Origin of the sequence: Streptomyces sp. NPDC091416, from assembly GCF_044756845.1 — a bacterium.
Lineage (GTDB): Bacteria > Actinomycetota > Actinomycetes > Streptomycetales > Streptomycetaceae > Streptomyces.
In genome coordinates this window covers 621788-678476 of the sequence record NZ_JBIVTU010000002.1, presented here as the reverse complement: position 1 = coordinate 678476, position 56689 = coordinate 621788, and the positions used below count along the sequence as shown (strand labels likewise).

The 56689-nt window shown below is 71.5% G+C and carries 48 protein-coding genes and 3 tRNA genes; 29 read left to right on the top strand and 22 right to left on the bottom strand.

Translation table 11 applies throughout. The annotated features are described in order from the left end of the window. Nucleotides 1-562: 562 nt before the first annotated feature. The gene (locus tag ACIQMX_RS09885; RefSeq protein ID WP_402476179.1) at nucleotides 563-1069 is read right to left on the bottom strand and encodes a GNAT family N-acetyltransferase; all 507 of its coding nucleotides are present in this window, start codon (nucleotides 1067-1069) and stop codon (nucleotides 563-565) included. A 316-nt stretch (nucleotides 1070-1385) separates the two neighbouring features. Here ACIQMX_RS09885 and ACIQMX_RS09880 point away from each other — a divergent pair, with 316 nt between their 5' ends. Continuing rightward, the gene (locus tag ACIQMX_RS09880; RefSeq protein WP_402476177.1) at nucleotides 1386-2267 is read left to right on the top strand and encodes an NmrA/HSCARG family protein; all 882 of its coding nucleotides are present in this window, start codon (nucleotides 1386-1388) and stop codon (nucleotides 2265-2267) included. Between the two features lie 173 nt (nucleotides 2268-2440). On the opposite strand, the gene ACIQMX_RS09875 is transcribed toward ACIQMX_RS09880, so the two are convergent. Continuing rightward, complete coding sequence (locus ACIQMX_RS09875) at nucleotides 2441-3442, bottom strand: SEC-C domain-containing protein (protein WP_363068321.1); 1002 nt, start codon at nucleotides 3440-3442, stop codon at nucleotides 2441-2443. Nucleotides 3443-3578: 136 nt separating this feature from the next. On the opposite strand from ACIQMX_RS09875, the gene ACIQMX_RS09870 reads away from it, so the two are divergent. The 3 genes from ACIQMX_RS09870 to ACIQMX_RS09860 all read left to right on the top strand — a co-directional run bounded on the left by ACIQMX_RS09870 (nucleotide 3579) and on the right by ACIQMX_RS09860 (nucleotide 6098). After that, entirely contained in the window at nucleotides 3579-4367 is a 789-nt protein-coding gene (locus tag ACIQMX_RS09870; protein WP_402476520.1) for a class E sortase, read from the top strand. 70 nt (nucleotides 4368-4437) lie between these two features. Continuing rightward, entirely contained in the window at nucleotides 4438-4596 is a 159-nt protein-coding gene (locus ACIQMX_RS09865; RefSeq protein ID WP_219575923.1) for a DUF3311 domain-containing protein, read from the top strand. Beyond that, nucleotides 4593-6098: a sodium:solute symporter gene (locus tag ACIQMX_RS09860; protein ID WP_402476174.1), complete on the top strand. Its 1506-nt coding sequence runs from the start codon at nucleotides 4593-4595 to the stop codon at nucleotides 6096-6098. Before ACIQMX_RS09865 ends, ACIQMX_RS09860 begins: the two co-directional genes overlap by 4 nt. Before the next feature lie 163 nt (nucleotides 6099-6261). Here ACIQMX_RS09860 and ACIQMX_RS09855 read toward each other — a convergent pair whose 3' ends face one another. After that, on the bottom strand, nucleotides 6262-7674 hold the full coding sequence (locus tag ACIQMX_RS09855) for an MFS transporter (RefSeq protein WP_402476171.1): 1413 nt from the start codon (nucleotides 7672-7674) through the stop codon (nucleotides 6262-6264). Nucleotides 7675-7837: 163 nt separating this feature from the next. On the opposite strand from ACIQMX_RS09855, the gene ACIQMX_RS09850 reads away from it, so the two are divergent. The 4 genes from ACIQMX_RS09850 to ACIQMX_RS09835 all read left to right on the top strand — a co-directional run bounded on the left by ACIQMX_RS09850 (nucleotide 7838) and on the right by ACIQMX_RS09835 (nucleotide 10711). Continuing rightward, nucleotides 7838-8368, top strand: coding sequence for a helix-turn-helix domain-containing protein (locus ACIQMX_RS09850; RefSeq protein WP_363068325.1), 531 nt, complete (start codon nucleotides 7838-7840; stop codon nucleotides 8366-8368). A 96-nt stretch (nucleotides 8369-8464) separates the two neighbouring features. After that, nucleotides 8465-8800 carry a DUF6412 domain-containing protein gene (locus ACIQMX_RS09845; protein ID WP_363068327.1) on the top strand — a complete coding sequence of 112 codons (336 nt, stop codon included), beginning with the start codon at nucleotides 8465-8467 and terminating at the stop codon, nucleotides 8798-8800. 144 nt (nucleotides 8801-8944) lie between these two features. Further along, nucleotides 8945-9715: a YidC/Oxa1 family membrane protein insertase gene (locus ACIQMX_RS09840; RefSeq protein WP_402476167.1), complete on the top strand. Its 771-nt coding sequence runs from the start codon at nucleotides 8945-8947 to the stop codon at nucleotides 9713-9715. Between the two features lie 135 nt (nucleotides 9716-9850). Next, on the top strand, nucleotides 9851-10711 hold the full coding sequence (locus ACIQMX_RS09835; protein WP_363068331.1) for a fumarylacetoacetate hydrolase family protein: 861 nt from the start codon (nucleotides 9851-9853) through the stop codon (nucleotides 10709-10711). Between the two features lie 307 nt (nucleotides 10712-11018). Here the strand turns inward: ACIQMX_RS09835 and ACIQMX_RS09830 are convergent, their stop codons facing one another. Both ACIQMX_RS09830 and ACIQMX_RS09825 read right to left on the bottom strand, forming a co-directional pair. Beyond that, nucleotides 11019-11498 (bottom strand): heme-degrading domain-containing protein, encoded by a 480-nt coding sequence (locus ACIQMX_RS09830; RefSeq protein ID WP_148018858.1) that lies wholly within the window; start codon nucleotides 11496-11498, stop codon nucleotides 11019-11021. After that, the gene (locus ACIQMX_RS09825; protein WP_402476164.1) at nucleotides 11495-12658 is read right to left on the bottom strand and encodes a Gfo/Idh/MocA family oxidoreductase; all 1164 of its coding nucleotides are present in this window, start codon (nucleotides 12656-12658) and stop codon (nucleotides 11495-11497) included. Before ACIQMX_RS09825 ends, ACIQMX_RS09830 begins: the two co-directional genes overlap by 4 nt. 56 nt (nucleotides 12659-12714) lie before the next feature. Between ACIQMX_RS09825 and ACIQMX_RS09820 the strand changes: the two genes are divergently transcribed. The 6 genes from ACIQMX_RS09820 (at nucleotide 12715) to ACIQMX_RS09795 (ending at nucleotide 19047) form a co-directional block, all read left to right on the top strand. Beyond that, nucleotides 12715-13872, top strand: coding sequence for an ROK family protein (locus ACIQMX_RS09820; RefSeq protein ID WP_402476161.1), 1158 nt, complete (start codon nucleotides 12715-12717; stop codon nucleotides 13870-13872). Nucleotides 13873-14022: 150 nt separating this feature from the next. Next, entirely contained in the window at nucleotides 14023-15162 is a 1140-nt protein-coding gene (locus ACIQMX_RS09815) for a hypothetical protein (RefSeq protein ID WP_402476159.1), read from the top strand. Nucleotides 15163-15437: 275 nt separating this feature from the next. Next, the gene (locus ACIQMX_RS09810) at nucleotides 15438-16226 is read left to right on the top strand and encodes an HAD-IIA family hydrolase (protein ID WP_363068339.1); all 789 of its coding nucleotides are present in this window, start codon (nucleotides 15438-15440) and stop codon (nucleotides 16224-16226) included. Nucleotides 16227-16349: 123 nt separating this feature from the next. Then, nucleotides 16350-16913: a hypothetical protein gene (locus ACIQMX_RS09805; protein WP_363068341.1), complete on the top strand. Its 564-nt coding sequence runs from the start codon at nucleotides 16350-16352 to the stop codon at nucleotides 16911-16913. A gap of 1 nt (nucleotide 16914) precedes the next feature. Then, nucleotides 16915-17646, top strand: a complete 732-nt coding sequence (locus ACIQMX_RS09800) for a class F sortase (RefSeq protein ID WP_363068343.1) — start codon at nucleotides 16915-16917, stop codon at nucleotides 17644-17646. A 357-nt stretch (nucleotides 17647-18003) separates the two neighbouring features. After that, entirely contained in the window at nucleotides 18004-19047 is a 1044-nt protein-coding gene (locus ACIQMX_RS09795; protein ID WP_402476154.1) for a glycoside hydrolase family 6 protein, read from the top strand. Between the two features lie 57 nt (nucleotides 19048-19104). Here the strand turns inward: ACIQMX_RS09795 and ACIQMX_RS09790 are convergent, their stop codons facing one another. From ACIQMX_RS09790 to ACIQMX_RS09780, 3 genes are all read right to left on the bottom strand, one after another. Further along, entirely contained in the window at nucleotides 19105-21039 is a 1935-nt protein-coding gene (locus tag ACIQMX_RS09790) for a galactose oxidase-like domain-containing protein (RefSeq protein WP_402476151.1), read from the bottom strand. Next, complete coding sequence (locus ACIQMX_RS09785) at nucleotides 21036-22946, bottom strand: glycosyltransferase (protein ID WP_402476148.1); 1911 nt, start codon at nucleotides 22944-22946, stop codon at nucleotides 21036-21038. Before ACIQMX_RS09785 ends, ACIQMX_RS09790 begins: the two co-directional genes overlap by 4 nt. Before the next feature lie 700 nt (nucleotides 22947-23646). Beyond that, nucleotides 23647-23720: transfer RNA gene (locus ACIQMX_RS09780), tRNA-Lys, on the bottom strand. Nucleotides 23721-23903: 183 nt separating this feature from the next. Here ACIQMX_RS09780 and ACIQMX_RS09775 point away from each other — a divergent pair. The 4 genes from ACIQMX_RS09775 (at nucleotide 23904) to ACIQMX_RS09760 (ending at nucleotide 29893) form a co-directional block, all read left to right on the top strand. Next, nucleotides 23904-25229, top strand: a complete 1326-nt coding sequence (locus tag ACIQMX_RS09775; RefSeq protein ID WP_402476145.1) for a peptidoglycan-binding protein — start codon at nucleotides 23904-23906, stop codon at nucleotides 25227-25229. 25 nt (nucleotides 25230-25254) lie between these two features. After that, complete coding sequence (locus tag ACIQMX_RS09770) at nucleotides 25255-27441, top strand: SPFH domain-containing protein (protein ID WP_402476141.1); 2187 nt, start codon at nucleotides 25255-25257, stop codon at nucleotides 27439-27441. A 158-nt stretch (nucleotides 27442-27599) separates the two neighbouring features. Continuing rightward, entirely contained in the window at nucleotides 27600-28190 is a 591-nt protein-coding gene (locus ACIQMX_RS09765) for a lytic polysaccharide monooxygenase auxiliary activity family 9 protein (protein ID WP_363068355.1), read from the top strand. A gap of 26 nt (nucleotides 28191-28216) precedes the next feature. Beyond that, the gene (locus ACIQMX_RS09760) at nucleotides 28217-29893 is read left to right on the top strand and encodes an AMP-binding protein (RefSeq protein WP_402476138.1); all 1677 of its coding nucleotides are present in this window, start codon (nucleotides 28217-28219) and stop codon (nucleotides 29891-29893) included. On the opposite strand, the gene ACIQMX_RS09755 is transcribed toward ACIQMX_RS09760, so the two are convergent. Both ACIQMX_RS09755 and ACIQMX_RS09750 read right to left on the bottom strand, forming a co-directional pair. Continuing rightward, the gene (locus tag ACIQMX_RS09755) at nucleotides 29873-31378 is read right to left on the bottom strand and encodes an MFS transporter (protein ID WP_402476134.1); all 1506 of its coding nucleotides are present in this window, start codon (nucleotides 31376-31378) and stop codon (nucleotides 29873-29875) included. The genes ACIQMX_RS09760 and ACIQMX_RS09755 overlap by 21 nt on opposite strands. 130 nt (nucleotides 31379-31508) lie before the next feature. Continuing rightward, a tRNA-Lys gene (locus tag ACIQMX_RS09750) sits at nucleotides 31509-31582 on the bottom strand. A 245-nt stretch (nucleotides 31583-31827) separates the two neighbouring features. Between ACIQMX_RS09750 and ACIQMX_RS09745 the strand changes: the two genes are divergently transcribed. The 7 genes from ACIQMX_RS09745 (at nucleotide 31828) to ACIQMX_RS09715 (ending at nucleotide 41135) form a co-directional block, all read left to right on the top strand. Next, nucleotides 31828-32346: a hypothetical protein gene (locus ACIQMX_RS09745; protein WP_402476131.1), complete on the top strand. Its 519-nt coding sequence runs from the start codon at nucleotides 31828-31830 to the stop codon at nucleotides 32344-32346. Between the two features lie 94 nt (nucleotides 32347-32440). Then, the gene (locus tag ACIQMX_RS09740) at nucleotides 32441-33451 is read left to right on the top strand and encodes a LacI family DNA-binding transcriptional regulator (RefSeq protein WP_402476128.1); all 1011 of its coding nucleotides are present in this window, start codon (nucleotides 32441-32443) and stop codon (nucleotides 33449-33451) included. A 143-nt stretch (nucleotides 33452-33594) separates the two neighbouring features. After that, complete coding sequence (locus tag ACIQMX_RS09735) at nucleotides 33595-34968, top strand: extracellular solute-binding protein (RefSeq protein ID WP_402476125.1); 1374 nt, start codon at nucleotides 33595-33597, stop codon at nucleotides 34966-34968. After that, complete coding sequence (locus tag ACIQMX_RS09730) at nucleotides 34965-35963, top strand: carbohydrate ABC transporter permease (protein WP_402476122.1); 999 nt, start codon at nucleotides 34965-34967, stop codon at nucleotides 35961-35963. Before ACIQMX_RS09735 ends, ACIQMX_RS09730 begins: the two co-directional genes overlap by 4 nt. Nucleotides 35964-35973: 10 nt before the next feature. After that, nucleotides 35974-36861 carry a carbohydrate ABC transporter permease gene (locus ACIQMX_RS09725; RefSeq protein ID WP_363068365.1) on the top strand — a complete coding sequence of 296 codons (888 nt, stop codon included), beginning with the start codon at nucleotides 35974-35976 and terminating at the stop codon, nucleotides 36859-36861. Between the two features lie 66 nt (nucleotides 36862-36927). Continuing rightward, nucleotides 36928-39450 (top strand): CBM35 domain-containing protein, encoded by a 2523-nt coding sequence (locus ACIQMX_RS09720; RefSeq protein ID WP_402476118.1) that lies wholly within the window; start codon nucleotides 36928-36930, stop codon nucleotides 39448-39450. Nucleotides 39451-39521: 71 nt separating this feature from the next. Beyond that, the gene (locus ACIQMX_RS09715) at nucleotides 39522-41135 is read left to right on the top strand and encodes a glycoside hydrolase family 13 protein (protein WP_402476116.1); all 1614 of its coding nucleotides are present in this window, start codon (nucleotides 39522-39524) and stop codon (nucleotides 41133-41135) included. Nucleotides 41136-41199: 64 nt separating this feature from the next. Here the strand turns inward: ACIQMX_RS09715 and ACIQMX_RS09710 are convergent, their stop codons facing one another. The 6 genes from ACIQMX_RS09710 to ACIQMX_RS09685 all read right to left on the bottom strand — a co-directional run bounded on the left by ACIQMX_RS09710 (nucleotide 41200) and on the right by ACIQMX_RS09685 (nucleotide 46478). Beyond that, complete coding sequence (locus ACIQMX_RS09710; RefSeq protein WP_363068371.1) at nucleotides 41200-41958, bottom strand: IclR family transcriptional regulator C-terminal domain-containing protein; 759 nt, start codon at nucleotides 41956-41958, stop codon at nucleotides 41200-41202. Between the two features lie 166 nt (nucleotides 41959-42124). After that, nucleotides 42125-42976: an ectoine/hydroxyectoine ABC transporter ATP-binding protein EhuA gene (ehuA, locus tag ACIQMX_RS09705; protein ID WP_402476111.1), complete on the bottom strand. Its 852-nt coding sequence runs from the start codon at nucleotides 42974-42976 to the stop codon at nucleotides 42125-42127. Beyond that, nucleotides 42966-43610 carry an ectoine/hydroxyectoine ABC transporter permease subunit EhuD gene (ehuD, locus tag ACIQMX_RS09700; RefSeq protein WP_363068375.1) on the bottom strand — a complete coding sequence of 215 codons (645 nt, stop codon included), beginning with the start codon at nucleotides 43608-43610 and terminating at the stop codon, nucleotides 42966-42968. The genes ehuA and ehuD overlap by 11 nt, the downstream gene beginning before the upstream one ends. Then, nucleotides 43607-44341, bottom strand: coding sequence for an ectoine/hydroxyectoine ABC transporter permease subunit EhuC (gene ehuC, locus ACIQMX_RS09695; protein WP_363068377.1), 735 nt, complete (start codon nucleotides 44339-44341; stop codon nucleotides 43607-43609). The genes ehuD and ehuC overlap by 4 nt, the downstream gene beginning before the upstream one ends. A gap of 19 nt (nucleotides 44342-44360) precedes the next feature. Then, nucleotides 44361-45263, bottom strand: a complete 903-nt coding sequence (ehuB, locus tag ACIQMX_RS09690; protein ID WP_363068379.1) for an ectoine/hydroxyectoine ABC transporter substrate-binding protein EhuB — start codon at nucleotides 45261-45263, stop codon at nucleotides 44361-44363. Nucleotides 45264-45518: 255 nt separating this feature from the next. Then, nucleotides 45519-46478: a D-2-hydroxyacid dehydrogenase gene (locus ACIQMX_RS09685; RefSeq protein ID WP_402476106.1), complete on the bottom strand. Its 960-nt coding sequence runs from the start codon at nucleotides 46476-46478 to the stop codon at nucleotides 45519-45521. 186 nt (nucleotides 46479-46664) lie between these two features. On the opposite strand from ACIQMX_RS09685, the gene ACIQMX_RS09680 reads away from it, so the two are divergent. Both ACIQMX_RS09680 and ACIQMX_RS09675 read left to right on the top strand, forming a co-directional pair. Continuing rightward, nucleotides 46665-47444 carry a decarboxylase gene (locus ACIQMX_RS09680; protein ID WP_402476104.1) on the top strand — a complete coding sequence of 260 codons (780 nt, stop codon included), beginning with the start codon at nucleotides 46665-46667 and terminating at the stop codon, nucleotides 47442-47444. A gap of 90 nt (nucleotides 47445-47534) precedes the next feature. Then, nucleotides 47535-48632, top strand: a complete 1098-nt coding sequence (locus ACIQMX_RS09675; RefSeq protein WP_363068385.1) for an LLM class flavin-dependent oxidoreductase — start codon at nucleotides 47535-47537, stop codon at nucleotides 48630-48632. Nucleotides 48633-48707: 75 nt separating this feature from the next. On the opposite strand, the gene ACIQMX_RS09670 is transcribed toward ACIQMX_RS09675, so the two are convergent. Both ACIQMX_RS09670 and ACIQMX_RS09665 read right to left on the bottom strand, forming a co-directional pair. Further along, a complete protein-coding gene (locus ACIQMX_RS09670; protein WP_402476102.1) occupies nucleotides 48708-50123 on the bottom strand; it encodes an MFS transporter in 1416 nt (471 codons plus the stop codon). 76 nt (nucleotides 50124-50199) lie between these two features. Continuing rightward, on the bottom strand, nucleotides 50200-50583 hold the full coding sequence (locus tag ACIQMX_RS09665) for a nuclear transport factor 2 family protein (protein WP_363075011.1): 384 nt from the start codon (nucleotides 50581-50583) through the stop codon (nucleotides 50200-50202). Between the two features lie 92 nt (nucleotides 50584-50675). Between ACIQMX_RS09665 and ACIQMX_RS09660 the strand changes: the two genes are divergently transcribed. After that, complete coding sequence (locus ACIQMX_RS09660; RefSeq protein WP_402476098.1) at nucleotides 50676-51581, top strand: LysR family transcriptional regulator; 906 nt, start codon at nucleotides 50676-50678, stop codon at nucleotides 51579-51581. Nucleotides 51582-51650: 69 nt separating this feature from the next. Here ACIQMX_RS09660 and ACIQMX_RS09655 read toward each other — a convergent pair whose 3' ends face one another. Next, nucleotides 51651-53516, bottom strand: coding sequence for a putative bifunctional diguanylate cyclase/phosphodiesterase (locus ACIQMX_RS09655; RefSeq protein WP_402476095.1), 1866 nt, complete (start codon nucleotides 53514-53516; stop codon nucleotides 51651-51653). A 418-nt stretch (nucleotides 53517-53934) separates the two neighbouring features. Between ACIQMX_RS09655 and ACIQMX_RS09650 the strand changes: the two genes are divergently transcribed. After that, a complete protein-coding gene (locus tag ACIQMX_RS09650; RefSeq protein ID WP_363075005.1) occupies nucleotides 53935-55149 on the top strand; it encodes a M6 family metalloprotease domain-containing protein in 1215 nt (404 codons plus the stop codon). 59 nt (nucleotides 55150-55208) lie between these two features. Here ACIQMX_RS09650 and ACIQMX_RS09645 read toward each other — a convergent pair. The 3 genes from ACIQMX_RS09645 to ACIQMX_RS09635 form a co-directional block, all read right to left on the bottom strand. Then, nucleotides 55209-55282: transfer RNA gene (locus tag ACIQMX_RS09645), tRNA-Lys, on the bottom strand. Continuing rightward, nucleotides 55273-55992 (bottom strand): bifunctional DNA primase/polymerase, encoded by a 720-nt coding sequence (locus ACIQMX_RS09640; protein ID WP_363075003.1) that lies wholly within the window; start codon nucleotides 55990-55992, stop codon nucleotides 55273-55275. The genes ACIQMX_RS09645 and ACIQMX_RS09640 overlap by 10 nt, the downstream gene beginning before the upstream one ends. Before the next feature lie 316 nt (nucleotides 55993-56308). Further along, nucleotides 56309-56650: a hypothetical protein gene (locus ACIQMX_RS09635; RefSeq protein ID WP_363075001.1), complete on the bottom strand. Its 342-nt coding sequence runs from the start codon at nucleotides 56648-56650 to the stop codon at nucleotides 56309-56311. Nucleotides 56651-56689 lie beyond the last annotated feature (39 nt).

Here is a 56689-nt window from a genome sequence, read left to right as displayed (position 1 = left end):
GAATCGTCGATGCGGGGGAGAGATGGACGCCGGTGTCATAGCACTGCTGGTGGCGGCGGTGGGTGTGGCCGGCACGTTGCTGGCGCCCATCACCACGACATGGGTGGGCTCGCGGGCCCGGCTCCAGGAGTTCGAGCTTCAACAACGAGCCGAGCAGGCCAGACGCCATGTCGAAGAGGCTCAGCGGAACCTGGAACGGCGACGGGAGACCTACGTCGCTCTGAACTCCGCGACCCGCCGCTATCGGATTCTGATGATGGAAGACGTTCATGTCCTGCTGAACGGGGGCCCGTTGGACGCGGACGGGGCCATCGAGAACGCCCGTCTTGAGTTCCAGGACGTCTACGCGCAGGCGCAGATGCTGATCCCCGACTCCGTTCTGGGGCCGTGCCATGAGACTCGTGTGGCGCTTGCGGAGGCAAGGAAGGTCATAGCCGCGCTTCACAAGGAAGGCGAGCCGGGCCAAGAAGCGTGGCAGGGCGTGCACGCCGACGTGATGCGGATCTGGGATCTCATCCAGGCCATGCAGGAGGCCATGCGCGCCGACCTCGGTATCACTGCGTCACTCCCGGCCGGACGGGCCTCCGGCCAGCTCCCGTACGTACCCGACCCCCCGCTCCCCGCCCAGCACCGGTTCCTCTCCCGTCGGGACGAATCCCGTCCGGGTCAGGACCGAGCGTGAGGCGGTGTTCGTGACGGTGGCGGCGGCGCGGAGCCTCGTCAGGGCGTATGTGGTGGTGCAGAGCGTGAAGAGGCGGCGGACCGTGGCCGTTGCCAGGCCGCGGCCGGTGGCCTTCTCGGCCAGGCGGAAGCCCAGTTCGGCCTCGCCCTCCGCCACGTCCACCAGGTTGAAGCGGCCCAGGATCTCGCCGTCCCGCGTCACCAGCACGTGGAAGTGGCAGTCGCCCGCGGACTGTTCGGCGAGGCGTGCCGTGAGGTGCGCGGTGAAGTGGGTGAAGTAGTCGTCTCCGCGGTCCGGCACCGAGACCGCGAAGAAGGCGCGGTTCTCCTCCTCGAACGCGAGCAGGGCCGGGGCGTGGTCGGGGCGCAGGCGCTGGAGTTCGGGCATGGCGGCAGGGTATGCGGGCGGGCGTGCCGAGGGCTCGGGGTTATGGGGATGCGCGGGGGTGGGGTGGCGGTGAGGCGGACGTTGTGCGGATGCCTGGTCCAGGCCGTCTGCCGGGAGTCCTTGGCGTGACCGGTCCGGGCTTCGTTCCCGGCCCGGCCGGAGAGCTTGATTGCCGACGAAGCCGGCGACGCATTGACCGGGCCATGAGGCGGATCACGGGAGCTTGACCTCAACCATGGTTGAGCCACCAGGCTCATGTGCATCAGCGGGCGGCCGTCAGCGGCCCCCGGAAACTGCACATGCTGGGGGTCTGCTCATGTCCGAGAACCGTGTCGTCCTGGTCGCCGGCGCTACCGGCCGGCAGGGCGGTGCCACCGCCCGAGCGCTGCTGGCGCGCGGCTGGACCGTGCGTGCGCTGGTCCGGGACCCGGGCAAGCCCGAGGCGCTGGCGCTGAAGGAGGCAGGCGCGATCCTGGTCCGCGGGAACCTCGATGACACGGCCACGCTGCATGCGGCGCTGGACGGGGTGTACGGAGTTTTCAGCGTGCAGACCTTCACCGGCCCGGACGCCTTCGCCGGCGAAGTACGCCAGGGCAAGAACCTCGCGGACGCCGCCGCCCGCGCCGGCATCGCCCACTTCGTGTACAGCTCCGTGGACGGCGCACAGCACCCGGGCCAAGTGCGGCACTTCGCAAGCAAGGGCGAAGTGGAGCAGCACATCACCACGCTCGGTCTGCCGGCGACGATTCTGCGACCCACGTTCTTCATCACCAACTTCGAGCACCTGGGCCCGCAGTGGCAGGACGGCGAGCTGGTGTTCGCGCTGGCGCTGGATCCGCGGACACGACTGCAGATGATCACCCCGGACGACATCGGGATCCTGGCCGCCGACGCCTTCGACGCCCCGGCCGACCACCTGGGACGTGCGATCGAGATCGCCGGGGACGAGCTGACCGGTCCGCAGATGGCCGAGGTCTTCGCCCGCGCCGCCGGCCGGCCGGTGCGCTTCCACCCTTCTCCGATCGAACAGCTCCGTGCCCACAGCGAGGAAATGGCCGCCATGTTCGACTGGTTCAACACCGTGGGCTTCACCGCGGACGTGGCCGCCCTGCGCCGCAGCCACCCCGGTCTGACGCCTCTGGACCAGTGGGTGCGCAGTCACTGGTCGGCGCCCGCGGAGCCTGCGCAGGTCGGCTGACCCGCCACAGGCACCCTCGTTCCTCGGCATGGGCCACCGCGGGCTCACCCGCCGGCACGCGCCACGCGGCAGTGTGGCGGCCGGGTGCGCGGGTGCGACCGTCACGGACGCGGGACGACGGCGAGCCCGCGAAACGCCGCCCGCCCCGGCCCCCGCCCCGTTCCGTACCGGCGCTACGCCCTCCCGTGGCAGTCCCGGTAGGACCGCTCCGAGCCGCACCAGCACGCCGCGCTCCTCGCCGGCGGCCACGGGACCGCGCGGCCGCGGGCGGCCAGGGTCGTCGCGTACTGCGGGAGCAGGTCCGGGTCGGACGGGGAGGCGGCCTCGGAGGCGGCGAACGCCTCGTACGACGGGACCGTGCCCGTCACGATGCCGAGGTTCGGGGTCCCCGCCGCGTGCAGGTCGCGCAGGGCCGCCTCCAGGCGGGCCAGGTGGTCCGGGTGCGAGGCGTACTCACTGCCGAGGCCCGGGTACGCGGTGAGGAGCTCGCGCAGTTCGGGCTCCGGCCAGTGGAGCACCGCCACCGGGAACGGGCGGGACAGGGCCGTGCGGTACGTGCCGAGTTCGGCGCGGAGGCGGGTGATCTCGGCCCGGAGCTCGCCCGGGTCCGAGGAGCCCAGCGCCCACAGCCGCTTCGGGTCGTGGAGCTCGTCCAGCGGGACGGCCGCGGTGTGGAGGGCGTCGGCCAGCTCGTCCCAGGCGTCGTGCGTGACGCCCATCAGGCGGCGGACCCGGTGGCGGCCGGTCAGCAGCGACTGGGTGGCGTACGGGACCTCCTCGCCCGGGGCGATGAGCAGGGTGAGGGCCGTGGAGAAGTAGTCGTGGGCCGACTCCAGCTCGTCGTGGGCCTCCAGGGTCTCGGCCGCGATCTCCCAGGGCGCCGCCTCCAGGGGGCCGGCCGCGCGGATGCCGTCGATGATCGCGCGGGCCTCCGCCTCGTGGCCGTACTCCCACAGGTTGGCGGCGTTGAGCGCCTTCACCAGGTGGGGGTGTTCGGTGTCGGGGTCGCTGAGCAGGGAGTCGTAGAGCGTGGTGGCACGGGCGCGGTCGCCGGCGAGTTCCAGATGGGCCGCCGCCTGGAGGAGCAGCGGTTCGTGGTCCTCCGGGTACTGCGCCGCGGTGCGCAGCAGGCGCTCGGCTTCGGTGGTGTGGTCGGCAGGCGTGTCGGGGCGCATGGACCACACGGTACTGCCGGACGGGCGGGGCACGGAGGGATGTTGCGGCTCCGGGGAGCGCGCCGGTGGGTGAGCCTTGTTACGACTCTGGAGAGTTGCGGGCCCGGGGCCTATCGTGCGGGCCGTGCGGCAGCGGATGCGTGAGCGGATACCGGTGGTGGTGCAGCGTGACGTGCGCGGGAGGCGGCTGGCCGCGCGCGGACTGTGGACGGGCGCGGAGCTGGTGGTGACGCTCGGCGTCGTCCTGCTGCTGCTCGTCGCCCATCAGCTGTGGTGGACCAACCGGCAGGCCCGCGCCGAAGCCGCCGACACCGTGCACGCCCTCCAGCGGGACTGGGCGGAGCCGGAGGAGGCCGCCGATGCGCCCGTGGCGGAGGAGCCGCAGGAGGCAGAGGACGGGGACAGCCCCGTCGTGGGGGAGAAGGACGGGGGCGGAGGCGGGGCGGGGGCCGGTGCCTCGTCCACGCCCCGGCGGTCCCAGGCGTACGCCGTCATCCGCATCCCGCGCATCGGGCTGACCGCGCCCGTCGCCCAGGGCATCAGCAAGCACGGTGTCCTGGACAAGGGGTACGTCGGGCACTACCCGCGCACCGCGCAGCCCGGCGGCTCCGGGAACTTCGCGCTCGCCGGGCACCGCAACACGCACGGCGAGCCCTTCCGCCACATCAACCGGCTGCGCGCCGGCGACCGGATCACCGTCGAGACCCGGGACGCGGTGTACACGTACACCGTCGACAAGACCCTCGCCCGGACCCAGCCGGGCGACAGCGGGGTCATCGCCGCGGTGCCGCGCAGCAATGTGAAGCCGTACGTGGGCTACCGGAGCGCCGGGTCCTATCTGACGCTGACGACGTGCACGCCCGAATTCACCTCGCGGTACCGGCTGGTGGTGTGGGGGAAGCTGACCGGCGTACGGGAGCGCTGAGCACCCGAGCACCGGGAGCGAGGTCGTAAGGTTCTCTGACGTGCTCAGACGACGTCCGCAGTTGCTGTGGTTGCTGGTCCCCTACGTGCTCTACCTGGGGGCGCTGCCGTTCGTGAACCGGGTCCATCCCGTCGTTCTCGGACTGCCGTTCCTCTTCTTCTGGCTGCTCGGGGCGACCCTGCTCACCCCCGTCGCCGTATGGCTGACCCGGCGGGGTGACCGCCGGTGAACGCCGCCGTCGCCACCTCCGTCTTCGGCGTCTTCATGGTCGCCACCGTCGCTCTCGGGCTGTTCGCCGTGCGCGGCAGACGCGGGGGAGAGGGAGGCGGGCTCGCCGAGTGGTCGGTGGGCGGGCGCAGCCTGGGGACCGTCTTCATCTGGGTGCTCATGGCCGGCGAGGGCTACACCAGCTTCAGCTACCTCGGTGCCGCCGGCTGGGGCTACAACTACGGGGCGCCCGTCCTGTACGTGGTCGCGTACATGTCCTGCGGATACGCCGTCGGCTACGTCGTCGGGCCGATGCTCTGGGCGTACGCGCGCAAGCACGGGCTCGTCGGGATCACCGACATGGTGGCGCACCGCTTCGGCCGGCCCTGGCTCGGGGCGCTCGTCGCCGTCCTCGCGACCGTCTTCCTGCTCCCGTACATCCAGCTCCAGATCACCGGCATGGGCGTCGTCGTCTCGACGATCTCCTACGGCGCCATCAGTCTGAACTGGGCCTACTTCATCGCCTTCGCCGTCACCACCGGCTTCGTCGTGGTCAGCGGGCTGCGCGGCAGCGCGTGGGTGTCCGTGCTGAAGGACGTGCTGGTCATCGTCACGCTCGGCTTCCTGGCCGTGTACGTGCCCGCGCACTACTTCGACGGCTACGGGCCCTTCCTCGACCGGCTCGTCACCGAGAAGAGCGAGTGGCTGACCTTCCCCGGGCACGGGGACAGCGGCCTGGGACAGGCCTGGTTCATCACGACCTCCTTCCTCAACTCGCTGACCGTGGTGATCTTCCCGACGACCGTCGCCGGCTACCTCGGCGCGAAGAACGCGGACGTGCTCCGGCGCAACGCGATGTGGCTGCCCGCCTACAACGTGCTGTTGTTCGTGCCCATGCTGCTCGGCATGGCGGCCCTGTTCGTCGTGCCGGGGCTGGTCGGCGCCGAGTCGAACCTGGCGCTCTTCAAGCTGGTCGTGGACTCGCTGCCGGCCTGGTCGGTCGGGATCATCGGTGTCGCCGCCGCGCTCTCCTCGATCGTGCCCATGGCCGTCTTCATGCTGGTCATCGGGACGATGTGGGGACGCAGCGTGCTCTCGCTCGTACCGCGCTGGGAGCGGCGGCAGAAGGGTGCGGCCCAGATCGTCGTCGTGGTCGCGGGGAGCCTCGCGCTGCTGCTCACGTACACCGCGCCGAACACCCTCGTACGGCTGTCGCTGATCTCGTACGAGGGTATGGCGCAGCTGCTCCCCATGGTGCTGCTGGGGCTGATGTGGCGGCGGCTGACGCTGCTCGGGGCGATGAGCGGGCTGGTCGTCGGGGTGGGGGTGGTCTGCGGGTTCGTGTTCACCGAGAACGACCCGGTGTGGGGCGTCAACGCCGGCATCGTCGCGCTCGGCGCCAACCTGGCCGTCGCGCTCGCGGTGACGTACGCCGGTCCGCGCGAGCACGACGGCCGGCCGGACGACGAGGTGCTCGCGCGGGACGAGATCGAGGACGAGGAGGCGCTCGTCCCGGCGGGATAGGAGGGCGGGCGGACCGGTCCGTTTCCGCAGCGGTCGGCGTCGGTGTACGCAGGCCCGGTCCGTTTCCGCAGCGGGGCGTCCGCGTACCGGCGCCAGGTGCGCTTGCGCAGACCGCCGACGCGAATCGGGGCGGCTCCAGCAGCAGCGCGTCCGCGCACCGGCGTCAGGTCCGTTCCCGCAGCAGCAGCACGCTGACGGTCGCCACCAGGGCCAGCCCCACCGACAGCAGCAGCGCCCCGTCCGCGCCCGATCCCGTCGTCGCGACGGCGATCGTCACGGCGACGCCCGCCGACGAGCCGATGTAACGCGCGGTGTTGTTCGCGCCCGAGCCCATCGCCGCCCGTTCCGGCGGCACCGATTCGATCGCCAGTCGGGGCAGGGCGGCGTTCAGCAGGCCGCTGCCGGCGCCCGACACGACCAGAGCCGGGATCAGCCGGAGCCACACCGCCGCGCCCGGGTGGGCCCCGGCGTCCAGTGAGCCCAGCAGGGAGACCACCCCCACCGCGTGCAGGGAGAAGCCTGCGGCCAGCTGGTGACGGGGCGCCACCCGGCCCGTCAGCCGGCGTGCCTGCAACGCCACGACGAACGCCGTGCCCGACCAGAGCAGGAACAGCCATGCCGAGCCGAGCGCCGACAGCCCGAGTGCCCGCTGGAGAAGCGTGGGCAGATAGCTGAACAGGCCGATCACGGCGAGCCCCGTGAACAGCCCGCCGGCCGCCGAGGCCAGGAACGGGCGGCTGCGCAGCAGTGCCGGGTCGATCAGTGGGGCCGCAGCCCGGCGCTCCACCGCGAGGAACAGGCAGGCCAGTACGAGGGAGGCGAGCAGCAGCAGACCGACGGGGGCGCGCAGCCAGCCGTCCCGGCCGAGGGTCAGCGCCGTCAGCAGCGCCGTCATCGCCAGTCCCAGCACCGCCGCGCCGGCCAGGTCCGGGCGGCCTTCGCGCGGTGCCCGGGACTCGTCGAGCGTACGGAAGGCGAAGGCGGCCGTGAGGAGCGCGGCGAGGCCCAGCACGACGTACGTCAGCCGCCAGTCGACGGAGCCGAGCGACCCCGCCAGCAGGGGGCCGAGCGCGATCCCCGCGCTCACGAACGCACCCCAGATCCCCGTCGCCCTGATCCTTGCCGCACCTGCCGGGAACGCCCCGACGAGCAGTCCCAGGCTGGTGGCCAGGATCGCGGCGCTCGCCGCCCCCTGGGCGACCCGGGCCAGCGTGAACGTGAGGGTGTCGGTCGCGAGGGCGCCGAGTCCGGCGGTGAGGCCGAGGGCGAGCGTGCCGAGCAGGAAGAGTCTGCGGCGTCCGTAGTCGTCGGCGAGGCTGCCCACGACCAGCAGGACCGCGGCGAGACCGAGCGGGGTGCCGTTGAGCAGCCAGGCCTGTTCGGACGGCGGGGTGGCCAGGGCGGCCGAGATCCCCGGGACCGTCGTCATCGGCGAGGTGTAGTTCATCAGCGCCACGGCGGTGGCGGCGGAGGTGATCGCGAGGGTCGGTCCGGGGCGGGAACGGGGGCGGGAGCGGGGAGGGTGGATCGGCGCGGATCTCGGTTGCGGGAGGCGGGGGCGTACGGGCTGGGGCATGTCATCGCTCCGGGGTTCGCCAGGGTTCGCACGGGCGTCGCGCGACCGGACCGCGGGGGGCGCGGCACTTCCCGCAGTGAGTTCGGTGAATGAACTCGCCAGGGAGCGCCGACGCTAGCACGCCAGGTTCATTCACCGAACCGTGAGGGAGTAAAGTGAGCGCATGGCTCTCGGCAAGGACTATGCGAACCAGCGGTGCTCCATCGCCCGCGCACTCGAAGTGGTCGGCGAGCGCTGGACCCTGCTGGTGCTGCGCGACGCCTTGTACGGCGTCCGCCGGTACAACGACTTCCTCGTGCACCTCGGCATCCCGCGCGCCGTCCTCGCCACCCGGCTCCAGTCCCTCATCGAGGCCGGGCTCCTGGAGAAGCACCGCTACCAGGATTCGCCGCCGCGCGAGGAGTACGTCCTGACCGACAGCGGCAAAGCGCTCTGGCCGGTCCTCCGTGTCCTCGGGGAGTGGGGGCGCGACCACCTCGCCGGCACCCTTGCGACGCGTGTCTTCGTCCACGCCGACTGCGGCACGGAACTGGGTGCGTACGGCGAATGCCCGGCCTGCTCCGTCCCCGTACCGCCCGAGGACGTCGAGATGAGGCCCGGTGAGGGCCTCGATGCGGACACCGACAATCCGGTCGGCCGCGCACTGCTCGCGCCCCGTCGGCTTCTGATGCCCCTGGAAGCCGATCGTGTATAACGGTTAAAGGTTGAAGCGCCGTGCGGACCCGCACCGCGCGTCGCGCAAGAGCGGTCGCGGGACAGCGGCCGCAGGAGAACGGGAGGGGGAGGAACCATGGACGTGAGCGCCAGGCAGCGCATGCGCGGTGGCCTCGCCCGGGTGCTGAGGCCCGCCGGGATCCTGCTCTTCTTCCTTACCGAGGTCCTGCTCGCCGAGGGCGGCAGCCTCTCCGCCGCCGTGGCGCTCGCCGCCACCGCGGCCGCCGGCACCGCGCTCGCCGCCTGCTCGGTCATCAGCGCGCGCTGCGCCGCCCCGGTGCCCCGCACCCGGGTCCGTACCGCCATGCGCGACCGGGAGAAACGCACCGCGTTCCTTCCGCAACGGGACCCCGACGCCAAGGGGCGCCGCCGGCCCCGAGCCCCGGGCCACGTCCTCCTGACGGCCGCGTAGGGCTCCCCTCTTTCCTCTTCTCCGCCCCGGGTACGGACGCGCTGTGCGCGCATACGTACGGGCGCCCCGCGCGGATCGTCATGCCGAAGCTGATCCCTTCCCGATCCCCTTCCCGGCACGACGAGACCCCCGGAGGGCTCATCCATGTCCGCCTTCATGTCCGCATTCGCCAGCCTGGTCGGCGCCCTCGCCGACGCGCTCCACCCGCTCTTCCAGAACGCGTCCACCGCCGCCGCGATCGTCCTGTTCACCGCCCTCGTACGCCTCGCCGTACACCCCCTGTCGCGGGCCGCGGCGCGTGGGCAGAAGGCGCAGCGGCGGCTCCAGCCGCAGATCGCCGAGCTGCGCAAGAAGCACAAGAAGAACCCCGAGCGGATGCAGAAGGCGCTCATGGAGCTGCACAAGGAGGAGAAGGTCTCCCCGCTCTCCGGCTGCCTGCCGAGCCTCCTGCAGATGCCGGCCTTCTTCCTGCTCTACCACCTCTTCTCCAGTACGAGGATCGGCGACGAGGCCAACGAACTCCTCGGCCACCAGCTCTTCGGCGCCCCGCTCGGCGAGCGCTGGCGCGACGCGCTCGCCGACGGCGGGATGTTCGGGGCGCAGGGCCTCGTGTACGTGGGGCTGTTCGTGATCGTCGCCGCCGTCGCCACGTTCAACTACGGCCGGACCAAGCGCCAGATGGCCGCCAACCCCGTCACCCCGGCCACGGGCCCCGACGGGCAGCCGGTCCCGGGCATGGGCGCGATGACGAAGGTGATGCCGCTGATGTCCTTCTTCACGCTCTTCACCGTGGCCTTCGTGCCGCTGGCCGCCGCGCTGTACGTCGTCACCAGCACCACCTGGACCGCGGTCGAGCGGGCCTACCTGTACCGCGACATGCCGGCCGCGGGCGCTGCCATGGCCCCCGCGGCGTAACCGCGTCCGCGTGGGCGTCGGTCCAGTGTGTGAACAGGGTCTTGCGGAGTGATCGGATGTCTTGGAGGATCGGACAAGCCTGCGATGGCCGCAACCCATCCGACGGGCCCGATCTCGACCTAGGGAGACAGACCGTTGAAGTTGCTTCGTGTGGGTACTGCGGGTGCGGAACGTCCGGCGCTGCTGGACGAGGACGGAACCCTGCGTGACCTGTCCGGGATCGTCGCCGACATCGACGACGCGCTGCTCGCCGACGGGGACGCGCTCGCCCGGGTACGGGCCGCCGCGGCCGCGCCCGGGGAGCTGCCCGCGCTCGACGCCGAGGGGCTGCGGGTGGGTCCGCCGCTCGGCCGGATCGGCAAGATCGTGTGCATCGGGCTGAACTACCACGACCACGCCACGGAGACCGGCGCCCAGATACCGGGCGAGCCGATCCTCTTCTTCAAGGCGCCGGACACGGTGGTCGGGCCCGAGGACGCCGTGCTCGTGCCGCGCGGCAGCGAGAAGACCGACTGGGAGGTCGAGCTCGCCGTCGTCATCGGACGCACCGCCCGGTACCTGGACTCCGCGGAGGAGGGGCTCGCGCACGTCGCCGGATACGCGGTGGCGCACGACGTCTCCGAGCGCGCGTTCCAGATCGAGCGCGGCGGCACGTGGGACAAGGGCAAGAACTGCGAGACGTTCAACCCGCTGGGCCCCTGGCTCGTGACGGCCGACGAGGTCGCCGACCCGCAGGCGCTGTCGCTGAAGCTCTGGGTCAACGGCGAGCTGAAGCAGGACGGCACGACGGCCGACCAGATCTTCCCGGTCGGCGAGGTCGTGCGCTACCTGAGCCACTTCATGACGCTCTACCCGGGCGACGTGATCAACACGGGGACGCCGGCGGGCGTCGCGATGGGGCAGCCCGATCCGAAGCCGTATCTGCGGGCGGGGGACGTCGTGGAGCTGGAGATCGCGGGGCTGGGGCGGCAGCGGCAGGAGCTGAAGGGGGCGTAGGGGTTGGCCTTCGGGCCCGGGTGGGGCCGGGGGCCGCTCCCGTCCTCCATCGCCGGACGGGCCGGAAGGCCCGGGCCGGAATGGACGTCCTCCATCGCCGGACGGGCTTGATTCCGGCGGGCTGTGCCGGGCTTGGCTGGGCTTGGTCGCAGGCTCGGTGCGTGAGGGCGATGTGCCGGGCCGACGTTGCCGGGCCGGCTTGATTCGTCCGGCTCGTTCGGTCAGCGAGGGTGCTGGAGGCGTAAAGATCGGAGGGGTGGGGGCTGCCTGGCGGTGGCCCCCACCCCTCCGTCCGTACCGGGGCCGGTCAGTCGCTGATCTTCGTGGCGAACTGTTCCAGCGCCTCGACCACCAGTGCGTGGTCCTCCGCCTGGGGCAGGCCCGAGACCGTGACCGATCCGATGACGCCCGCGCCCTCGACCGCGATCGGGAACGATCCGCCGTGCGCGGCGTACGTGTCCGGGTCCAGGCGCGAGGCCTCGTCGAACGTCGTCCCCTTGGCCCGGAACCGGGTCCCGACCAGGTACGAGCTCTCGCCGTACCGCTCGACGACCTTGCGCTTGCGGTCGATCCAGGCGTCGTTGTCCGCGCTGGAGCCGGGCAGTGCGGCATGGAACAGCTGCTGGGCCCCGCGCCGGATGTCGATCGCGACCGGGGCGTGCCGTTCCCGGGCCAGGGCCACGAGCAGGCCGCCGAGCGCGTACGCGTCGTCGTAGCCGAAATGCGGCAGCGTCAGCCGGCGCTCCTGGGCGATCAGCTCGGAGATGGTCGGAGCGGTGGGGTTCATGCGGACTGCTCCTCGGTGGAGTGAGCGGTGGCGGACACGGAGGCGGAGGCCGCGGGCAGGGTGACCGTGACGCCGTCGCGGGCCGAACGGCGGGCGGCCTCCAGGACGTCCAGCGCGGCGGCGGCCTGGAGGGCGGTCACCGGATTCTCGCCCTTCCCGCGCAGCGCGTCGGCGACCGCCGCGTAGTAGGCGGGGTAGTCGCCCGGCAGCGTACGCACCGGGGTGCCGCCGCCCGTGAGCGGGGACTCGCCCGAACCGAGCCGGCCCCACAGCGCCTCGTCCTCCACGCCCCACGGCGCCCGCGCCGACGGGCGGGTGCCCTCGCGCAGGGCGGCCTCCTGGGGGTCGAGGCCGTACTTGACGTACCCGGCGGCCGACCCGAGCACCCGGAAACGCGGGCCGAGCTGGGCCGTCGTCGCGCTCACGTACAGATGCGAGCGGACCCCGCCGGTGTGGGTGATGGCCAGGAACGTGTCGTCGTCGGCCGCCGCGCCCGGGCGGCGCACGTCCGACTCCGCGTACACCTGCGTCGCCGGGCCGAACAGGACCAGCGCCTGGTCGACGACATGGCTGCCCAGGTCGTACAGCAGCCCGCCGATCTCCTGCGGGTCGCCCGACTCGCGCCAGCCGCCCTTCGGCCGGGGGCGCCACCGCTCGAAGCGCGACTCGAAGCGCTGCACCTCGCCCAGCTCGCCGTTGGCGACCAGCGAGCGCAGGGTGAGGAAGTCGTTGTCCCAGCGGCGGTTCTGGAAGACCGAGAGCAGCAGCCCGCGCTCCTCGGCCAGGGCCGCGAGCTCCCGGGCCTCGGCGGCCGTACCGGCGACCGGCTTGTCCACGACCACGGGCAGACCGGCCTTCAGTGCGGCCGTCGCGAGCGGGACGTGGGTCCTGTTCGGCGACGCGATCACGATCAGGTCGAGCTCGTCCGCCCGCGCCCACAGCTCCTCCGGGGAGGCGGCGAACCGGACGTCGGGGAACTCGGCGCGGGCCTGCTCCCGGCGTTCCTCGTTCGACGTGACGACCGTGTCCAGGACGAGGCCCTCGGTCGCGGCGATCAGCGGGGCGTGGAAGACGGAACCCGCCAGGCCGTAGCCGACGAGTCCGACGCGCAGGGGGGTCCCGGACGATCCGGAGGTCTCGTGAGTCGCGTGGGCAGTCATGCCTTCCACTTTGGCAACGCTGTTGCCAAAGTGCAAGCGCAGGAGACAATGGGTCCGTGAACAGGAGTAACAGCGGCGCGAACCTGCCGACACTGCGCAGCCACAACGCGGCGCTCGTGCTCGACCTGCTGCGGGCGGCGGGCGAGCGCGGCATCAGCCGGATCGAACTCGCCGGGCGGACCGGGCTCACCCCGCAGGCCGTCAGCAAGATCACCGCCCGGCTGCGCGCCGAGGGCCTGGCGGCCGAGGCAGGCCACCGCGCCTCGACGGGCGGCAAGCCGCGTACCGTGCTGCGGCTGGTCCCGGACGCCGCTCACGCGGTGGGGCTCCATCTGGACCGCGACGAGCTGACCGTGGTGCTCGTCGACCTCGCGGGCTCGGTGGCCGCGAGCCGTACGGCTCCGCTGGACCTCGGCGCCCCGGCGGACGAGGTGCTCGCGGCGGCGGCCGGGGCGGTCGCCGCCGTGCGGGGCGACGGTGCGCAGTCCGTGCTCGGGGCGGGCGTCGCCGTACCGGGGCCGCTCGACCACCGGGGCGGAGTCCTGCACCGCGTCACCGGGTTCCCGCAGTGGGACGGCTACCCGCTCCGGGACGAGCTCGCCGCGCGGACCGGGCTGCCCGTCGTCATCGACAAGGACACCAACGCCGCCGCTCTCGGGCTCGCCCTCCAGACCCCGGACCCCGCCGACTTCGCCTACCTCCACCTGGGCACCGGGCTCGGCTCCGGACTGGTGCTCGGCGGGGCGCTGCACCGCGGCGCCCGTACCGGCGCGGGGGAGTTCGGCCACCAGACCGTCCAGCTGGACGGCGCCCCGTGCGGCTGCGGCGGGCGCGGCTGCATCGAGGCGCTCTGCCTGGCCGCCGTCGACCGGGGCGACGTCGCCGAGGCCGCCCGGGTGCTCGGGACCGGTGCCGCCAACCTGGTCGGGCTGCTCGACATCGACCGGGTGGTGCTGGGCGGACGCCTCGTCGCCGCCGACCCCGACGCGTACGTACGAGGGGTGCGCGCGGTGCTCGACGAACGGGCCCGGCGCGACGGGGCCGGCGGGGCGCCCGTCCCGGTCGTCGCCGCGGGCGGCGGGGAGCAGCCGGTCGCCGAAGGAGCGGCCCAGCTGATCCTCGCCCCGCTGTTCGGCCGGGTGGCAGGCGCCGCGGGCGGAGTGCCGGCGGCGTACTCCGCGGGCCCGTTCCCCGACGGTACGGAAGTGGGCTGATCGAGCGGTTCCGGGCGGCCGGGCGGAGGACCCCCCGGCATGTCGGCGGCGGCCGCCCGCCTGCCCCATGACACGGTCGCGGTTCCTGCCGGTGAACTCCGGGCCCGGGGCGAGCCGACCGTTTCCGCGAGAAATGAAGGCTGCCCGACCATGCCTCCCACCCCGCCCCCCGCGACACCTTCCCCGTCCCCCGCCCCGTCCCCGTCCTCCACCCCTTCCCCCGAGCACCCCGCCCCGTCGCGCCCGCCGTCGCCGCCGCCTCCCGCGGCCGGCCGCACCCGGCACGGACTCGTACTCGGGCTGGCCGCGGCGAGCGTCGTGCCCGCCGTCGTCCTCGGCGGCCCGGCCGTGGCCACCCCGCAGCGCCAGCCGGCCTTCACCCCGTCCGCCAACCCGAACCCGGCCTCCGCGCCGGACGCCGGCTCCGCCCAGCTGAACCCGGCCTCCGCGCCCGAAGCCGTCTCCGCCCGGCTGAACGCGGTCTCGGCGCCGGACGCCGTCTCCGCCGACCAGCAGCCGGCCTGTGGCGGCCCGAAGGCCGCCGACTTCCCGATCGACACCCGGATCCACGGCGGCCCGGACACCTACGCCCCCGGCGGCGGCTACGGCACCTGGTTCCTGGACCTGACCAACACCACCGCGGAGTCCTGCCGGGCGATCCACCCGGTCCTGGTCCTCACCGACGAGGACCGCGTTCTGACCTCGGACCAGATCCAGCTGGAGTTCTCCGAGCGCGCCGCCCCCGGCACCGAACACCGCGTCAGCTGGGAGACGACCGACCGCGACGAGCACATCGGCGTGTTCGGCGGCGAGGGCGACGACTCCTTCGCAGGCTTCACCGTCCCGGCCGGACGGACCGTCACCGTCCAGGTCAGGCTGGCGTTCACCTCCGACACCAGCCCCGGCCGGATCACCGCGAACGCCGCGATCGTCCAGCGACAGCGCTCCGACAGCGGCACCGGCGGGGCCCTCGACGGGGAGTGGGTCGGCGAATCCGAGGACTACCCGTTCACCGTGGTCGAGGACGACGGCGGCGAGGACCCGACGGACGACGGCACGACCGACGTGCCCGGCGAGGCGGAGGAGGGCGACGGCCTCACCGGGCGGCCGGACTCCAGCGCCGCTCCGCGCCCGGTCGCACCCGGCCGCGATCCGGCCGGAGTGCCGGAACTCGCCAGGACCGGACTCCAGGTCCCGGTCCCGCTGCCGGGCCTCACGGTCGCCGGGTTCCTGATCGGCGGCGGCGCCGTGGTGCTGGGCGCCCGCCGCATGCGCCGCACCCCCCGCTGACCCGGCTCGGCGGCGTACGAGCCGGGGCGGCATTGTCGCGGGGGTCCTCAACGGTGCCCACGGCATGGACCGGCCGACCCGCAGCGGAGCCACCGTGTCCCCGGCTCCGGCGCCGGAACTCCCGGGTGCGCAAGGCCGCAGTACACGGTGCCGAAGGAGCCTGATCGCACCGGCCGGGGCCCGCCGGGCGGCGGTCTAAAATCGGAGCCGTCGGCGCTGCACAGCGCGGTGCCGCCGGCGTTCCCGCACCTGGCGTACGGCAACAGGAGTCCCACATGGCAGAGCGCAAGCCGATCTCGTCCTGGCTCACCGACATGGACGGAGTCCTCATCCACGAGGGGACGCCGATCCCCGGCGCGGATGCCTTCATCAAGCGGCTGCGGGACTCGGGGCTGCCCTTCCTCGTCCTCACCAACAACTCCATCTACACCGCCCGGGACCTGCACGCCCGGCTCAACCGCATGGGCCTCGACGTCCCCGTCGAGAACATCTGGACCTCAGCGCTCGCCACCGCCCAGTTCCTGGACGACCAGCGGCCCGGCGGCACGGCGTACGTCATCGGCGAGGCGGGACTCACGACCGCGCTGCACGACATCGGCTACGTCCTCACCGACCACGAGCCCGACTACGTGGTCCTCGGCGAGACGCGTACGTACTCCTTCGAGGCGCTCACCAAGGCGATCCGGCTGATCAACAACGGCGCGCGCTTCATCTGCACCAACCCGGACGAGACCGGCCCGTCCGCCGAGGGCCCGCTGCCGGCGACGGGCTCCGTCGCCGCCCTCATCACCAAGGCGACCGGCAAGGCCCCCTACTTCGCGGGCAAGCCCAACCCGCTGATGATGCGCACCGGGCTCAACGCGATCGGCGCCCACTCCGAGTCCAGCGCCATGATCGGCGACCGGATGGACACCGATGTGCTGGCCGGTCTGGAGGCGGGCATGCAGACCTTCCTGGTGCTGACCGGACTCACTACGGTGGCGGACATCGACAAGTACCCGTTCCGGCCGTCCACGGTCGTCGAGTCCATCGCCGATCTGGTCGACCTGATCGACGTCGGCTGACCCGGCCGGGTGCGGGGAGCGGGCCGGTGGGCCCGCCGCCCCGCACTCCACCGGCCCAGCGGCCGGGCCCCTGCGGATGCGGAAAGCTCCGGCACGCGTGAACCTTCCATCAGGAGGTTCACGATGCGTTCCATACCGCTCACGTTCTGTGCCGCGGCGGCGGCAGCGGCGACCCTGATGCCCGCTTCCGTCGCACTGGCCAATTCCGACTCGGACCACGAGGACTCGCGGTCCCGGGTCACCCTCACGCTCTCCCCGTCCTCCGTCTCCCCGGGCGGCGAGGTCGACCTGGAGGTCGACGGCTGCAAGGGCAAGGAGGCCAAGGGCAGCTCCGACGCCTTCGTCTCCGAGGCGCGCTTCTCGCCCGGCGGCGACCGGACGCTGTTCGCCGAGGCCCGGGTCCGCTCGGACGCCGAGCCCGGCGACTACGACGTCGAGGTCGTCTGCAAGGGCGACAAGCACCTCAAGGCGTCCGCCGTGCTGACCGTCGTCCACCGCAACCGGCCCATGCCCGTCGCCCCGGTCCGCGCCGGCGGCGGAGGCACCGCCGTGCTCGCCGACCAGGCCGCCGCCCAGCAGGACGGTCCCGGCACCGTGCACGCCGTGGTCGGCCTCGCCCTGGCCGCCGTCGCGGCCGTCGCCGTAGCCTTCCGCAGCGCGCGACGCCGCCGCCCGGCCACCGACTGACGTGTCCGCCTCGGACCGCCCGGCGGGACACGGCAGGCTGCTCACCGGAGTGGCCTGGGCCGTGCTCCTGCTGGGTCTGTGGCTCTGGGGCCGCGGCATCACCGGCGGCTCCGGAGCCAGCTCCGCACCGACCACCGGCGACGTCGCCGCGGTCGGCCGGCCGCTCGGCGTGCCGCTGCCCCCGGCCCACGACCCGATCGAGGGCGTCGCGCCGCGGAGCGTCGAGATCCCGTCGATCGGGATCCGGGCCCCCGTCGTCTCCCGGGGGCTGGACAAGGACGGGGCGATTGAACCGCCGTCCTTCGACACGCCCCAGACGGTCGGCTGGTACGGCGCCGGCACCCGACCCGGCGCCAAGGGGCCGGCCCTCTTCGTCGGCCATGTCGACACCGAGACCAGACCGGCCGTGTTCTACGGGCTCAGCGCGGCCCGCCCCGGTGCCGAGGTCCGGGTGACCCGGGCCGACGGCACCGTCGCCGAGTTCACCATCGACGACGTCCAGGTCTTCACCCGCGAACGCTTCAACGCGCAGAAGGCCTACGGCCCCCGCAAGGACGGCCGGGCAGAGCTCCGGCTGATCACCTGCGGCGGCACGTACGACCGTGCGTCGAAGTCGTACACGGCGAACGTCGTCGTCTCGGCCTACCTCACCGGCGAGAAGTCCCGGGAGAAGGCGCGGGCCGAGGCGGCGGAGGAGGCGGTCGGCGAGGCGGGCGCGCCGGCCGGCGGCTGAACCGTTCGGTATCCGGCCCGGCCGGCTGCCCGGTTCTCCGGGTGCCGGCCGGGCCGGTCCTCGACCGCGGGGCGCGGGCCGCGGGAGTGGCCCGGCGCGGACACGGGAGGTCGGTGGCGGCCGCGTCCGCCGCACGCCCCACTGTAGGGGCGCGAACTACCCACGCCCAAACGGGTTCTGACGTTACGTCGATAACTAGTCACCCTCTGCACGCGGGCAGTCGGGGCGAAGCGTGGTGAACCCGTCGTGACGGCTCCTCGACGAAGTCGTGAGGGCCCGGGCCGGTCCGGGGCGCTGTGCCAGGATGGACGGCGATGCGACAGCACCGCCGTCGCACCTCGGTTCCTGGGGGAGTGGATGTACGGCAGTCACAACGGCCGGTTCGGCATGCGAGGGGTGGGCGTGGCCGTGGCGGGCGCCGTGCTGCTGCTCGCGGGATGCGGCTCTTCCGGCGACGGTGACGGCGACGGCGACGGCGGATCCGGGGACAAGAACCCGGCGGCCATCGGTCAGCGGCCCGAGGACGCAGCCCCGTACTGGGTCAATCCCGACGGGAACGCAGCCCGGCAGGTGGCCCGCTACGCCGAGGACGGCAACGAGAAGGACGCCGCCCTGATCCGCCGGATCGCCCGGCAGCCGGTCGGCGAGTGGATCGGCACGGACCGTCCGGAGGCCGAGGCGAAGGGCTTCACGGAGGCGGCCGGGAAGGCCGGCCGGGAGGCCGTGCTGGTCCTCTACAACATCCCGCACCGCGACTGCGGCCAGTTCTCCAAGGGCGGCGCCGCCGACGGGGACGCGTACCGCGCCTGGCTGGACCGGGTCGCCCAGGGCATCGGCGACCGGGGCGCGACCGTGATCCTGGAGCCGGACGCGGTGCTGCACCTGGTCGACGGCTGCACCCCGCGGGAGTTCCACGAGGAGCGTTACGACCTGCTCAAGGGCGCGGTGGAGCGGCTCAAGCAGCTGCCGGGCACCAAGGTCTACCTGGATGCGGGCAACGCGGGCTGGCACACCCCGGACGCACTGTTCCAGCCGCTCCAGCAGGCGGGTCTCGGCGCGGCCGACGGATTCGCGGTCAACGTCTCCAACTTCCAGACCACCGCGGTCAGCAAGGAGTTCGGCAAGCAGCTGTCGGCGAAGGTCGGCGGCAAGCCGTTCGTGATCGACACCAGCCGCAACGGCAACGGCCCGTACACCGGCGGCGCCCCCGAGGAGAGCTGGTGCAACCCGCCGGGCCGGGCCCTCGGGGAGCCGCCGACGACGTCCACGGGCGACGAGCTGGTCGACGCCTACCTCTGGATCAAGCGGCCGGGCGAGTCCGACGGCGACTGCCGCGGCGGCCCGAAGGCGGGCGCGTGGTGGCCCGAGTACGCACTGGGCCTGGCCCGCTCCACCTCGTAGTCCCCATGGCGCCGGCCGGGAGCAGGTCTCCCGGCCGGCGCCGCGAGGACCCCGCGCCTACGGCACCTGCACCCACGTCCCCTCGGACGGCGTGCCCTTGTCGTCGGTGACGAACAGCATGTACCAGCCCGACGGCACCAGCGCCCGGTTCCCCGGCACCGTCACCGAGATCTCGCCGTCCTCGCGCTTGAGGTCCAGCGCCACCGAGCGCTGGTCGGTGTCCGTGACATGGGTGACCGCGCTCGGCCGCATCAGCTTCGCCGACTTGATGGACGAGGCCTGGTTGGTGGTGAACACCGCCGTCCTCCCGCGCCCGATCCTCTTCGGCCCGGCGGTCAGCTCGGGCCGTGAGCCGCGGTACAGGTAGGGCGGGGTGTAGATCTCGATGCGCTGCTCGAAGACGCCGGGCCGGGTGTCGGCCTTGTCGGAGTAGAGCGAGTCGGATCCGAAGATCATGACCCGGCCGTCGGGCAGCAGTACGGACCCGGAGTGGTAGTTGCGGCCCACCGCCGGGTCGGCGACCCGCTGGTACGTGTCCGTCTTCGCGTCGTACAGCCGGGCCTGCAGCACGTCGGAACCGCCGCGGCCGCGGTAGTCGTTGGAGCCGCCGGTGACCAGCAGGGAGTCGTCGGGCAGCAGGGACGCGCTCGGGTAGCGGGTGCCCTCGTCCAGCGAGGCGCCGTCCTTGAACTCCGGGTCGGCGTCCTTGAGGTCGACCAGCCGGGACTTCGCGCTGGACCTGCCGGACTCGCCGACGCCGCCGCCGCCGATCACCATGAACTTCTCGTCCTGGGCCGGAGGCAGCCGTACGGTCGCCGAGGTCTCCATCTCGTCCGGGTCGCTCAGGCCGGGGATCCTGGTGAACCGGTTCGTCGCCAGGTCCCAGACGCCGGGGTCGCGGCCGACGGTGGCGGGGCCGTATCCCGCGTTCGAGCCGGAGTAGAAGAGCTTGCCGTCGTTCAGCAGGAAGACCGCCGGATAGGTGGGGAACTTCCGGACGATGCCGGTGTACTCCCACTTCCCGGTCTCCGGGTCGTAGATCTCGTCCTTGCCGGGGACGATCTGCCCGATCTCGTCCAGGCCGGACAGGGCGAGGACCCTGCCGTCCTGCAGCGTGGTGAGCGTCGGGTACCAGCGGGCCTCGTTCATCGGGTCGACGGTGATGTACTTCTCCGCCACCGGGTCGAACTCGAAGGCCTCGCGGATGCCCTGGAAGTCCTTCTTGTCGAGAGCCAGCTTCTGGGCGATCCCGTAGACGTTGCGGGTGTCGGAACCGGACAGGCCCGCGATGCGGTAGTTGTCCTCGGTCCCCGTCTCGTACTCCGTGCCGGACTTCTGGGCCTCGACGTAGATGCGGCCGAGCCCGGGGTCGTTGCGCAGGAAGGCGCCTGTGTTCCTGTCGAAGACCTTGGTCGCCTTCTCCACCAGCACGGGGTCCTTGGTGACGAAGGTCTTGCCGTTGGCCTTGCCGGTGAAACGGGTGCCCGCCGGCAGGGTGATCGGCTTGTCGGGGTCCTCGTTGTGCACGATCATCAGGCCGCCGGCCTTGGTGACGTCACCTTCGAGCTTCTCGTAGCGCTTCGTGCCGCCGGCTATGAGCAGTCTGCCGTCGGGGAGTTGGGTGTGGCCGGCGCAGAACATGTCCTTCGGCGTGGGGATGTCCTTGAAGGCGTTGGTCTCCGGGTCCCACAGCACCGACCGGAAGCTCTTCGCGTCGAAGTTCTTCTGGTTGTTGCCCGAGCCCGCGACGAGCAGCACCTTGCCGGTGTGCAGGAGCGCCGCGTGGATCGTGTTGATCCGGAACTCGGAGGGGACGTCCAGGAAGTCCCAGTGGCCGTTGGCCGCCTTGTAGTCGGACTGGTTGATCCTGTACGCGTGGTAGCGCTCGGTGCTGAAGCGGTACAGCCACGGCCCGTTCGCTCCCGCGAGCGCGAGAACCACCGCCGTACTGATCGCCATGCGGCGGGTACGGCGGCTCGGACGGTACTTCATGGTTTACGTCCCCCAAGGGCGATCTGCATGGTCTGTTCGTTGCCCGCCCAGTGCGGCTTGTCCTGCGGGGCGTGGGCGGTCGGTCCGCCCGCCGGCGGCGGGCCCGCGCGGCGCTGCTTCTTCTCGGCCCGCATCGTGTACCGCCAGCCGAAGATCGGCGCCGCCGTGATCAGCAGCGCCAGCGCGGCCCAGGTGAGCATCGCCGGATGGCTGTGGCCGAGGACGAGGGACGCGGCGATGGAGCCGGCGAAGACCAGGATGAAGAAGAGGTGGATGCGGAAGGTTCCGAAGAGGGTGTCCGGACTCGACGAGTCGCCCTTGGGCGTCACGACGAAGGAGCTCTTGCGGCGCAGCACGGCGTCCATCAGGGAGCGTGCGTAGATCGGCGCGGAGAGCGCGGACATCATCATGCCGGCGAGACCGCCGGAACCCTCGGGCTCGTGCGGCGAGACGTTGTGCCGGCGGTTCCAGATGTACAGGCCGATCTGGAGCGCCGAGGCGTTGCCGTACAGCATCATCCAGACGGTCGGGTCGATCTGCACACCGGAGGCGCCCATGCCCAGGAACAGGGCGCAACTGAGCGCTGCGAGGATCCAGTTCATGGCGGACATCGGGTAGAAGATGATCATCATCGTGTAGTTGAAGAGCTTGCCCGCGGGCAGCGAGAAGAAGCCCTTCCAGTACTGCTTGAGGATCGTCTCGTACGTGCCCCGCGACCAGCGCAGCTGCTGGGTGAAGAAGTCCGTCCACGCGGTCGGACCCTCGCCCACGGCCAGCACGTCCGGGGTGTAGACCGAGCGCCACTTGCGGCCGGTGTGCGGATTGCGGGCGCGGTGCATCTCGAAGCCGGTCGCCATGTCCTCGGTGATCGAGTCGTACAGACCGCCGATCTGCTTGAGGGCCGAGATCCGCACCGCGTTGCTGGTGCCGACGAACATCGGGGCGCCGTAGCGGTTGCCCGCGCGCTGGATCAGCGCGTGGAAGAGGAACTGCTGCGACTCGGCGGCCTTGGTGACGAAGGTGTCGTAGTTGCCGTAGACCTGCGGGCCGATGACGAAGCCGACGTCCGGGTCCCGGAAGTAGCCGAGCATCCGCTCCAGGTAGTTCGGCATCGGGACGTGGTCGGTGTCGACCGATGCGAAGAAGTCGTACGCGTCACCGTGGGCGTCGAGCCAGGCGTTGTAGTTGCCGTGCTTGGTCCTCGCCCGGTGCGGGCCCCTGGCCTGGTTCCAGTGCGCCACGCCCTTGCGGGAGAAGTGGTGCACGCCGAGCCGTCGGCAGACCTCCTTCACCGCCGGATCGTCGCCCTCGTCGAGCAGCCAGACGTGCATCGGCCCGCGGTGGCGGATGCGGACGGCGGCCGCCAGGGTCTTCGTCACCATCTCCAGGGGCTCCTTGCCCGGCACGAAGGAGGTGAGGAAGGCGACCCGGGTACCGGTCTCCGGCACGACCGGCACCGGATCGCGCGCCACCAGCGTGGCGTGTGCGTTGGAGAGGACGTTCAAGGTGCGGAAGAGCTCGATCAGACCGATCGAGACCAGCATCACGATGTCCAGGATCAGCAGCGTGTCGTCGCGGAGGTTCGGGTCGCGCCGGGTCCAGTGTCCGGGCTGCATCAGCCAGGCGAAGAGGCCGAGCGAGACGAGCGGAGCTGCTCCCAGGAGGAGGGCCGCGCGTATCCGGTGGGGTTCCTGGGAGAGGAGCGAGCGGTACTTCACGGTGTACGGCCGGGTGGGGTCGGGCTGGGTCAGAGGCCCGGCCAGCCGGCTGTAGTGCTCGTAGTCGTAGCGGGGCAGCGGATTCCTCTGCCTCCGCGGTCCCCCGGACCGTAGCTGCGTGGGTATCCGAAGCTGCGTCGTCCGGGACTGGTCGTCGTCCTGCCGGGCGCCTGGCGGCGTCGACGTCATGGGTCATCCCCCTGCACGCAGGCGGGGCTGCGTGGTCGGTCGGTCGTTTCTCGTCGTCCGCCACGGGTCCCCCTGGAACGCGGCCGACGGCTCAGCGGTGGGTCACCGTTCCTGAGACCGGGAACGGCGTTCTTCCGGTTGCATGATGCCTTCTCGGCGTTTGCTTGTGCACGACGCCTTCCCCCTGCGTCGGGCACAACCGGAATGATGCTCTCCGATTCCCCCAACCATGCTTCCCATCGGCGCGGTTGGCGCCGATGACTCCCAGACAGACTGGCCGACCCCAGCCGTCATCGCAAGGGCGAAAGGGGTTATTACCCGCTCATACGCGCGATTTGTGGGGCTCTTGTGGAGAGGTGGTGTGAGGGCTTAAGGGGGTGTGGGGGAGGGTTCCTCGCGCCGCCGGAAAGCCGGGTGATGGCCGCCTGTCGGGCGAGTGTGAACTGTGCGTGAGCAAAGTGGTCGCCGGGTGGCGTCTGCGCGACGGGCGTGGCGGGAGGCGTCCGCGCGGGGCGCGGTGGCGGGCGTCTGTGCGAGGGTGCGGCGGCGGGCGCCTGGGTAGGGCTGGCACCAGGGCTCGGTGTGAGAGGCGGTGTCGGTATCTGCGCGAGGGGCGGCGCCGGTGTCCGGCGGGGAGTGGCGGCAGGCGCGGGAACGAGCAAGGCCCCCTCACGCGTGGTGAGGGGGCCTTGACTCTGCGTGCGCCGCCAGGGACTCGAACCCCGGACCCGCTGATTAAGAGTCAGCTGCTCTAACCAACTGAGCTAGCGGCGCCTGCTGACCTGGAGAACTCTACCCGACATCCGGCCGTGCTCCTGACCATTTCCCCTCCGCCACGGCCTGTCGGATGGTCGTTTTTTCTCTTCTGTCCGTCAAAATGCAATATGTCAGGAGAGTTGAGACACTGACGCCCGTACAGATGCGCCCAAAGATCTTGACGAGTGCGGAGGGAATCGCATGACTGTGCCGGCCTTCGAGGAGTACGTACCTGACATCGACTGCATGTGTGCGGGGTGCGCCGTCCAACGGCGCGCCGCTGCTGCCGGACTGCCGACGCGGTACGGAGGGCATCCGGCCGCGCACGGCGCGCGACGCGCGATGGTGCTGGTCACCGCCGCCGGGGTGGTGCTGAGCGCCGGTCTCGCGGAAGCCGCGGGCGCGGCGGCCGACCCGGCCCCGGTGACGGACCCGGGCCAGGCGGCCGACGCGGCCGACGGTCCCGCCGAGCCGGGGCCGGACAGCCCGCAGGGCGGACCGGGACCACTACAGGGTGCGGGCGCCTCCGGACCACCGGCGTCGACATCCACGCCGCGCACGACCACCCGGGCCGACATCATCAACCGCGCGAAGAAGTGGGTCACCGCGCAGGTTCCGTACAGCATGACGAAGTACTGGTCGGACGGGTACCGCCAGGACTGCTCCGGCTATGTGTCGATGGCCTGGAACCTGCCCGGCAACGAATGGACCGGCAGCCTCGCCACCTACGGGACGCGCATCGCCCGGGAGGAACTCCAGCCGGGCGACATCCTGCTCTTCCACAACCCGGCCGACCCGGGGAAGGGCTCGCACGTCACGGTCTTCGGCGGCTGGACCGACTACACGCACACCCACTACACGGCGTACGAGCAGACCAAGCCGCACACCCGCAAGCAGACGACGCCCATGGCGTACTGGACCAACTCGGGCAACTACGTCGCCTACCGCTACAAGGGCCTGACGAGCGGAAGCGGTGGCAGCAGCTCGTCCAAGACGCAGTTCCCGGGTGCCGCGAAGTTCGGCGCCGGGACGAAGAACGACTACGTCACCCGGCTCGGCAGGATGCTCGTCGACCGGGGCGGCAAGCGTTTCTACAAGGTCGGCCCCGGCCCTGCCTGGGGCAGCGCCGACCGGCGGGCCACCCAGGCGTTCCAGAAGGCCCAGGGCTGGAAGGGCAAGGAGGCCGACGGCATCCCCGGCCCCCACACCTGGCGCCTGCTGGCGAACGGAATCGGCCACGACATCCCCGCCGCGGGCGGCTCGGCCGGGCCCGGCGGCTCCACCGCGGTCCCGGCCTTCCCGGGGCGGGGCTATTTCCGGCCGGGTCAGTCCAACAGCCATGTCGACAAGCTCGGCAAACAGTTGGTGAAGAAGGGATACGGCAAGTACTACCTGTCGGGCCCGGGCTCTCGGTGGACCGAGGCGGACCGACGCAATGTCGAGGCCTTCCAGAAGGCCCAGGGCTGGCGGAGCACGGAGGCCGACGGCTATCCGGGCCCGGAGACCTGGCGGCGACTCTTCGCGTGACACGACGCACATGACGGAGGCGGTAATGCGATCCACGGTGTCGGACAGCTCCGGGAACCCGGAGAACCGGGAGGACCCGGAGTACGGGGAGGAGAGGTACGGGGCGGTCCCGGTACGGGAATGGGTGGGCCCGGAAGGGGCGGGCCGGGTCACGGACGCCTGGGCGGCGGCGGGGGAGCGCGCCGGATCGGGCGGCCGGCCGGCGGCGGACGAGCCACGGGGGCCGGCGATGCCGGACGCGGGGCTGCCGGGCCCGTCGGACGCGGGGCCGGGCGCGCCCGGCCCCGGTCCGGCGCAGGTGCCTGTGTCCGGGCCGGACTCCGTCGTCGACCTCGTGCTCGACCTGGTGCCGGGCGAGCGTGACCGCGAACCCGGGGGCGCCGGTTTCGGGGCGACCTCGGCGTCCGTGTCGGTTCCGGCGTCGGTGGGGGCGCCGGGGGCGGGGCCGGTCATGGAGGCGACGGGGAGCGCCCCGGAGCGGGAGGCCGCACGCTCCGGCCGGATCTCCCGGCCGGACCTCGGAGCCGGCACCGCCGGACCGCCGCTGCTGCGCGATGCCGGCGCGCACGTCTCCGAACTGCTGCCCGCGCCTGCACCGGAGGTGCGTGAGGTGCGTGAGGTGCGCGGGGGGCCGGAGGTGCGCGAGGTCCCGGAAGTGCGCGAGGTCCCGGAAGTGCGCGAGGTACGTGAGACACCGGAGGTGCGCAGAGCCCCGGAGGTGCGCGAGATGCGCGGGGTCTCGGAGGTGCGTGAGGACCCTGAGATGCGCGAGATGCGCGAGATGCGCGAGGCCCCTCAGGTTCCGGAGGCCCTTGAGGTCCACGCGATCACGGAGACCCCCGGGCCCGCCGCAGCCCCCGAACTCGCCATGGCCGCCGCAGCCCCCGCAGCCCCCGAACTCGCCGTAGCCGACGAACCCGCCGCAGCCCCCGGGCTCGCCGTGGCCGACGGGCCTGCCGCAGCTCCCGGGCGGCCCGTCGCAGCCGATGACTCCGCCCCGGCCCCCGCCCCGACCCTCGCTCCGGCCTCGTCCGCCCCCGTGCTCACGGGCGAGGACACCGGCGAGATCCGTATCGACGCCCGCGTGGACACCGGCCGGCACCAGGCGGTCATCGCCAACGAGCGCACCGCCTCCATCCCCGTGCACCTGCTCTTCCGTGAGGAGCACGAGGCCGGGGCGGACGCCGCCGCGCTGCCCGCCACCGTCGTGGGCACGGCCCCCGAAGGCGAGCAGCCGGCCGGTGTCCGGCGGGCACCGGTGCCGAGGAATCCGCAGGTGCGGCCCTCGACCAGGCCCGCGCCGGATGCCGACCCGCGGCTCCACGAGCGGCCGGGGCCGTCACTGCCCGGCTGGGTCGCGGTGCTGACCGGTTTCGGCGGGATCGCCGCGACCGGCGGGATCCTGTGGTGGACCGGCGCGCTGCCGGCCCGCGTGCTGTCGCGGATCGGGGTCGGCCCCCGCCCGTACGACGGACTCGGCATCGGCACCTGGGCGGGGCTCGCGCTGCTGGTGACCTTGGTGCTCTTCGCGTTCGGCGGTCTGAGCCGGGGACGGGTCGGGTACACGTGGGTGCTCACGCTCTTCGGCAGGTACCGGGGCAGCGTGCGGCGGACGGGGCTGATGTGGGTCAGCCCGCTGCTGCTGCGCCGCCGGGTCGATGTGCGGCTGCGGCACTGGCGCAGCGAGCCGCTGCCCGCGATGGACGCCAACGGCACCGCGCTGCGGGTCGTCGTCCTCGTCGTGTGGCGGGTCAAGGACACCGTGCGGGCGACGCTGGGCATCGAGGATCACGAGGAGTACCTGCGCGAGCAGGTCGAGGCGGCCATGGCGCGGGTCCTGTCCCAGTTGCCGGCCGACGCCTTCCACGAGGACGCGCACACCCTGCGCAACGCGGAGGCGGTCGGCGACGCGCTGACCCGGATGCTGAAGGCGGACTGCGAACCGGTCGGCGTCGAGGTGTACTCCGCGCAGCCGACCGGGATCGAGTACGCCCCCGAGGTCGCGGCGGCCATGCAGCGGCGACGGATCGCGGCCATCGACGCCAAGCACCGAGACAGCGTGCTGACTTCGGTGGTGGACGCCGTGGACGACACCGTCAACCGGCTGACCGCGCGGGGCCTCGTGGAGCTCGACGACTACGAACGCAAGTCCCTGGTCAAGGACTTGACCGTGGCCTTCTACACCGGCCGCAGTGGCGGGGACAGCGCCTGAACCCCGCTGCCCGGCGCCTCGGAGGCAACCGGAATCCAGCTCTCATTGGTCTGGACATGTTCATGCTGCGTCCATAACCTAGGCCTTGGTCTAGACCGCACGACACGCGCGTAGCAGTGCTCATGGAACCTCCCCCACATCTCCGAGGAGCGGCAGCAATGCGTAAGAAGACAGGCGCGGCCCTGGTCGGCCTTGCGGTAGCGAGCGTTTCGATGTTCGCGACCGGCAGTGCCAGCAGCCACGGCTACACGGACAACCCCATCAGCCGTCAGAAGCTCTGTGCCAACGGCACGGTGACGGGCTGCGGCAACATCCAGTGGGAGCCGCAGAGCGTCGAGGGGCCCAAGGGCTTCCCGGCGGCCGGACCCGCCGACGGTGCGATCTGCTCCGGCGGACACGGCGAGTTCGCCCAGCTCGACGACCCGCGCGGCGGCAACTGGCCCGCCACGAAGGTCACGGCGGGCCAGGGCTTCAGCTTCCGCTGGCAGTTCACCGCCCGGCACGCCACCTCCGACTTCCGCTACTACATCACCAAGAACGGCTGGGACCCCACCAAGCCGCTCAAGCGGTCCGACCTGGAGGCGCAGCCCTTCATGACGGTGCCGTACAACAACCAGCAGCCCCCGGCGACCCTGACCCAGCAGGGCACCATCCCCACCCAGAAGACCGGGAAGCACATCATCCTGAGCGTCTGGAACATCGCCGACACGGCCAACGCGTTCTACGCCTGCTCGGATGTTCAGTTCTGACGCCTGGTCGGTTACCGTGCGGCGCCATGGGGAGCGCAGGCACCGTCGCGGAGCTCGTTCAGCGCCAATGGGGCGACCATCGGCCCGGGTTGAGACATGAGGCCACCGTCCTCACTCATCACCAGGTCGCCTCGGGAGCCGCTGCGCGAGCCGCGCTCCTGGCGGAACTGCTGCCGGCCGGCAGCGAACCGCACCTCGGGGTGCTGCTCGACAACACCCCTGAATTCCCGCTGTGGTTGAGCGCGGCGGCCCTGGCCGGGGCCGCCGTCGCGGGCATCAACCCCACCCGCCGCGGCGCCGAACTGGCCCGCGACATCCTGCACACCGAATGCCGGGTGCTGATCACCGAGCGCGCCCATCTGCCGCTGCTCGACGGCCTCGCGCTGCCGGGTGTGCGCGTCCTGGTCACCGACACCGACGCGTACGCCGCGCTCCTCGCCCCCTACGCCGGGGCGCGGCCGGGCGACACCGTCCTGAAGCGGCCGGCCCCCGCGACCAGGATGCTCCTGTACTTCACCTCGGGGTCCACCGGTGCGCCCAAGGCCGCGATCTGTACCCAGGGGCGGCTGGCGGCGGCGGGGCGCTCGCTCGTCGACCACTTCGCGATCAGGCGCCAGGACGTCCACTACATCTGCATGCCGATGTTCCACGGCAACGCGGTGATCGCCGACTGGGCGCCCGCCCTGTCCGCCGGAGCCTGTGTCGCTCTGCGCCGCCGCTTCTCCGCGTCCGGCTTCCTCGACGACGTACGCGCGCACGGCGCCACGTACTTCACGTATGTCGGCCGTGCCGTGCAGTACCTGCTGGCCACCCCCGAGCGCCCCGACGACCGCGAGCACCCGCTGCGGCTCGGCTTCGGTACCGAGGCCGGCGCCGTGGATGCGGCGCGGTTCCGGGAGCGGTTCGGGGTGCGCCTGGTCGAGGGCTACGGCTCCTCGGAGGGCGGGGCGGCGATCCAGCGGACGCCGGACACCCCGCCGGGAGCGATCGGCCGGGCGTCGGACCGCGACGACCTCGCGGTCGTCGACCCCGAGACCGGCCGCGAGCGCGTCGCCGCGGTCTTCGGCCCGGGCGGCACCCTGGCCAACGGGGCGGCCGCCATAGGCGAGTTGGTCAACCGCGGCCGCACCCCGTTCGAGGGGTACTGGCGCAACGAGACGGCGGACGCCGCCCGGGTGCGCAACGGCTGGTACTGGACCGGAGACCTCTTCTTCCGCGACGCCGACGGCTTCCTGTACTTCGCCGGCCGTACGGAGGACCGGCTGCGGGTCGACAGCGAGAACCTGGCCGCCGCGATGATCGAGAACATCCTGGCCCGCTGGACCGACGCGGCGGCCGTCGCCGTCTACGCGGTGCCGGACCCGGTCGCGGGGGACCAGGTCATGGCGGCGCTGGCACTGCGCGACGGGGCGCGGTTCGATCCGGAGGCGTTCGCCGCCTTCCTCCGCGACCAGCCCGACCTCGGGACGAAGATGGCCCCCCGGTTCGTGCGCGTCGTCCGGTCGATGCCGGTCACCGCGACGAACAAGGTGCATCGGGTCGGGCTGCGCCGAGAGGGGTTCTGGTCCGGCGGGCCGCTGTGGTGGAACGGGGGCGGTGGCGCGTACGTACCGTTCGGAGACGTACAACTCACCTCGTTGGTGCGGGAGTACGAGGAGCACGGGCGTCATGACCTGCTGTCCTCACAGGGCGGAGGGCTCTGAGGCGGCGGCCGTCCGGCGCAGACGCGTCACGGCCAGCACGGCCCCCGCCAGCAGGAGCAGCCCGCCGGCCACGGAGGCGTACTGCATGCTGTGCACGAAGGCGTCCCGCCCGATCGCGACCAGTGAGCCGTCACCGGTGGACAGCGCCCCCGGCAGTGTTCTGCGGGCCACTTCCGGGGCCGCGTCCGGCATGTCCGCGGTGTACACGGCGGTCGCCACCGCGCCCAGCAGCGCCATCCCCAGCGCGCCACCGAACTCCTGCCCCGTCTCCAGCAGCGAGGCCGCCGAGCCCGCCTTCTCCGGCGGGCTGGTGGACAGGGCCAGGTCGGAGACGAGCGCCATCACGGTGACGATCCCGCAGCTCATCACGGCCGAGCCGATGAGCAGGATCGCCAGGGAGTCCGTGCCCGACAGGGCGAGGACACCGAATCCGGCGGCGGCGATGACGAAGCCGGCGCAGATCACCCGGGCGTGCTCGGTCCGCTGGGCGATCGCGGTGGCCGCGGGCGCCGCCGCGCCGACGGCCAGGGACGGGGCCAGGCTCCACAGCGCGGCCTCCATCGTGCTCATCCCGAGCACGGACTGCAGGTACTGCGTGGTGAAGAAGGAGGCACCCATCATGGCGAACGCGGCCAGTGCGTTCAGCCCGATCCCGGCGGCGAAGTTCCGGTCACGGAACAGTTCCCGGCTGATCAGGGCGTCGGTGCGGGAGCGCTGACGCCGGACGAAGACCCGTCCGACAGCGAGCCCGGCGGCGATGACCAGCCCGTTGCGCAGGTCCATCCCCTCGGCGGCGGTCTCCTTGACCCCGTAGACGACCGGCAGGACGGAGCCCATGGACAGCGGCACGCTCAGGAAGTCGAAGCGGCCCGGGTCCGGGTCCTTGAACTCCGGCACCAGGACCGGCACGAGGATCAGGAGCAGCACCATCGCGGGCACGTTGACCAGGAAGACCGATCCCCACCAGAAGTGCTCCAGCATGACGCCGCTGAGTACCGAGCCCAGCGCGATCCCGCCCGCCATGGCGCCGGACCAGATGCCGATGGCCCGGCCGCGCTGCCTGCCGTCGCGGAACATGTTCCGCACCAGGCCCATGGTCGACGGCATCAGGGTCGCCCCGCCGATCCCGAGCAGCGCGCGGGCCGCGATGAGCATCTCCGGGCTGGTGGCGTAGGCGGCGCCGACCGAAGCCGTGCTGAAGGCGGCCGCGCCGAACATCAGCAGCTTGCGCCGGCCGATCCGGTCACCGAGCGAGCCCATCGTGATGAGGAGACCGGCGAGCGCGAAGGCGTAGACGTCGAAGATCCAGAGCTGCTGGGTGGCGCTGGGTGCGAGGTCCCGGTCGATGGACGGGATCGCGAAGAAGAGGACGGACACGTCCATCGAGACGAGGAGGAGAGGCAGGAGCAGGACCACGAAGGCGGTCCACTCCCGGCGGCCGGCGAGGTCGCCGGGACGGGCTTCGGTGCTCGGTGGGTTCGTCATGCCAGGGAATATACGAGCGTTTAAAACATGTGTCTAGTACGGCTGTGTAAAACGCTCGTATATGGCGGCGGGCAGCGCAAAACACACGAGGCGGTCTCCGTTGAACGGAGACCGCCTCGTGTGTTGTCTGTGCGCCGCCAGGGACTCGAACCCCGGACCCGCTGATTAAGAGTCAGCTGCTCTAACCAACTGAGCTAGCGGCGCTTGCTGACTCGAAAATAATACCTGGTCTCCAGGGGTGCTGATGACACGCGTCCGAGACCCCGGTGACCTGCGCATTCGCGATCCTGGGTGCCTCGTGGTGCCAAGTTCGGCACCGTGAGGTGCCATATGACCTCGCGATGGTGTCGCGCGTGTGCCATTATGGCATCACTGCGAACGAGTCCGCGGTCCTGCGGGGCGAAGGGCTCTCGCTTCAGGTGCGGGTGGACTGTCAAGGGGGATGCGTCATGCAGGCAATGCAGCAGCAGCGGCAGTCGGCGGCACCTGGCGCCCTCGCCGCCTTCGCCCGCTTCGTGCTCTGCGGTGGCGGCGTCGGGGTCGCTTCCAGCTTCGCCGTGGCGGGTCTCTCCTCCTGGATGCCCTGGGCCCTGGCCAACGCCCTGATCACCGTGGTGTCCACACTCCTGGCCACCGAGCTGCACGCCCGCTTCACCTTCGGTGCGGGCGGCCGTGCGACCTGGCGGCAGCATGGGCAGTCGGCCGGATCGGCGGCGGCGGCCTACGGGGTGACCTGCGTGGCGATGTTCGCGCTCCAGCGGTTCGTGGAGGCGCCGGGGGCGGTGGTCGAGCAGGTCGTCTACCTGTCCGCCTCGGCGCTCGCCGGTGTCGCGCGGTTCGCGGTGCTGCGCCTTGTGGTCTTCGCGCGGAACCGTTCGGAGGGCGCGGCCACCGCCCGTCCCGTGTGCGCGGCGGAGGGCCACGTCCTGACCCCGGCCGGCGCCGCGGGGTTCTGCCGGGCCGCCTGACGTCGAGCACCGTCGAGCCCTCCGCTCCTCAAGGAAAGTCATTTTCTTTCGTAAGTGATCTTTCTTTTTGCGTAGAGCTTTGTAGGGTGGGCCCGTGACGAAACGACGACTCTCCCAGGTGGCCGAGTTCGCGGGTGTCAGCCAGGCGACGGTCAGCCGCGTCCTCAACGGCAGCCCGGACGTGGCGAGCGCGACGCGCGACGCGGTGCTGAGCGCGCTGGACGTGTGCGGCATCGAACGACCGCTGCGCTACCGCTCGCCGCGTGCGGCGCTGATCGGCCTGGTCGTGCCCGATCTGCAGAACCCGGTCTTCTCCGCGTTCGCCGAGGCCCTGTGCGGGCTGCTCAACAAGCGCGGGCTGATACCCGTGCTGTGCACCCGCACAGCCGACGGCGTCTCCGAGGCGCACTACATCGAGATGCTGCTGGACCAGAACATCGGCGGCATCGTCTTCATCGGCGCAAGCTACGCCGACGCGGGCCCCGAGCACGGCCGGGCGCTGCGGGAGCGCAAGGTGCCGATGGTGCTGCTCAACGCGGCGGACGAGAACCTGGGTGTGGCTCAGGTCCGGGTGGATGACGCCCTGGCCGCCGAACAGGCGCTGACTCATCTGGCCGCGCTGGGGCACGAGCGGATCGGGATGATCCTCGGGCCGCTCGGGCACGTCCCGTCGGCCCGGAAGCTGGCCGGGTTCGCGGGCTTCTGCAGCCGGCGGGGGGTGGCGCCGGACGACTGGCGGCGGCTGGTGGCGCATGCGCTGTTCACGATGGAGGGCGGCGCCACCGCGCTGCCCCGGCTGCTGGCCGAAGGGGTCACCGGAATCGTTTGCGCAAGCGACGCGCTGGCGCTCGGTGCGGTCCGGGGCGCCCGCAGACAAGGGCTCTCGGTGCCGAAGGACCTCTCGGTCGTCGGCTTCGACGACTCCCCGTTCATGGTGGCCACCGAGCCCCCGCTGACCACGGCCAGGCAGCCCGTCCAGGCCATGGCGGCGGCCGCGGTCGCCGCGCTCGTGGCGCAGATCGACGGCCATGCCAGTGCAAACGACCTGATGATGTTCGACACCGAACTGATCGTCCGCGGCTCGACCGCGGCACGCCCCCGCTGAGCACGGCGGCGTTACCGCCCGAGGTCAAGAAGATTACTTTCTTGCGTTGATGCATTGACTTCTTGCGTAACCGGCTTCTACCTTCAGCGCAGCTCAACGCGCTCGGGGTCCGACAGCCCCGCACCCAGGAAGGCACGATTCGCATGGATGGCTCGTCCGGCATCAGCAGACGTCAGCTTCTCGGCTCGGCGACGGCCGTCGCCCTGTCCCTCGCTCTCACCGCCTGCGGTGGATCACCCTCCTCGTCCTCCGGCGTGGACAAGAACGGCGTGGTGACGATCAGCGTCAACGGCATGCCGGCCAAGACCCAGCCGGTCGACCGCAAGAACTTCATGGAGGACGTGAAGGCCTTCGAGAAGAGCCACCCGAAGATCAGGATCGACGCCCGCGAGGGCCAGATGGATCCGAAGACCTTCGCCGCGAAGCTCGCGGGCGGCCAGCTGGAGGACGTCTACTACGTCTACTTCACCGACCCCGCCGGGCTGATCCAGCGCCGCCAGGGCGCCGACATCAGCGCGTACGTCGCCGACGTGCCGTTCTCCAAGGACATCGACCCGGCCCTGCTGAAGGTCTTCAAGGACGCCGACGGCAAGACGTACGGACTGCCCACCGGCAACTACTCGCTCGGGCTGCTCTACAACCGCGCCCTGTTCAAGAAGGCCGGCCTCGACCCCGACAAGCCGCCGACCACCTGGGAAGAGGTCCGCACCGCCGCCAGGAGGATCAGCGCGCTGGGCGACGGCACGGTCGGATACGCCGACTACAGCAAGAACAACCAGGGCGGCTGGCACCTCACCTCATGGATCTACTCCATGGGCGGCGACGTCGCGACGCGGCAGAACGGCAAGTGGAAGGCCGCTTTCGACAGCGACGCCGGACACAAGGCCCTCCAGGCGCTGCACGACATGCGATGGACCGACAACAGCATGGGCACCCGCCAGCTGCTGGAGATAGCCGACGTCCAGAAGATGATGGGCTCCGGAAAGCTCGGGATGTACATGGCTGGACCGGACAACATCCCCACCATCGTCAAGCAGTTCGAGCGCAGCTACGAGGACTACGGCCTGGCCGCCATGCCCGGCACGGCGACGCTCGGCGGCGGCGACGGGTTCATGTTCAACCCGAAGGCCTCCCCGGAGAAGATCAAGGCCGGTCTGACCTGGGTGCAGTGGAAGTACCTGCGCAGCCCCGAGCGCGAGGCCGTCGACAGCAAGCGCGCCAAGACGGACGGCGTGCCGATCGGGCTCCCGCAGCCCCGGCTGTTCGCAGGCGACACCCAGGCCGAGATCGACCGGATCCACGCCCAGTACGCCAACACCCCGGTGAAGAACTACCAGCCCTTCGTCGACCGCAACGCCCAGGTGGAGACCAAGGTCGAGCCGCCCAACGCCCAGCAGCTCTACACCGTGCTCGACGGCGTCATGCAGTCAGTGCTGACCAAGAAGGACGCCGACATCGACCAGCTCCTGGCGGACGCGGCGAAGAAGGCCGACACCATTCTCGCCACGGTGAAGTGACGATGACCGTGCCGCCGCTCACCACCGCCGTGGCGAAGAGCACCGGACGGGAGCAGGGGGACCCGGCCGGTGCCGGGCCCCCGGCCCCGCCCCGTACCACCGTGGCCCCCCGGCCCGGCAACTCCCGGCTGCGCCGGGCGGTCCGCGAGAACCTCGTCGCGTACCTCTTCCTCGCCGCCGGAATCCTCTGCTTCGCCCTGTTCTCCTGGTACCCGATCGTCCACGGCTTCGTGCTCGGCTTCCAGCAGGTCACCTTCGCCGAGCCCGCCCAGTGGGTCGGTCTGGACAACTTCCAGCGGCTGTTCGACGATCCCGCCTTCCTCACCGCCTGGAAGAACACCGGCTACTTCACCCTGCTCGCCCTCGTCTTCGGCTTCGCGGCCCCGCTCGCCACCGCCGTCGTCCTGAACGAGCTGCGGCACGGCCGTTCGTACCTGCGGATGACGGTCTATCTGCCCGTCATGCTGCCGTCCATCGTCACCATGCTGCTGTGGCGCTGGTTCTACGACCCGGGTCCCGGGCTGTTCAACAACGCCCTGGAGGTCCTCCACCTCCCCGCCCAGCAGTGGCTGGAGTCGGAGAACCTCGCCATGGTGTCCCTGGTCCTCGTCTCCACCTGGGCCAACATGGGCACCACCACCCTCATCTACCTGGCCGCGCTCGGCGGTATCCCCGGCGAGCTGTACGAGGCGGCGGAACTGGACGGGGCGTCCATCCGGCAGCGGCTGTGGCACGTCACCATCCCGCAGATGCGCTTCATCCTGATGATCACGCTGCTGCTCCAGGTCATCGGCACCATGCAGGTCTTCGTCGAGCCCTTCGTGCTCACCGGCGGCGGCCCCGACGACGCCACCGTCACCGTGCTCCTGCTGCTCTACCGCTACGCCTTCGTCTACAACGACTTCGGCCTGGCCAGCGCCATGAGCACGCTCCTGTTCGTGGTGCTCGGACTCTTCGCGGGCGTCTACCTGCGCCTGACCCGGACCAAGGGCTGAGAGGAACCCCATGCCGGCCGAAACCCCCGCACGCACGCTGATCGCACCCACCGAGATGAACCGCCGCACCGGCCGGTTCCTCTACCGCTTCGTGCTGGTCCTGACACTGATCGGCTTCACGCTGGCCTTCGTCTTCCCGCTGTACTGGATGGCGACCGGCGCGATGAAGTCGTCCGCCGAACTCGCCGACTCCACCCCCACGCTGCTTCCCCGGAGCTGGCACCCCGAGAGCTACTCCGACGCCTGGACCAACGTCGGGCTCGGACACTACTTCCTGAACACCCTGATCCTGGCCCTCGGCGCCTGGCTCACCCAGCTGCTGGTCGACGTCTCCGCCGCGTACGCGCTGTCCAAACTGCGGCCGGTGCTGGGCAACGTGGTCCTCGGCATGATGCTGGCGTCCCTGATGCTGCCGGTGTCGGCGCTGCTCGTGCCGATGTACCTGACCGTCGTCGACGTCCCGCTCTTCCACGTCAACCTGATCAACACGCCGTTCGCGATCTGGCTGCCCGCCGCCGCCAACGCCTTCAACATCTTCATCCTGAAACGGTTCTTCGACCAGATTCCCGCCGAACTCCTCGACTCCGCCCGGATCGACGGCGCCGGCACGCTCAGGGTCCTGGTCTCCGTGGTGCTGCCGCTGTCACGCCCGGTCCTCGCCGTCGTCTCGATCTTCGCGGTCGTCGCCGTCTGGAAGGACTTCCTCTGGCCGATGCTCGTCCTCCCCGACGAGGCCAGGCAGCCGATCACCGTGGCCCTCAACCGGCTGTCGGAGTTCATGCCCGCCAACCAGCTGCTGGCCGGCATGGCCATGGCCGCCGCGCCGCTGCTCGTCCTCTTCCTGATCTTCCAGCGTCACATCATCGCGGGCCTCACCGCGGGCAGCCTCAAGGGCTGACCCCGGGCCCCGCCCGGTGCCTCGGCACCACCCCGGGATTCCCCCACACAGGAAGGACACACCACCGTGTCTCCTGCACCAAGAAAGCGCTCCCACGCCCTGCGGACCGTACTGCCGCTGCTCCTGTCGATGCTCGGAGCCCTGCTGTACGGGGCCACGGCGACCGCGCAGGCCGCCGGTTCCGTACTCGAAGCCGAGTCCGCGCAGCTGTCCGGAGGAGCCGCCGTCTCCACCGAGCACCCCGGCTACACCGGCAGCGGCTTCGTCGGCGGCTTCACCGACGCCAACAAGGGCGCCGCGTCCGTGGCGTTCGCCGTGCACTCCGAAGCGGCCGGCGCCGGGTCCATCGCCCTCCGGTACGCCAACGGCACCACCGCCACGATGACGCTCAGCCTGTACGTCAACGGCGACCGGATCCGCCAGGTGAGCCTCCCCGCCACCACCAACTGGGACACCTGGGCCACCCATGAGGAAGCGGTCGGCTACCGGGCCGGGGACAACACCGTCACCTGGACGTTCACCACGTCCGACAGCGGCAACGTCAACCTCGACAACGCCACCCCGGCCACCCCCACCACCCCGACCGACCCGGGGCCCACCACCCTGACCCACCAGGCCGAGGACGCCTTCTTCTCCGGCGGAGCCACGAAGGCCACCACCGCCACCGGCTACGAGGGCAGCGCCTACCTCTCCGGCCTCACCGCCACCGGAGCCCGCACGGTCTTCTCCGTCGACGCCCCCGGCGCCGCCTCCTACCCGCTGACCGTCCGCTACCGCACCCCGGGCACGGCCGCGGCCACCACCACCCTGCAGGCCAACGGCACCACCGTCCGCCGGCTCACCCTGCCCGGCACCGGCGGCGCCTGGGCCACCGCCGCCACCGACGTCCCGCTGCGCGCGGCGCTCAACACCCTCACCCTGCGCACCGCGGCCGGCGACAACGGCGACTACCAGCTCGACGGCATCGCCGTCACCGGCTCCACCCCCTCCGCAACCCGTGGCGCGACCCTCCCGTACACCACCTACGAGGCCGAGGACGGCACCACCAACGCCACCACCACCGGCCCCGACCGCACCTACCTCTCCGTGCCGTCCGAGGCATCGGGCCGCAGGGCCGTCGTCCTCGACAGCGCCGGCGAGTACGTGCAGTTCACCCTGACGAAGCCGGCCAACGCGCTGACCCTGCGCTACTCCCTGCCGGACAACGCGGCCGGAACCGGCACCGACGCCACGCTCAGCGTCTACGCCGACGGCACCGCGCTCAAGGACCTTCCGCTCAGCTCCCGGTACAGCTGGGTCTACGGCGGCTACCCCTACACCAACGACCCCTCCCAGGGCTCCGGCCACCACTTCTTCGACGAGACCCGCACCCTGCTCGGCAAGGAGCTTCCCGCCGGCACCGTGCTCAAGTTCCAGAAGGACTCCGGCGAGACCGCCGCCTCCTACACCCTGGACCTCGTCGAGACCGAGACCGCACCGGCCGCGCTCACCGTGCCCGCCACCGGATTCGTCTCCGCCACCACCCTCGGCGTCACCCCGGACGACTCCACGGACGACACCGCCGCCCTCAACGCGGCGCTCTCCACCGCCACGTCGCAGGGCAAGGGGCTCTGGCTTCCCTCCGGCACGTACGACATCTCCGGGCACATCGACCTCACCGGGGCCGACCTGCGCGGCGCCGGCCAGTGGTACACCGTGCTGCGCGGCAAGAACGGCAAGGGCGGCCTCTTCGGCCGCGGCGGCACCAGCAACGTCCAGGACCTGATGATCGCCGGTGACGTCTCCTACCGGGACGACGCCAACTTCGACGCCGGGATCGAGGGCGACTTCGGCAACGGCTCCACCCTCCAGAACATCTGGATCGAACACACCAAGGTCGGCCTCTGGACCGACGCCCCGACCACCGGCCTCCTCGCCACCGGACTGCGCATCCGCGACACCTTCGCGGACGGCGTCAACCTCCACAAGGGCACCGCGGGAAGCGAGGTCTCGCAGTCCAGCATCCGCAACACCGGCGACGACGGACTCGCGATGTTCTCCGAGGGCCTGGCCGTCACCGACTGCGCGTTCCGCTTCAACACCGTGCAGCTTCCGCTGCTCGCCAACACGGTCGGCATCTACGGCGGCCACGCCAACCGGGTCGAGGACAACCTCCTCGCCGACACGGTCACCGGCTCCTCCGGCATCGCGATCAGCAGCCGGTTCGCCCCCGTGCCGTTCAGCGGCACGACCTCCGTGCTGCGCAACACCCTGACCCGTACCGGTGGCTACGAGCCCAACTGGCAGAGCAGGCTCGGCGCGCTCTGGATCTACGCCGACTCCTCCGACATCACCGCACCCGTGCTCCTGAAGGACAACGACGTCCTCGACAGCACCTACAGCGGCCTCCTCGTCAGCTGGCAGAAGAACGTCAGCGCCCTGACCGTCGACGGGCTGAAGGTCGACCGGGCCGGCTCGTACGGCATCGAGATCGACTCCGCGGGAGCCGGAACCTTCTCCGGCGTCACCGTCAGCGGCGCCACCGACGGCGGGCTCTCTGCGGCAGGCGGCTTCACGATCACCCGAGGCACCGGCAACACCGGCTGGTAGCCCGTCCGGTGCGGGCGGCCGTCCCCGACGGCGGCCGCCCGCACCACCCCTTTACCGAGCAAGGAGTCTCAGTGACCCACTGGTGGCGGCACGCCGCGATCTACCAGATCTACGTACGCAGCTTCGCGGACGGCAACGGGGACGGCACCGGCGACCTCGCCGGGGTCCGCAGCCGACTGCCGTATCTGCGGGAACTCGGCGTGGACGCCCTGTGGTTCAACCCCTGGTACGCCTCGCCGATGGCCGACGGAGGCTACGACGTGGCCGACTACCGCGACATCGACCCGCTCTTCGGCACCCTCGCCGAGGCCGAGCAGCTGATCACCGAGGCGCACGGTCACGGACTGCGGGTACTCGTCGACCTGGTCCCCAACCACTGCTCCGACCAGCACACATGGTTCCGGGACGCGCTCGGCGCCGGGCCCGGATCGCCGGAACGCGAACGCTTCTGGTTCGTCCAGGGCCGGGGCGGGAGCGGCGAACTGCCGCCCAACGACTGGGTCTCCTACTTCGGCGGCAGCGCCTGGACCCGGATCACCGAGGCGGACGGCAGTGCGGGGCCCTGGTACCTGCACATGTTCGCCCCCGAGCAGCCCGATCTGAACTGGGAACACCCTGAGGTGCGGGCCGAGTTCGAGGACATCCTGCGGTTCTGGCTGGACCGGGGCGTCGACGGGTTCCGGATCGACGTCGCGCACGGACTGGCCAAGAAGCCCGGACTCCCGGACGTCGGCCCCGACCCCGACATCACCGACCTTCCGTACCAGGACTGCGACGCCGTCCACGACATCTACCGCTCCTGGCGCAAGATCCTCGACTCCTACGACGGCGACCGGACGTTCGTCGGCGAGGTCTGGCTGCCGGCCGCCGAGCAGACGGCCCGCTACCTGCGCCCCGACGAGCTGCACTCCGCGTTCAACTTCGACTTCCTGTGCTGCCCGTGGGACGCGGCCGCGCTGCGCGGGGTCATCGACTCCACGTTCGCGGGGCACGCACCGGTCGGCGCGCCCCCGACCTGGGTGCTGTCCAACCACGACACGATCCGCCACGTCACGCGGTACGGGCGCGAGGACACGTCGTTCGACATGGGCGACAAGCGGCTGCTCGACCCGAGCGACGCCGTGCTCGGCCGGCGCCGGGCACGGGCGGCGGCGCTGCTGACGCTGTCCCTGCCGGGCGGGGTGTACGTGTACCAGGGCGACGAGCTCGGGCTGCCGGAGGTGCAGGACCTGCCGGACGCGCTGATCCAGGACCCGACGTTCGTCCGGTCCGGGGGCGCGGACCGGGGCCGCGACGGGTGCCGCATCCCGCTGCCGTGGCAGTCCGGCGGGCCGTCGCTCGGCTTCTCCCCGGCGGGCGCCGACGCGACGTGGCTGCCGCAGCCGGGGGACTGGGCGGCGCTGAGCGTGGCGGCCCAGCAGGAGGACCCCGGCTCCGGCCTCGCCCTCTACCGGTCCGCGCTGGCCCTGCGCCGCGAGCGGCTGACCGTGCTCCCGGAGGCCCTGACCTGGGTGGACGCGGGCCCGGACACGATCTGCTTCGACCGTGGCGGATCGTTCCGCTGCCTGGTCAACCTGGGGGATCCGGTGACGCTTCCGCCGGATGCGAGGGTGCTGCTGGCCAGCGCGGAGCTGGACGAGCCGGGGGTACTGCCGCGCGACACGGCGGTGTGGCTGGAGCGGTAGCCGCCGCCCCGGCCACTTCGAGCCCGTCCGGCGATGGAGGACCACGCCGGGCGGGCCGGTCCGGCTACAGCGCGAGCGACAGAAGCACCGGCGCCGCCCGCCGGTTCAGCGTGTCCGCTGCCTCGCGCAGCCGGTGCGCGTCCTCGACCGGCAGGGACAGGGCCAGGCATCCCGCCGACGCCCCGGCCGTCAGCGGCACCGCGGCGCACACCGTGCCGACCGCGTACTCCTGGAGGTCGAGCACGGGCACCGTCGCCGGCTGGCTGTCCAGCTTGGAGAAGAGGACCCGCTCGCTCGTGATCGTCCGCGAGGTCAGCCGGGCGATCTTGTGCCGCGAGAGGTGGTCGCGGCGCCCGTTCTGGTCGAGCTGGGTCAGCAGGCACTTGCCGATGGCCGAGGCGTGCGCCGCCGAGCGGAAGTCCACCCACTCGTTGACCGCGGGCGTCCGTGGGCCGTCGGCGTACTGGGTGACCCGGATCTCGCCGTCCACGTAACGGCTGATGTAGACCGCGGCGCCCACCGAGTCCCGCAGCTGGACCAGCGTCTGCTGGAGCTTGGCCTCCAGGGCCTGCCGGCGGGCCGCGCCCGAGCCGAGGAGCAGCAGCGAGGAGCCGGTGACGTACGCGCCGTCGGTGATCTGCTCGACGTACCCCTCGCGGCGCAGCGTCAGCAGCAGGGAGGCGAGGTGCCCGACGGGCAGTCCCGTCTCCCGGGCGATCTGGGTGTCCGTCACACCGTTGCCGTGCTTGGAGACCGTTTCGAGAACACGCAGGGCGTACTGCACCGAATGGAACGGTGCGGTCGGTTCGGGCTTCAACGCCACGGTTTCCCCCTACCAGGTTGTGACCGCAAGCTCTGCCACCACGATAGCCGCCAAGAGGCCGTTCAGGGGCGGCTGTTGACTACTGGCCGGTGCGCCCCGGCCGCTTCAGCTGGGGCGCACCCGTATGGCATATGCCAGAGTCAATAGCGATCAGCGGATGCCGAGGTCACAGCACCGCGTTGAGGAATTCGCGAGTGCGTTCGTGTTCGGGATCGGAGAAGATTTTTTCCGGCGAACCCGACTCCACGACCCGTCCCGCGTCGAACATCAGCACCTTCTCCGACACGTCCCGGGCGAAATTCATCTCGTGGGTCACGCAGAGCATGGTGATGTCGGTGTTCCTGGCGATGTCGCACAGCAGGTCCAGCACACCCGCCACCAGTTCCGGGTCCAGCGCGGACGTGACCTCGTCCAGGAGCAGGATCTCCGGCTCCATCGCCAGCGCCCGGGCGATCGCGACCCGCTGCTGCTGGCCGCCGGAGAGCTGGGACGGGTGCGCGTCGACCTTGGCGGACAGCCCGACGAGGTCGAGCAGCTCCCGGGCCCGGGTCTCCGCCTTGTCGCGGTCCATGCCGAGGACGTTGACGGGAGCCTCGGTGATGTTCTGCAGGACCTTCATGTTCGGGAAGAGGTTGAACTGCTGGAAGACCATCCCGATCTTCTTCCGCGCCTCGCGCAGATGCTTCTCGGACGCCGGCTTGAGCGAGCCGTCGGCCGCCCGCATGTGTGTCAGCGGATCGCCGTTGATCCGGATCACGCCGTCGCTGACCTTCTCCAGGGTCATCAGCAGCCGCAGGATCGTGGTCTTGCCCGAGCCGCTGGGCCCGATCAGGGTGACGTGCTCGCCGCGCTCGACCGTGAAGTCCAGCTGGTCGAGGACGACATGGTCGCCGTACCGCTTGACGACGTTGTCGAAACGGACCAGCGGGTGCCCGGAGTCCCGGGGGGCGGGGACCGCGACGACGTCCTCGGGGGCCGTGGCCGCGGTCTTCTGCAGGGGGAGAGGTTCAGTGGCCAAGGCGCTTCTCCAGCTTCCTCATCAGGAGTGACGTGGGGTAGCTCGCGACCAGGAAGACCAGTCCGGCCAGTGTGAACACCTCGGTGTACGCGAAGTGGTCACCCCCGTACTTACGGGCTTCGAAGACCATCTCCTGCACCGTGATCACGGCGAGGAACGGGGTCTCCTTGAACATCGAGATCGCGTAGTTCCCGAGAGCGGGCAGGACGTTGCGCACCGCCTGCGGCAGGATCACGGCCTGCCAGGTCCGCCGGGGTGTCATCGACAGGGCCCGGCAGGCCTCCCACTGGCCCTTCGGCACACCGTCGATCCCGGCGCGGTACACCTCCGAGGTGTACGTGGCGTAGTGGATGCCCAGCACCACGATGCCGATGGTCAGCGGCTCCACCGAAGTGAACAGCGCGGCCGCGCCGACCAGCTGGACCAGCAGCGGAGTGGAGCGGATGAACTCCATCACCACCTTCACCGGTACGGTCACCAGCCGGCTCGGGGCCCGTCCGGCCACCGCGATCGCCAGCCCGAGCACCGCGGCGACGAGCGTCCCCAGCACCGTGGCCAGCAGGGTGACCTTGAACCCCTGAAGGATCAGCGGCAGCGCGTCGCCAGCCGCGTTCCAGTCGAATCCCTCGTTCACCGGGCACCTCCCGCGGCCGGGGCCGTCACCGCGCTGCGGGACTTCAGCAGGCTGCCCCCGCCGGTCGCCAGACCGAGCCGCCGCTTGGCGGAGCGCTCCAGCAGGTTCATCAGCAGGGTCAGCGCGTAGGCCAGCACGAAGTAGCAGGCCAGCAGGGTCAGATACGCGGTGAGGGTCTCACCCGTACGGCTGCGCAGCTTCTCGATCGCGGTCATGAGGTCGGCCGCCGAGATCAGCCACAGCAGCGGCGTGCACTTCAGCAACTGGATGAAGAGGTTGGTGAATGACGGGATCATCTGCACCCACGCCTGCGGAAGGATCACCTTGCGCATCCGGTGCAGTGGCGTCATGTTCAGCGCGACCGCCGCCTCGTACTGCGCCCGCGGTACGGAGTTGATGGCGCCGCGCACCACCTCGGCGCCGTAGGCCCCGTAGTTGAGGCCGAAGGCGACGACGCCGCAGAGCAGCGGGGACAGCTCGTACCCCGTCAGCGGCGGCATCGCGTAGTAGAGCCAGAACAGCTGGACGTACAGCGAGGTCCCGCGGAAGAACTCCACGACCACACGTGAGACGCCCCGTGTCACCAGCTCCCGGCTGATCGACATCAGGCCGAGGACGAACGACAGCAACAGCGCCAGCAGCGCGCCCAGGACGGTGGCCTCCAGGGTCACCCACAGGCCCGAGCGCAGCTGGGGGAGGTCGTCGGCGAAGGCCGAGAAGAAATCACTCATGCGGTGGGTCCCGTCCCTGTCAGCCCTTGCACAGATCGGCCGTCTTCAGCGTGGCCGGCGGGAGCTCGGTGGCTCCGAAGCCGTAGTCCCGCAGCAGCTCCACATAGCGCGACTTGTCGGAGACGATCTTCTTGAGTTCGCGGTTGAAGGCGTCCCGCAGCTCCTCGTTGCCCTTGCGGAACACGGCGCCGCCCGGGCTGTACTGCTTCACACCGTCGAGCTCCGGCAGGAAGGCCTCGGTGACCTCGGTCTCCGGGTTGGTCTTCGCCAGCCAGCGCAGCGAGATGCCGGTCAGCAGGAAGGCGTCGACCCGGCCGCCCTTGACCGCGTCCGCGCCGTCCTGCGGCTTCTGCAGGGACTTGATCCTGTCCTTGGCTATCCCGGCACCTTCGGCGTACGAGCCCTCGACGGCGCCCGCCATCACGCCGACGGTGATCCCGGCGGCCTTGGCGGAGGCGAGGTCGGTGATCTTCTTCGGGTTGCCCTTCTTCACCATCATCGCGGTCGGCGAGATGAACTCCGGCTCCGAGAAGAGGGCGTTGGCGCAGCGCTCGGGCGTGATCGCCATACCGGCGCTCACCACGTCGTACTTGCTGGCTTGGAGGCCCGGGATCAGCCCGTCCCACTCGGAGAGGGTGGGGCGCAGCTCGTCCACACCCAGCGCCTTGAATATCTCGCGGTGCAGGGTGGGCGCCTCGCCCTTGAGCGCCTTGCCCTCCATGTAGCCGTACGGGGCCTCGTCGGCGTACGCGACCCGGACGAATCCCTGCTTGCGGAGCTTGTCGAGCGCGCCTTCGCCGTCCGCCGAGTCGGCGCCGGTCTTGCTGCACGCGGTGAGCAGGCCGGGGACGACGAGCAGACCGCCCACGGCTGCCGATCGGTTGAGAAAGCCCCGGCGGGACAGGTTCGGGAAGTCAGCCATGGTTCGCAATCTCCTGGAGGGTCGAACAGTCCGGACAGGGTTGGCGCCTGCCCGATCTCGTATGTCTATGCGCGAAGAGGCGGCATGTAACCGAACGGTGGCCGGAGGGTGACCTTCCCGTGTCCGAACATGGGCGGAGTGCGACGGATCGTGAACGGTGCGTATTTCCTTGCGCCGTACGGTGAATGACGGTGTGTTATCCGGAGATGTCCGTCATGGGACGGCGAAACGGGTTACGGGGGACCCGGGTTGGGATCACCCTTGCGTGTCCGTGCTCGGGATGTGGCCGAGCCGCTTGTCCACCACGTTCGGCAACGGCTCCCCGGCCTCCCACCGTTCGTACATCGCGACGAACTGCTCGCCCAGCCGGTCCCGCCACCCGGCCGTGTCGCCGCTCATGTGCGGCGACACGATCAGGCCGGGCACGTCCCACACCGGGCTGTCCGGGCCGAGCGGCTCCCGCTCGAACACGTCGAGCGCCGCCCCCGCGATCCACCGCCTGCGCAGGGCGTCGACGAGATCGGCCTCGACCACCATCGGGCCACGCCCCACGTTGATGAAGCGGGCCGAGGGCTGCATCAGCCCGAAGAACCTGCTGTCGAACATCCCGTACGTCTGCGGGGTCAGCGGTGCCGCGCAGACCACCCAGTCCGCCCGGGCGGTCAGCCGGTCCAGATCGCCGGGTCCGTGGATCGTGCGCCGGGCCGTGCGTCCCACCAGCGCCACCTCGACGCCGAGCGCCATCAGCAGCCGGGTGATCTCCCGCCCGACCGGACCGGCGCCGACGACCACCGCACGCGACCCCGCGACCCGGGCCGTCTCGCGATGGCCCCAGCGGCGGCGCCGCTGGAGCTCCAGCGTGCCGGGGAGGTCCTTGGCGAAGGCCAGTACGAGGCCCGCCACGTACTCCGACATCGGCTGTTCGAAGACGCCCCGCGCGTTGGTCACCACCGTGTCGCTCTCCGCCAGCTCCGGGCAGAGCAGCCGGTCCACACCCGTGCTCGCGGTGTGCACCCAGGCCGGGCGCGGTCCGCCGCCCGGCCAGGCGGCCCGGACCGCGTCCGAGGTGAAGTCCCAGACCAGCAGGACGTCGGCATGGGGGAGCGCCCCGGCCAGGCCCGCGGCGTCGGTGTGCCGGACCCGTACCCGCCCGGTCAGCGCGCCGAGACGGGGCGGCGGATCGGCGTCCAGGACGAGCAGGACGGGCTCCGGCATGGGGGCGGTTCCTCCGCGTCGGCTGGGAGTGGCTGAGGCTGCGGACGCACCACGCTCGCAGTCGTACCCCACCCCGTCAACAGGCCGGAGCGGTGGCCGGGGCGGATGGGGGAATACTGGGAGGAGAAGCGGTAAAACGCAGTACAAGCAGTACCGGCAGCACCGCCAGTAACAGGAAGGGTGGACATGACGACCGTCGGATTCCTCTACCCGGGCCATTTCGCGGAGGACGACTACCCGCGCATGGAGATCCTGCTCGACAGCACCATCAGGCTCGTCGTCCGCCACACCGAGGTCCCGGACGACGCCTATCGCGAGGACGCCCTGCGCGAGCTCGGCACCCCCGCCAGGCTCGCCGCCGGTGTCGAGGAGCTGCAGCGCTCCGGGGTCCAGTCCGTCGTCTGGGCGTGCGACGGCGGCAGCTTCCTCTACGGCCCGCAGGGCGCCCACGACCAGATCATGGCCGTGGCGCGGGCGGCGGGCGTGCCCGCCTCCAGCACGTCCATCGGCTTCGTCCACGCCGTGAGGAAGCTGGGCGCCAACCGGGTCGCGGTCGCCGCGACCTACCCCGAAGCCATCGCCGCGCGGTTCACCGACTTCCTCCGGTCCACGGGCATGGAGGTGGTCGCCACCCACGCGGCGGGAGTGACCGGCGCCGCCGAGGCCGCGGAGTGGGGGCTCGACAGGCTCAAGGAGCTGGCTGCCGCGGCCGACCGTCCGGAGGCCGACGCCGTCCTGCTGCCGGACACGGCCCTGCGCACGGTCGGCCACCTCCCCGCGCTGGAGGAGTTCCTCGGCAAACCCGTCCTCACCGCGAACCAGGTGGCCGCCCGGGAGGCCCTGCGACTGGCCGACCGCCCCGCCTGGTCACCCCGGCTCGGCACCCTCTTCGAATCCCGCGAGGCGCCGCCCGCCCCGGTGGAGTGGGGGAGCGGACGGTCCTACGCGCACGGCAAGCGGTCCTGAACCGGGCTCCACCGGGCGGCGGGGGAATAAGCGGAGCCCACCTCCTGTTGCACTGCTCCGGACCAGACGCACCACCGGAGAGGCCAGGACGTGGACGAGATTCGAGGCGACGAGATCCGTGGCAAGGCGGAGGGGACGGCACCCGTGCCCCTCTCGGTGCTTGACCTCGTCACCGTGGGCCAGGGGCGCACCGCGACCCAGGCCCTGCGCACCGGTGTCGAGATCGCCCAGCTCGCCGAACGCCGCGGCTTCCACCGCTACTGGGTCGCCGAGCACCACTCCATGCCCGGCGTGGCCTCCTCCTCGCCGGCCGTGATCCTGGCCCACACCGCCGCCCGCACCGAACGCATCCGGCTCGGCTCCGGCGGCGTCATGCTGCCCAACCACGCCCCGCTCGTCATCGCCGAGCAGTTCGGCACCCTGGAGGCCATGGCTCCCGGCCGCATCGACCTCGGCCTCGGACGCGCCCCCGGCACCGACGGCGCCACCGCCGCCGCCCTGCGCCGCTCCGAGCGGCTGAACGAGGGTGCGGACGACTTCCCGCAGCAGCTCATGGAGCTGACGCGCTTCCTGGACGACGACTTCCCCGACGGGCACCCCTACGCCCGCATCCACGCGGTCCCCGGCCCCGTCCAGGCCACCTCCGAGGGCGGCGTCCAGTCCCCGGGCCGCCCGCCGCTGTGGCTGCTCGGCTCCTCCGGATTCAGCGCCCGGCTGGCCGGCATGCTCGGCCTGCCCTTCGCGTTCGCCCACCACTTCTCGGCCCAGAACACCATTCCGGCCCTGGAGCTGTACCGCGAGTCCTTCAAGCCGTCCGCGGTGCTGGACGCCCCGTACGCCCTGATCGGCGTCGCCGCGCTGGCCGCCGACGACGAGCGGGAGGCCCGCCGCCAGGTCCTGACCGGCGCGCTGTCGATGCTCCGCCTGCGCTCCGGCCGCCCCGGCCTGGTCCCGACCCCCGAGGAGGCGGAGGCGTACGCCTTCACTCCGATGGAGCGGGAGTTCGTCGACAGCTGGCTCGTCAACATCGTCCACGGCACCGCGGACGAGGTCCGCACCGGCCTCGACGACCTGGCCAAGCGCACCGGCGCCGACGAACTGATGATCACCGCCAACGCCCACGGCGGCGAGGCCCGGCTGCGCAGCTACGGCCTCATCGCGGACGCGTACGGTCTGCCGGGGGCCTGATCCCGGCCGTCACGTCCCTGAAGCCGGCCCGGCTCCCTCGCGAGGGAGCCGGGCCGGCTTCCGTGTACGCGGCGGTCAGTGCTGTGGCGCCCGGCGCAGGAAGACCATCGCGACCAGGACCCCGGCCAGTACGGTGACCCCGGCCACCAGGAGGGCCGTGTGCAGACCGGCCAGGAGCGAGCCGCCCGTCGAGGCGACGGCCGCCAGCCCCGCGACGCCGATGGCGCCGACGAACTGCGGCATCTGGGCCAGGCTGCCCGCCACGCCCTGCTCGTCGTCCCTCAGCCCGGAGGTCAGTGTCGAGATGAAGGCGACCACGGCGAGCACGTGGCCGAAGCCCATCAGCCCGGAAGTGACCAGCAGCAGAGGAAGGTTCCCGTCACCCGGCAACAGGACCATCGCACCCGTGCCCGCCGCCTGGACCAGCAGACCGGTCACCATCGCGGCCGTCGTCCCGCGGGCCGCGATCACCCGGGAAGCCAGCGCTCCGGCGGCCAGCGCGGCCGCCCCCTCGGCGAGGAAGCCGAACCCGGTGGCCAGCGGCGACCAGCCGAGCACGTCCTGCATGTAGAGGCTGAGCAGCAGCGTCGCGCCGCCGCACATGGAGAAGGTGATCAGGCCGACCAGCGCGCTCCACTTGACCGTGCGGCGGCCCAGCAGCCCGAGCGGGACGAGCGGTGCGGTGTGCCTGGACTCCGCGACGAGGAAGGCGGCGAGCAGTGCCGCCGCACCGACCAGCGAGGTCAGCGTCGGCGCACTCGTCCAGCCGGCGTCCGCACCGGTCGAGATCCCGTACACCAGGGCGAAGAGCCCGGCACCGGACAGCACCGCGCCCGGTACGTCGAGACGGCTGGCGCGGCGCTCGTCGGCCGACCTGGGCAGCAGGGTGAGCGCGCCCGCGAGGACGACCGAACCGATCACGACCAGCAGCAGCATCGTCCAGCGCCAGTTGAGCCCACTGGTGATGAGACCGCCGCCGATGGTGCCGGTCACGAAGCCGAGCGAGAGGAGTGCGCCGTTGATGCCCAGCGCCCTGGTGCGCTGCGGTCCCTCGGGGAACGAGGCGGTCATCAGGGCGAGCGCGGTCGGTCCGATCATCGCCGCGGCGATGCCCTGCCCGGCCCGTGCCGCGATCAGCATCGCCGGACCGGTGGCCGCTGCGGCGACCAGGGAGAGCGCGGTGAACAGGGCGGCGCCCAGGACGAAGAGCCTGCGCCGGCCGACCAGGTCGGAGAGCCTGCCGAAGAGCGGCAGCAGCCCGGCGGTCGGGAGCAGGCAGGCCGTGGCCACCCACTGCAGATCGCCTGTGGAGGCGAACCCGAGGTCCCGGCCGATCTCGGGCAGGGCGACGGTGATGATCGAGTAGTCGAGGCCGGTCATGAACGTGGCCCCGCAGAGGGTGATCAGGATCAGCAGGCCGCGCAGCCCGAGTGCGGAGGACCCGGGTCCGGTGGTTCCGGTCCGGGACGGTGGTGACGTGACGGTGGTCATCAGAGCCTCTCAGCGGTTCTGGAATCTCGGCGGTTCTGGAGTTCAGTGGTTCTGGAATCCCGGCCGTTCCGGAACGTCAGCGGTTCCGGAAGTACGTGTCGGCCGCGTGGGCGTCGGCGGGGTAGTGGCGGATCCCGGCGATCCGTCCGGCCTCGATCCGGAAGACCAGCACCCAGGTCATGGCGAGGGCTCCGTCTCCGGAGGCGCAGTGGTGCAGCTCGACGACGTGGCTGTCGTCGGCACCCGCGAACAGCACCTCGACACGGAAGTCGTGGGTGCCCAGCTCCCTCAGGAAGCCGCAGATCGCGTCGACGCCCCGGTAGGTCCCCGAGAGCGGATGGCGTCCGGGCATGTGCCAGACGGCGTCGGCCGCCAGGACGTCGTCCCGCAGCGCGGACAGGTTCCCGGTCGCGTAGCTCGCCCAGAAGGTGCTGATCAGCGAGCGGTTCGGCTCTTCCACGTCAACTCCCAGGTGCCTCGCGGTGGTTACGTGGAAGAGCTTCGGCCCGCACCGTATGCCCGGTCCAATACCTGCTTCCATAACCTGAGGGCATGGATGTCGACACCAGACTGCTGCGCTACTTCGCCGCCGTGGCCGAGGAAGGCCATCTGACCCGCGCTGCCGAGCGGCTCTTCATCTCGCAGCCCGCGCTGACCAAACAGATCAAGCAGCTCGAAGCGCTGCTCGGCGTCACGCTGTTCACCCGGTCCCGGGCCGGGATGACCCTCACCGAAGCGGGCACCGCGCTCGCCCGGTCGGTCCCGGCGGTCCTCGATTCCTGGGACACCGCCCTGCGGACGACCAAGGGCGCCGCCGCCCGCGCCGACCGGGTGCTGCGCGTCGGCTTCGTCGCGAGCGGGGCCAACGAGCTGACGCAGCAGATCATCGCCGCCTTTGCCCGGCGAAGGCCGGGCTGGCGGGTCCAGCTGCACCAGACCGCCTGGGACGACCCGACGGCCGGACTGGCGGCCGGTGACTCCGACGCCGCGCTGCTGAGGCTGCCGTTCCCGGGAGAGGAGTCGCTGAACGTCGAAGTGCTGATCACCGAGGACCGATGGGTGGCACTGCCCGCGGCCCACCGTCTCGCCGGCCGGGAGGTGATCGCGTTCGCCGAGCTCTTCGACGAACCGTTCGTGGCCACCCCGGAGGAGTCGGGCTGGTGGCGCGCGTACTGGCTGGCCTCGGACGAACGGGACGGGCACCCGGTGACGGTGGGAGCCGTCGCCCACAACCCGGACGAATGGCTGAACGCGATCGCCAACGGTTACGGCGTCAGCCTCACCCCGGAGGCCACGGCCCGCTTCTACCAGCGCCCGGACGTGGTCTACCGCCCGGTCAGCGGGGTCAGCCCGTCCCGGGTGGGAGTGGCGTGGCCGCGTACTCGCGTCGTACCGGACGCGGTGCGGGACTTCGTACGCAGCTGTGTGGAGGTGCGGCCGGGCGAGGGCGCCGACTGAGCGGCGGGCCTCCGACGCCCACGGAGGCGGGCACCGCTCCGGCTTCCGGCGCCCGCAGGGGCGGGCGGCTCAGGCCTTCAGGGCCCGGGCGCCGAGCAGTTCCGCGATGCGTTCCGGGGCGACCGCCCGGGAGTAGAGCCAGCCCTGTCCGGTGTCGCAGCCGATCCGGCGCAGCCGCTCCGCCTGGCCGGCCGTCTCCACGCACTCCGCGGTGACGGTCAGGCCCAGGCGGTGGGCCAGCTGGACCATGGCCTCGACGATCGTCTCGTCGGCGGGGCTGGGATGCGTACCGTCCTCGTACCGGAAACCGTGTACGAAGGCGCCGTCCAGCTTCAGGACGGAGACCGGCAGGCGGCTCAGGTAGGCGAGGTTGGAGTAGCCGGTCCCGAAGTCGTCGATGGCGATCCGGACGCCCATGTCGCTGAGCGCCTGAAGGGCCTGGAGCGGCCGGCCCGCCGACCCCATCACCGCGGACTCCGTCAGCTCCAGTTGCAGCAGCGCCGGGTCCAGGCCGGTCTCCGCGAGGATCTCCGCGACATCCGTGACCAGGTCGGAGTCCCAGACCTGCCGTACGGCGACATTGACGCTGATGAACAGCGGCGGCTCGTCCGGGTGGTCCAGCTGCCACCGTCTGGCCTGCCGGCAGGCCGCCCGCAGTACCCAGCGGCCGAGCTGCACGATCGAGCCGTCCTCCTCGGCGATCGCGACGAACCGATTCGGCGAGAGCATGCCGAACTGCGGGTGGTTCCAGCGCACCAGCGCCTCCACCCCCCGTACGACCCCGTCGGCCATGCAGACCAGCGGCTGGTACTCGATGGTGAACTCGCCGCGCTCGACCGCCGGGCGGAGGTTGGACGACAGGGCCTGCCGGGTCATCCGGTGGGCGTTGCGTTCGGGGTCGAAGAGGGTCCAGCGGGCCTTGCCGTCCGCCTTCGCCCAGTACAGCGTCGTGTCCGCCGCCTGCATCAGACCCGTGGCCGAAGTGCCCGCGACGGGCCGCTCCACCACGCCGATCGAGGCCGACACCGAGAGCCGCTGGCCGACCAGGTCGAACGGCTGTTGCAGCGCGGCGAGCACCGTGCGGGCGAGGTCGGTCAGCTGCTGCGTACCGGTGGACTCCTCGACCAGGATCGCGAACTCGTCCCCGCCCATGCGCGCCACCAGATGGGCGCCCGTGGGATGCGGGCCCTCCTGCTCGGCGCAGTCCGTGAGCCGGCCGGCGACGGCGGCCAGCAGCCGGTCGCCGACCCGGTGGCCCAGGGTGTCGTTGACGGCCTTGAAGCCGTCCAGGTCGAGGTAGACGAGTCCGACCCGGCCCCGCCCGGGTCTGCTGTCGTCCTGGTACGGCGCCGTCTCCAGAACCGCCGAGAGCCGCTCGAAGAACAGCGTCCGGTTGGGCAGCCGGGTCACCGGGTCGTGCATCTGGAGGTGGCGCAGCCGCTTCCGGAGCTCGCGCCGGTCGCTGACGTCGGCGATGGAGAGCAGGACCTGGCGGGGCGCGGCTCCGGTGTCCTGTTCGGGGGCCGCGGTCATCGGTACGACGGTGATCTCGGCCCACAGCGAGCGCCCGTCGGGGTGCTTGAGCCTGCGGGTGCAGCGGAAGCGGGAGCGCCGGCCGTGCAGCACCTCGCGGTACGCGTGCCAGGTACGGCCGTCCGCGGCGAGATCGACCAGATCGGATGCGGACTGGGCGGTCAGCGCCGCCGCTCCTACACCGGTCAGCGCGGCCAGGGCCTCGTTGGCGGTGACGATCAGGCCCTCGTGGTCGACGACGGCCATCGGGAGGGCGGCGACGCTGAACGCGGCCCGGTAGTCGTGCAGCGCGGACGGCGGCCCGCCGGACGGCCACACCTCGTCACGCTCCGTGAGGGTCGGCGGTGGGGACGAGGCTGCTGTGCCTGCCGTGGGCCTGGGCCCTTCGGAGGTTCCTCTCACCGTTCGCTCCCGCCGTGCAGTTCTGTCCCGGACGCATCCGGTCGGACTGGCCCGCCGCGTGGAGCGCCGTCGTCAGAGGCGGGAACCGCGCAGGATAGCGAGGTGAAGCATAGAGGCTGGCGCCTCGGCCGTTCCAGCGCCCCGACCGTTGTGGACCCCGCGTCCGCCGTGCTTGAGCCATTCGCGGGGCGACCCGGTTTGCCCTCGACTGATTGTTTCTGCGCGGTTCTGGTCCGTCCCGATGGTTCGGTGATCGATTGTGACTGTCCGTGAAACATGTGCGCGATTCGGTCGCTGACCCGACTGGTGCAGCCCAACAGGACGTACTTCGTGGAACGCCACAAGGTGGTCAGGAGGGTCCTGGAGCCCGCTCCCCGCACCGGAGGTGGATGTGCCGCGTCAGCAAGGGCCCGGAGGGGTGGAGAGACCCAGCCCGCGCGCGGTGGCGGCCGGACTGATCTCCCTCCTCGCGCTCGCCGCCACCTCTCTTGTCGCGGGCCCCGCCGTGGCCGCGTCCGGAGAGGCGGCCCCCTGCGCGCTGCCCCGGACGGACGTCCACCACTCGCTGGGCGTGGACGGCTGGAACGGTGCCTATCCGCGCCCCGACCACACCCTCGACGCGGTCATGGTCTTCCTCTCGTTCCCCGACGCCCGGCCCGCCACCACCCCCGCCGAACTCGCCGCCGACCACTTCCCCGCCACGACCCGGTTCTTCCAGCGCGCCTCGTACGGAAAGTTCACCCTGCGCCCGCACCCCCAGCGCCAGTGGATCCGGATGCCCAAGCCGTCGGTCTGGTACGGGATACAGCGCGACTGGGACAACGACCGGCGCAGTGCGTATCTGCGCGACGCGATCGACGCGGCCGACCCCACCGTCGACTTCTCGAAGTACGACATCGTCTACCTCGTCGCCGACCCCGACGCCCCGGGTGTCGACTCCGATGCCACCAAGGTCGTCAACTTCGACCGCCCGCTGCATGCCGACGGCACGGACATCAGGCGCGTCGTCACCGTCTTCGAACAGCATCCGCCCGACCACAACGTCCTCGCTCACGAGACCGGACACGTCTTCGACCTGGCCGACCTCTACCACCGGCCCTCGGACGGCAAGGGCGACTGGGACACGTACGTCGGCGACTGGGACGTCATGGGCAGCCAGTTCGGTCTCGCGCCGGACCTCTTCGGCTGGCACAAGTGGAAGCTGGGCTGGCTCGACGACCGGCAGGTGACCTGCATCCAGAGCAGCCGGGTCGTCACCCTGGAGCCGATGGCGGCCGTACCCGTGCCCGGCGCGTCCATCGGGACCCGGCTGGCCGTGATCAGGACCGGCGAGGGCAGTGCCGTGGCCATCGAGGCCCGCAGCGCGACCGGCAACGACAGCGCCACCTGCACCGAGGGCGTCCTGCTCTACCGGATCCGCAACGGGACGCCCTCGGGCGACGGCCCGGTCGACGTCATCGACACCCACCCCGACACCGACGCCTGCTGGGACCGCTCCGTCTATCCGCCGCTCGCGGACGCCCCGCTGAGGGTCGGCGAGACCTACTCCGTCCCCGGCGGCCACACCACGGTCGAGGTCGCCGACCGGACGCCTTCGGGCGCGTGGACGGTCCGGATCACCACGGGGACGTGAGCGTGGTCGATGACAACGAAGAAGCCCCCTCGCTCTCGCGAGGGGGCTTCTTCCGTCGGTGCGCCGCCAGGGACTCGAACCCCGGACCCGCTGATTAAGAGTCAGCTGCTCTAACCAACTGAGCTAGCGGCGCCTGCTGACGTCGTAGACATTAGCACCCTGATCCGTGGGAGGAAAAATCGAAATCCGAGGCGCCGGAGACGGTGCCGACCGTGCCACCCGCACACAGGCCCAGAGAAGGACGTCCGGCCCCGGGAGCCATGGGTTGCGGGTGTCGGGAGCGACCACCCAGCGAGGCCCGGCAGCGGACGGGCCGCAGGTCAGCGGCGGGACCGTCACCGCGTCGCCGGCGCCGTGACAGAGCAGCGGGGGCACCCTCGGGCCACCGTCCTGCGGCTCCGCCGGGTCCGCGACGGACCGCGTTCCCGGACCGGCTCCCCACTCCTCCCAGTCCAGCAGCGAGGGCAGTCGCTGGGCCGTGCCGGGGGAGGCGAACAGCAGCATCCGGCCGCGGTGCGTGGCGACCGGGCCGGAGCCCGGGCCGTCGGCCCACAAGTGCTCCAGCATGCGCCGCCCGAAGAGCGTGGGTACGTTCACCACGTCGAAGGCGGAACCGCACGGCAGGACCCCGGGCGCGGAGGGGTGCGACTCCCACTGGGCCAGGGTGCTGCGCGGATAGGCCGCCGCCCCGGCCAGCCAGGCGGCGCCGGCCGCGGTCACCTGGGCGGTCTGGTTCCCGGCCTGCTCGCGCAGCACGGCGAAGATGTCGGCCTCCTCGCCGGTGTGGTGGCGGGGCCCGGTTCCGTGATGCAGGGTCGTTTCGTCTGGCAGCCATGCGGTCATACACCCAGGTCTACCCGGAGTGATCACCCGGATTCCGAGAGTTGCCGGAAATCGGGACAGGGTGGGGTGGTGAGGAGTATCTTGCGCACCTGGCATATGCCAATGGTTCTACCCGGAGTGATCATGGAGCCTGCCGCGCGGCCGCGGCGCCGTCAGGATCCGTCCGCCCGAGGGCCGGGACCCGGCCCGCTCAGGTCTCCTGCCCGAGCCCGCTCAGGTCTCGCGCCCGAGCCTGTCCGGCTCTCGCGCCCCGGCCCGTCCGGCTCTCACGCCCCCGGCCCGCTACGGCTCTCACGCCCCCCGGCCCGTCCGGGCGTCAGGGCCTCGGCTCGTTCAGCAGGCTGCGGCCGAACTCGACCATCTTCACCGCATAGTCCTCGGTCCACTCCGCCCGCTGCGCGATGTCCGCGGTCGTCAGCCGGTCGAACCGGCGGGGATCCGCCAGCTGCGCCGCCGCGATCGCCTGGAACTCGACCGCCCGGTCCGTCGCGGCACGGAAGGCCAGCGTCAGCTCGGTGGCGCGGCTCAGCAGCTCCTTCGGATCCTCCATCGACTCCAGGTCGAAGAAGTGCTCGGGGTCGGCGACCGCCGCCGACGGCTCGAAGAGCAGGGGTGCGGGGCGCAGCCGCTGCTGCTCGTTCCGCTCGGGTTGTGCCATGTGGTTCTTCCTCCTCCGGTCGGCCCGACGGCCACCCTC

Excerpts from the sequence above, each read along its gene's own strand:
- ACIQMX_RS09885 (WP_402476179.1), bottom strand. The coding sequence starts at position 1,069 with ATGCCCGAACTCCAGCGCCTGCGCCCCGACCACGCCCCGGCCCTGCTC.
- ACIQMX_RS09880 (WP_402476177.1), top strand. The coding sequence starts at position 1,386 with ATGTCCGAGAACCGTGTCGTCCTGGTCGCCGGCGCTACCGGCCGGCAG.
- ACIQMX_RS09875 (WP_363068321.1), bottom strand. The coding sequence starts at position 3,442 with ATGCGCCCCGACACGCCTGCCGACCACACCACCGAAGCCGAGCGCCTG.
- ACIQMX_RS09870 (WP_402476520.1), top strand. The coding sequence starts at position 3,579 with ATGCGTGAGCGGATACCGGTGGTGGTGCAGCGTGACGTGCGCGGGAGG.
- ACIQMX_RS09855 (WP_402476171.1), bottom strand. The coding sequence starts at position 7,674 with ATGCCCCAGCCCGTACGCCCCCGCCTCCCGCAACCGAGATCCGCGCCG.
- ACIQMX_RS09850 (WP_363068325.1), top strand. The coding sequence starts at position 7,838 with ATGGCTCTCGGCAAGGACTATGCGAACCAGCGGTGCTCCATCGCCCGC.
- ACIQMX_RS09845 (WP_363068327.1), top strand. The coding sequence starts at position 8,465 with ATGGACGTGAGCGCCAGGCAGCGCATGCGCGGTGGCCTCGCCCGGGTG.
- ACIQMX_RS09840 (WP_402476167.1), top strand. The coding sequence starts at position 8,945 with ATGTCCGCCTTCATGTCCGCATTCGCCAGCCTGGTCGGCGCCCTCGCC.
- ACIQMX_RS09830 (WP_148018858.1), bottom strand. The coding sequence starts at position 11,498 with ATGAACCCCACCGCTCCGACCATCTCCGAGCTGATCGCCCAGGAGCGC.
- ACIQMX_RS09825 (WP_402476164.1), bottom strand. The coding sequence starts at position 12,658 with ATGACTGCCCACGCGACTCACGAGACCTCCGGATCGTCCGGGACCCCC.
- ACIQMX_RS09815 (WP_402476159.1), top strand. The coding sequence starts at position 14,023 with ATGCCTCCCACCCCGCCCCCCGCGACACCTTCCCCGTCCCCCGCCCCG.
- ACIQMX_RS09810 (WP_363068339.1), top strand. The coding sequence starts at position 15,438 with ATGGCAGAGCGCAAGCCGATCTCGTCCTGGCTCACCGACATGGACGGA.
- ACIQMX_RS09805 (WP_363068341.1), top strand. The coding sequence starts at position 16,350 with ATGCGTTCCATACCGCTCACGTTCTGTGCCGCGGCGGCGGCAGCGGCG.
- ACIQMX_RS09795 (WP_402476154.1), top strand. The coding sequence starts at position 18,004 with ATGTACGGCAGTCACAACGGCCGGTTCGGCATGCGAGGGGTGGGCGTG.
- ACIQMX_RS09790 (WP_402476151.1), bottom strand. The coding sequence starts at position 21,039 with ATGAAGTACCGTCCGAGCCGCCGTACCCGCCGCATGGCGATCAGTACG.
- ACIQMX_RS09785 (WP_402476148.1), bottom strand. The coding sequence starts at position 22,946 with ATGACGTCGACGCCGCCAGGCGCCCGGCAGGACGACGACCAGTCCCGG.
- ACIQMX_RS09775 (WP_402476145.1), top strand. The coding sequence starts at position 23,904 with ATGACTGTGCCGGCCTTCGAGGAGTACGTACCTGACATCGACTGCATG.
- ACIQMX_RS09770 (WP_402476141.1), top strand. The coding sequence starts at position 25,255 with ATGCGATCCACGGTGTCGGACAGCTCCGGGAACCCGGAGAACCGGGAG.
- ACIQMX_RS09765 (WP_363068355.1), top strand. The coding sequence starts at position 27,600 with ATGCGTAAGAAGACAGGCGCGGCCCTGGTCGGCCTTGCGGTAGCGAGC.
- ACIQMX_RS09760 (WP_402476138.1), top strand. The coding sequence starts at position 28,217 with ATGGGGAGCGCAGGCACCGTCGCGGAGCTCGTTCAGCGCCAATGGGGC.
- ACIQMX_RS09755 (WP_402476134.1), bottom strand. The coding sequence starts at position 31,378 with ATGACGAACCCACCGAGCACCGAAGCCCGTCCCGGCGACCTCGCCGGC.
- ACIQMX_RS09745 (WP_402476131.1), top strand. The coding sequence starts at position 31,828 with ATGCAGGCAATGCAGCAGCAGCGGCAGTCGGCGGCACCTGGCGCCCTC.
- ACIQMX_RS09735 (WP_402476125.1), top strand. The coding sequence starts at position 33,595 with ATGGATGGCTCGTCCGGCATCAGCAGACGTCAGCTTCTCGGCTCGGCG.
- ACIQMX_RS09725 (WP_363068365.1), top strand. The coding sequence starts at position 35,974 with ATGCCGGCCGAAACCCCCGCACGCACGCTGATCGCACCCACCGAGATG.
- ehuC (WP_363068377.1), bottom strand. The coding sequence starts at position 44,341 with ATGAGTGATTTCTTCTCGGCCTTCGCCGACGACCTCCCCCAGCTGCGC.
- ehuB (WP_363068379.1), bottom strand. The coding sequence starts at position 45,263 with ATGGCTGACTTCCCGAACCTGTCCCGCCGGGGCTTTCTCAACCGATCG.
- ACIQMX_RS09685 (WP_402476106.1), bottom strand. The coding sequence starts at position 46,478 with ATGCCGGAGCCCGTCCTGCTCGTCCTGGACGCCGATCCGCCGCCCCGT.
- ACIQMX_RS09680 (WP_402476104.1), top strand. The coding sequence starts at position 46,665 with ATGACGACCGTCGGATTCCTCTACCCGGGCCATTTCGCGGAGGACGAC.
- ACIQMX_RS09670 (WP_402476102.1), bottom strand. The coding sequence starts at position 50,123 with ATGACCACCGTCACGTCACCACCGTCCCGGACCGGAACCACCGGACCC.
- ACIQMX_RS09660 (WP_402476098.1), top strand. The coding sequence starts at position 50,676 with ATGGATGTCGACACCAGACTGCTGCGCTACTTCGCCGCCGTGGCCGAG.
- ACIQMX_RS09640 (WP_363075003.1), bottom strand. The coding sequence starts at position 55,992 with ATGACCGCATGGCTGCCAGACGAAACGACCCTGCATCACGGAACCGGG.
- ACIQMX_RS09635 (WP_363075001.1), bottom strand. The coding sequence starts at position 56,650 with ATGGCACAACCCGAGCGGAACGAGCAGCAGCGGCTGCGCCCCGCACCC.